At 61.8% G+C, this 51,405-nt stretch carries 46 protein-coding genes and 2 pseudogenes; 28 read left to right on the forward strand and 20 right to left on the reverse strand.

The genetic code is table 11. The features are described from left to right. A pseudogene (locus tag ACTJK7_RS27890) lies at positions 1-1,708 on the forward strand (hypothetical protein); the annotation flags it as partial. A 196-nt stretch (positions 1,709-1,904) separates the two neighbouring features. On the opposite strand, the gene ACTJK7_RS27895 reads toward ACTJK7_RS27890, so the two are convergent. Then, entirely contained in the window at positions 1,905-2,900 is a 996-nt protein-coding gene (locus ACTJK7_RS27895) for an AraC family transcriptional regulator (RefSeq protein ID WP_197869226.1), read from the reverse strand. 353 nt (positions 2,901-3,253) lie between these two features. On the opposite strand from ACTJK7_RS27895, the gene ACTJK7_RS27900 reads away from it, so the two are divergent. Then, positions 3,254-4,588 carry a dicarboxylate/amino acid:cation symporter gene (locus ACTJK7_RS27900; protein ID WP_007957758.1) on the forward strand — a complete coding sequence of 445 codons (1,335 nt, stop codon included), beginning with the start codon at positions 3,254-3,256 and terminating at the stop codon, positions 4,586-4,588. Positions 4,589-4,733: 145 nt separating this feature from the next. After that, positions 4,734-5,915 carry a CaiB/BaiF CoA transferase family protein gene (locus ACTJK7_RS27905; protein ID WP_440781009.1) on the forward strand — a complete coding sequence of 394 codons (1,182 nt, stop codon included), beginning with the start codon at positions 4,734-4,736 and terminating at the stop codon, positions 5,913-5,915. 110 nt (positions 5,916-6,025) lie between these two features. Here ACTJK7_RS27905 and ACTJK7_RS27910 read toward each other — a convergent pair whose 3' ends face one another. Beyond that, positions 6,026-6,520 (reverse strand): SprT family zinc-dependent metalloprotease, encoded by a 495-nt coding sequence (locus ACTJK7_RS27910; protein WP_007957760.1) that lies wholly within the window; start codon positions 6,518-6,520, stop codon positions 6,026-6,028. A 158-nt stretch (positions 6,521-6,678) separates the two neighbouring features. Beyond that, positions 6,679-7,281, reverse strand: coding sequence for a Yip1 family protein (locus tag ACTJK7_RS27915; RefSeq protein ID WP_007957761.1), 603 nt, complete (start codon positions 7,279-7,281; stop codon positions 6,679-6,681). A 289-nt stretch (positions 7,282-7,570) separates the two neighbouring features. Here ACTJK7_RS27915 and ttcA point away from each other — a divergent pair, with 289 nt between their 5' ends. Further along, complete coding sequence (gene ttcA / locus ACTJK7_RS27920) at positions 7,571-8,395, forward strand: tRNA 2-thiocytidine(32) synthetase TtcA (RefSeq protein ID WP_011335493.1); 825 nt, start codon at positions 7,571-7,573, stop codon at positions 8,393-8,395. Positions 8,396-8,526: 131 nt separating this feature from the next. Continuing rightward, complete coding sequence (locus tag ACTJK7_RS27925) at positions 8,527-9,201, forward strand: DNA-3-methyladenine glycosylase I (protein WP_197869224.1); 675 nt, start codon at positions 8,527-8,529, stop codon at positions 9,199-9,201. 158 nt (positions 9,202-9,359) lie between these two features. Here the strand turns inward: ACTJK7_RS27925 and ACTJK7_RS27930 are convergent, their stop codons facing one another. From ACTJK7_RS27930 to arsC, 3 genes are read right to left on the reverse strand one after another with little or no spacing between them, the layout of a single operon-like run. Then, the gene (locus ACTJK7_RS27930) at positions 9,360-9,785 is read right to left on the reverse strand and encodes a DUF2069 domain-containing protein (protein ID WP_011335491.1); all 426 of its coding nucleotides are present in this window, start codon (positions 9,783-9,785) and stop codon (positions 9,360-9,362) included. A 1-nt stretch (position 9,786) separates the two neighbouring features. Further along, positions 9,787-10,383 carry an NAD(P)H:quinone oxidoreductase gene (gene wrbA / locus ACTJK7_RS27935; RefSeq protein WP_011335490.1) on the reverse strand — a complete coding sequence of 199 codons (597 nt, stop codon included), beginning with the start codon at positions 10,381-10,383 and terminating at the stop codon, positions 9,787-9,789. After that, positions 10,380-10,733 (reverse strand): arsenate reductase (glutaredoxin), encoded by a 354-nt coding sequence (arsC, locus tag ACTJK7_RS27940; protein WP_323151573.1) that lies wholly within the window; start codon positions 10,731-10,733, stop codon positions 10,380-10,382. The genes wrbA and arsC overlap by 4 nt, the downstream gene beginning before the upstream one ends. Before the next feature lie 114 nt (positions 10,734-10,847). On the opposite strand from arsC, the gene ACTJK7_RS27945 reads away from it, so the two are divergent. Further along, positions 10,848-11,315 carry a TlpA disulfide reductase family protein gene (locus ACTJK7_RS27945; RefSeq protein WP_102688139.1) on the forward strand — a complete coding sequence of 156 codons (468 nt, stop codon included), beginning with the start codon at positions 10,848-10,850 and terminating at the stop codon, positions 11,313-11,315. Between the two features lie 132 nt (positions 11,316-11,447). On the opposite strand, the gene ACTJK7_RS27950 is transcribed toward ACTJK7_RS27945, so the two are convergent. Together ACTJK7_RS27950 and ACTJK7_RS27955 are read right to left on the reverse strand one after the other, a co-directional pair. Then, positions 11,448-11,852 carry an META domain-containing protein gene (locus ACTJK7_RS27950; protein WP_323151572.1) on the reverse strand — a complete coding sequence of 135 codons (405 nt, stop codon included), beginning with the start codon at positions 11,850-11,852 and terminating at the stop codon, positions 11,448-11,450. After that, positions 11,852-12,286 carry a hypothetical protein gene (locus tag ACTJK7_RS27955; protein ID WP_197869221.1) on the reverse strand — a complete coding sequence of 145 codons (435 nt, stop codon included), beginning with the start codon at positions 12,284-12,286 and terminating at the stop codon, positions 11,852-11,854. The genes ACTJK7_RS27950 and ACTJK7_RS27955 overlap by 1 nt, the downstream gene beginning before the upstream one ends. A 133-nt stretch (positions 12,287-12,419) precedes the next feature. Here ACTJK7_RS27955 and ACTJK7_RS27960 point away from each other — a divergent pair, with 133 nt between their 5' ends. After that, on the forward strand, positions 12,420-12,860 hold the full coding sequence (locus ACTJK7_RS27960) for a hypothetical protein (protein WP_197869220.1): 441 nt from the start codon (positions 12,420-12,422) through the stop codon (positions 12,858-12,860). A 10-nt stretch (positions 12,861-12,870) separates the two neighbouring features. On the opposite strand, the gene ACTJK7_RS27965 is transcribed toward ACTJK7_RS27960, so the two are convergent. Both ACTJK7_RS27965 and ACTJK7_RS27970 read right to left on the reverse strand, forming a co-directional pair. After that, positions 12,871-13,860 (reverse strand): 2-hydroxyacid dehydrogenase, encoded by a 990-nt coding sequence (locus ACTJK7_RS27965; protein WP_085655755.1) that lies wholly within the window; start codon positions 13,858-13,860, stop codon positions 12,871-12,873. Positions 13,861-13,943: 83 nt separating this feature from the next. Beyond that, a complete protein-coding gene (locus tag ACTJK7_RS27970) occupies positions 13,944-16,697 on the reverse strand; it encodes a response regulator (RefSeq protein ID WP_064383560.1) in 2,754 nt (917 codons plus the stop codon). Between the two features lie 216 nt (positions 16,698-16,913). On the opposite strand from ACTJK7_RS27970, the gene ACTJK7_RS27975 reads away from it, so the two are divergent. The 7 genes from ACTJK7_RS27975 (at position 16,914) to ACTJK7_RS28005 (ending at position 25,357) form a co-directional block, all read left to right on the forward strand. Further along, complete coding sequence (locus ACTJK7_RS27975; RefSeq protein WP_108562996.1) at positions 16,914-17,636, forward strand: response regulator transcription factor; 723 nt, start codon at positions 16,914-16,916, stop codon at positions 17,634-17,636. Next, the gene (locus tag ACTJK7_RS27980; RefSeq protein ID WP_108562995.1) at positions 17,623-19,047 is read left to right on the forward strand and encodes a sensor histidine kinase; all 1,425 of its coding nucleotides are present in this window, start codon (positions 17,623-17,625) and stop codon (positions 19,045-19,047) included. The genes ACTJK7_RS27975 and ACTJK7_RS27980 overlap by 14 nt, the downstream gene beginning before the upstream one ends. A 139-nt stretch (positions 19,048-19,186) precedes the next feature. Next, entirely contained in the window at positions 19,187-20,089 is a 903-nt protein-coding gene (gene cysM, locus ACTJK7_RS27985) for a cysteine synthase CysM (protein WP_197869232.1), read from the forward strand. Beyond that, a complete protein-coding gene (rlmD, locus tag ACTJK7_RS27990) occupies positions 20,089-21,474 on the forward strand; it encodes a 23S rRNA (uracil(1939)-C(5))-methyltransferase RlmD (protein WP_108562994.1) in 1,386 nt (461 codons plus the stop codon). Before cysM ends, rlmD begins: the two co-directional genes overlap by 1 nt. 88 nt (positions 21,475-21,562) lie before the next feature. Continuing rightward, positions 21,563-23,806, forward strand: a complete 2,244-nt coding sequence (relA, locus tag ACTJK7_RS27995) for a GTP diphosphokinase (protein WP_085745095.1) — start codon at positions 21,563-21,565, stop codon at positions 23,804-23,806. Positions 23,807-23,954: 148 nt separating this feature from the next. Then, entirely contained in the window at positions 23,955-24,788 is an 834-nt protein-coding gene (gene mazG, locus ACTJK7_RS28000) for a nucleoside triphosphate pyrophosphohydrolase (RefSeq protein WP_039772901.1), read from the forward strand. A 26-nt stretch (positions 24,789-24,814) separates the two neighbouring features. After that, a complete protein-coding gene (locus ACTJK7_RS28005) occupies positions 24,815-25,357 on the forward strand; it encodes a DUF2058 domain-containing protein (RefSeq protein WP_108562993.1) in 543 nt (180 codons plus the stop codon). A gap of 96 nt (positions 25,358-25,453) precedes the next feature. Here the strand turns inward: ACTJK7_RS28005 and ACTJK7_RS28010 are convergent, their stop codons facing one another. The 6 genes from ACTJK7_RS28010 to ACTJK7_RS28035 all read right to left on the reverse strand — a co-directional run bounded on the left by ACTJK7_RS28010 (position 25,454) and on the right by ACTJK7_RS28035 (position 32,924). Then, positions 25,454-25,642, reverse strand: a complete 189-nt coding sequence (locus ACTJK7_RS28010; protein WP_039772867.1) for a hypothetical protein — start codon at positions 25,640-25,642, stop codon at positions 25,454-25,456. A gap of 380 nt (positions 25,643-26,022) precedes the next feature. Then, on the reverse strand, positions 26,023-27,243 hold the full coding sequence (gene fabB, locus ACTJK7_RS28015) for a beta-ketoacyl-ACP synthase I (RefSeq protein WP_007957797.1): 1,221 nt from the start codon (positions 27,241-27,243) through the stop codon (positions 26,023-26,025). 11 nt (positions 27,244-27,254) lie between these two features. Further along, on the reverse strand, positions 27,255-27,770 hold the full coding sequence (gene fabA, locus ACTJK7_RS28020) for a 3-hydroxyacyl-[acyl-carrier-protein] dehydratase FabA (protein ID WP_003227150.1): 516 nt from the start codon (positions 27,768-27,770) through the stop codon (positions 27,255-27,257). A 247-nt stretch (positions 27,771-28,017) separates the two neighbouring features. Continuing rightward, positions 28,018-29,919 (reverse strand): ATP-binding protein, encoded by a 1,902-nt coding sequence (locus tag ACTJK7_RS28025; protein ID WP_282474093.1) that lies wholly within the window; start codon positions 29,917-29,919, stop codon positions 28,018-28,020. Further along, entirely contained in the window at positions 29,916-30,848 is a 933-nt protein-coding gene (locus ACTJK7_RS28030) for an ABC transporter substrate-binding protein (protein ID WP_236189979.1), read from the reverse strand. Before ACTJK7_RS28030 ends, ACTJK7_RS28025 begins: the two co-directional genes overlap by 4 nt. Beyond that, positions 30,849-32,924, reverse strand: coding sequence for a TonB-dependent receptor plug domain-containing protein (locus ACTJK7_RS28035; protein ID WP_440781012.1), 2,076 nt, complete (start codon positions 32,922-32,924; stop codon positions 30,849-30,851). Positions 32,925-33,168: 244 nt separating this feature from the next. On the opposite strand from ACTJK7_RS28035, the gene ACTJK7_RS28040 reads away from it, so the two are divergent. The 9 genes from ACTJK7_RS28040 to ACTJK7_RS28080 all read left to right on the forward strand — a co-directional run bounded on the left by ACTJK7_RS28040 (position 33,169) and on the right by ACTJK7_RS28080 (position 41,042). After that, positions 33,169-34,194 (forward strand): NAD(P)H-dependent glycerol-3-phosphate dehydrogenase, encoded by a 1,026-nt coding sequence (locus ACTJK7_RS28040; protein ID WP_064383544.1) that lies wholly within the window; start codon positions 33,169-33,171, stop codon positions 34,192-34,194. A gap of 18 nt (positions 34,195-34,212) precedes the next feature. Continuing rightward, on the forward strand, positions 34,213-34,560 hold the full coding sequence (locus ACTJK7_RS28045) for a DUF4389 domain-containing protein (RefSeq protein ID WP_085655762.1): 348 nt from the start codon (positions 34,213-34,215) through the stop codon (positions 34,558-34,560). Beyond that, the gene (gene sixA / locus ACTJK7_RS28050; RefSeq protein WP_085655763.1) at positions 34,557-35,009 is read left to right on the forward strand and encodes a phosphohistidine phosphatase SixA; all 453 of its coding nucleotides are present in this window, start codon (positions 34,557-34,559) and stop codon (positions 35,007-35,009) included. The genes ACTJK7_RS28045 and sixA overlap by 4 nt, the downstream gene beginning before the upstream one ends. A gap of 81 nt (positions 35,010-35,090) precedes the next feature. Then, positions 35,091-36,746, forward strand: coding sequence for an AMP-binding protein (locus tag ACTJK7_RS28055; RefSeq protein WP_108562989.1), 1,656 nt, complete (start codon positions 35,091-35,093; stop codon positions 36,744-36,746). Between the two features lie 31 nt (positions 36,747-36,777). Continuing rightward, complete coding sequence (locus ACTJK7_RS28060) at positions 36,778-37,221, forward strand: hotdog fold thioesterase (RefSeq protein WP_007957810.1); 444 nt, start codon at positions 36,778-36,780, stop codon at positions 37,219-37,221. 118 nt (positions 37,222-37,339) lie between these two features. Continuing rightward, positions 37,340-38,146: an alpha/beta fold hydrolase gene (locus tag ACTJK7_RS28065; RefSeq protein WP_039772855.1), complete on the forward strand. Its 807-nt coding sequence runs from the start codon at positions 37,340-37,342 to the stop codon at positions 38,144-38,146. Next, positions 38,143-38,997, forward strand: coding sequence for an alpha/beta hydrolase (locus tag ACTJK7_RS28070; RefSeq protein WP_064383535.1), 855 nt, complete (start codon positions 38,143-38,145; stop codon positions 38,995-38,997). Before ACTJK7_RS28065 ends, ACTJK7_RS28070 begins: the two co-directional genes overlap by 4 nt. A gap of 127 nt (positions 38,998-39,124) precedes the next feature. Next, positions 39,125-39,931, forward strand: a complete 807-nt coding sequence (locus ACTJK7_RS28075; RefSeq protein ID WP_064383534.1) for a DUF4892 domain-containing protein — start codon at positions 39,125-39,127, stop codon at positions 39,929-39,931. Between the two features lie 70 nt (positions 39,932-40,001). Then, positions 40,002-41,042 (forward strand): AI-2E family transporter, encoded by a 1,041-nt coding sequence (locus ACTJK7_RS28080; RefSeq protein ID WP_064383533.1) that lies wholly within the window; start codon positions 40,002-40,004, stop codon positions 41,040-41,042. A gap of 598 nt (positions 41,043-41,640) precedes the next feature. On the opposite strand, the gene xopAW is transcribed toward ACTJK7_RS28080, so the two are convergent. The 3 genes from xopAW to ACTJK7_RS28095 all read right to left on the reverse strand — a co-directional run bounded on the left by xopAW (position 41,641) and on the right by ACTJK7_RS28095 (position 44,406). Continuing rightward, positions 41,641-42,498: a XopAW family type III secretion system calcium-binding effector gene (gene xopAW / locus ACTJK7_RS28085; RefSeq protein WP_440781013.1), complete on the reverse strand. Its 858-nt coding sequence runs from the start codon at positions 42,496-42,498 to the stop codon at positions 41,641-41,643. A 109-nt stretch (positions 42,499-42,607) separates the two neighbouring features. After that, positions 42,608-43,657, reverse strand: coding sequence for a sensor histidine kinase (locus ACTJK7_RS28090; RefSeq protein ID WP_440781014.1), 1,050 nt, complete (start codon positions 43,655-43,657; stop codon positions 42,608-42,610). Then, positions 43,657-44,406 carry a response regulator gene (locus ACTJK7_RS28095; RefSeq protein WP_064384157.1) on the reverse strand — a complete coding sequence of 250 codons (750 nt, stop codon included), beginning with the start codon at positions 44,404-44,406 and terminating at the stop codon, positions 43,657-43,659. The genes ACTJK7_RS28090 and ACTJK7_RS28095 overlap by 1 nt, the downstream gene beginning before the upstream one ends. Positions 44,407-44,701: 295 nt before the next feature. Here ACTJK7_RS28095 and pyrF point away from each other — a divergent pair, with 295 nt between their 5' ends. Continuing rightward, entirely contained in the window at positions 44,702-45,400 is a 699-nt protein-coding gene (gene pyrF / locus ACTJK7_RS28100) for an orotidine-5'-phosphate decarboxylase (RefSeq protein ID WP_007960372.1), read from the forward strand. A 52-nt stretch (positions 45,401-45,452) separates the two neighbouring features. On the opposite strand, the gene ACTJK7_RS28105 is transcribed toward pyrF, so the two are convergent. Further along, entirely contained in the window at positions 45,453-46,457 is a 1,005-nt protein-coding gene (locus ACTJK7_RS28105) for an NADP-dependent oxidoreductase (RefSeq protein WP_440781015.1), read from the reverse strand. 229 nt (positions 46,458-46,686) lie between these two features. Here ACTJK7_RS28105 and ACTJK7_RS28110 point away from each other — a divergent pair, with 229 nt between their 5' ends. The 4 genes and pseudogenes from ACTJK7_RS28110 to ACTJK7_RS28125 all read left to right on the forward strand — a co-directional run bounded on the left by ACTJK7_RS28110 (position 46,687) and on the right by ACTJK7_RS28125 (position 51,117). Further along, positions 46,687-47,448, forward strand: coding sequence for an SDR family oxidoreductase (locus ACTJK7_RS28110; RefSeq protein WP_007917441.1), 762 nt, complete (start codon positions 46,687-46,689; stop codon positions 47,446-47,448). A 195-nt stretch (positions 47,449-47,643) separates the two neighbouring features. Further along, entirely contained in the window at positions 47,644-49,044 is a 1,401-nt protein-coding gene (locus ACTJK7_RS28115; protein WP_440781016.1) for a PLP-dependent aminotransferase family protein, read from the forward strand. A gap of 987 nt (positions 49,045-50,031) precedes the next feature. Continuing rightward, positions 50,032-50,208: pseudogene (locus ACTJK7_RS28120) on the forward strand (HAMP domain-containing protein); the annotation flags it as partial. Between the two features lie 204 nt (positions 50,209-50,412). Next, positions 50,413-51,117 carry a methyl-accepting chemotaxis protein gene (locus tag ACTJK7_RS28125; RefSeq protein ID WP_440781017.1) on the forward strand — a complete coding sequence of 235 codons (705 nt, stop codon included), beginning with the start codon at positions 50,413-50,415 and terminating at the stop codon, positions 51,115-51,117. Positions 51,118-51,405: the final 288 nt, after the last annotated feature.

A 51,405-nucleotide genomic window follows, 5' to 3' on the forward strand; every position in this document is an offset into this window, starting at 1 on the left:
TCGGGATGCGACGGGCAAGACCAGCTATTCGAATCCGTTGGAGTTTGTCGTAGGGACGGCGGCGGATGACAAGCCGCAAATCACCTCGGCCAAGGGCTTTCAAAGCAATGAGGAAATCCGCGAAGGTGAAACCACCGTCGAAACCAGCGCGACGTTCGAAGGCAGCGCCGCCAAGGGGCAGAGGGTCGAGGTGTTTGATGGCACGACACCCAAAGGCCAGTCCACTGCCGATCTAGTGACCGGCATCTGGACGCTGACGATTACCGACATGTCCCTGACAGGACACAGTTTCTCGGCCAAAGCCTTGTACGGCTCCGGACAATCGTCGACACCGCGGACCTTCAATGTGACGGCGGTTATTGATCCGACCATTACCCGTGTGAACGAAAACACCGCCACCGGTGCGGCCGTTGCGATCGGAGGATCGACCATCGCGCCCACGTTGGTGATCAGCGGCAAGCTGAGCCTTGGCCAGCAGGGTGAGTTGTGGGATGGCAGCGGTGCGAGTGCGAAGTCGTTGGGCAAGGTGGCGGCTGATGCGAAGGGCGACTATTCGAAAACCGTCACGGCCGCGCCGGGTGCTCATCGGTTCTACATTCAGTCGCTGTATCACCCGGGCAAACCTGTGTACTCCATTCCTCATACCTTGACCGTCGTGGCCGTCGTTGTGCCGACCATCGACAAGGTGAACGAAAACACCGCCACCGGTGCGGCCGTTGCGATCGGAGGATCGACCATCGCGTCCACGTTGGTGATCAGCGGCAAGCTGAGTCCTGGCCAGCAGGGTGAGTTGTGGGATGGCAGCGGTGCGAGTGCAAAGTCGTTGGGCACGGTGACGGCTGATGCGAAGGGCGACTGTTCGAAAACCGTCACGGCCGCGCTGGGTGCTCATCGATTCTACATACAGTCGCTGTATCATCCGGGCAAACCTGTGTACTCCATTCCTCATACCTTGACCGTCGTGGCCGTCGTTGTGCCGACCATCGACAAGGTGAACGAAAACACCGCCACCGGTGCGCTCGTTGCGAACGCAGGATTCGCCACGGCGACCACGCTGGTGATCAGCGGCAAGCTGAGTCCTGGCCAGCAGGGTGAGTTGTGGGATGGCAGCGGTGCGAGTGCAAAGTCGTTGGGCAAGGTGACGGCTGATGCGAAAGGCGACTATTCGAAAACCGTCACGGCCGCGCAGGGCGCGCATCGATTTGTCGTCGAGTCGCTGTATCACTCGAGTCAGACGTATTCAAAAGAGTACACACTAACTGTTGTTACCCTGGTCTCTGGTCAAGAAAACTTTGAATCTGAATCTCTTCAACTATTTAAATTGAATAGGAAGGTTTCTTTCAGAAGCGGAATGCAGTTTGTTTGGCTGTCTGGGTATGGGACGATTCCATATCTTTTTTTACCAATTCAAGATCTTTACAGCCATTGGGGTCGTGTGGCTTTGGCAATGTTTGGCAGAAATGAACATCGATTTGAGCTTCCTGGGACAACCAAAACAATCAAATTTGACTACTATGCGCCGCTCGGAGGCTCGATTACTTTTTACGACGCCATTGGTGTCGTTGAAACAAAACAAGCTCCCAAGACAAATGTTAGCGCTCCTTTTATCTATACGGCGATCGCGGGACGTTTTATCACGCACTTTGAAATTGTTAATCCTATGAACTCAGGGGGGGATTTCCTTATAGATAATATTTATTGGTCTTAGGTGTAAAGAAATGGGGACGCATGTATTTTTCACGGAAACAGATCTCAGGACATCAGGGCATTATGTCGATGTTTTAGGGATTCGATGACTACTTGATGATCAGCGAACAATCGGAAACGGTCCTCGCGGCCGTTTTCGTTTCCGACAGACGAATAATCAACGCTTGGAGCTTTGGCCCATCGGCTTGTATTGATACTCACGCCTGCGCCCGATAAGCCCCCGGCGTCAGCCCCGTCCACTTCTTGAACGCCCGATGAAAAGCCGACGGCTCGGAGAAACCGAGTTGTTCGGCGATCTGTTGCAACGACAGATCCGCGCGCCCAAGGTGATAAATCGCGATGTCCCGTCGCAACTGATCCTTCAATTCCTGAAAACTGGTGCCTTCTTCGCGCAAATGCCGGCGCAGGGTTTGCGGGCTGATGTGCAGGTGCGCGGCCACGGCTTCGAGGTCCGGCCAGCGTGCGCTGTCGTGGCTGAGCAAGCGCCGTAGCCGACTGCTCAGGCTGTTGCCGTCGTCCGGGCGTGACAGCAAATCGGCGGGGGAGCGTTCGAGGAAATGCTTGAGGGTGCGTTCGTCCTGCAACAGCGGCATGTGCAGATAGCGACTGTGAAACACCAGGCTGCTTTGCGTTGCGGAAAATTCCAGCGGGCATGAAAACAGCAAATCGTATTCCGCCCCGTGCGCCGGTTTCGGATAGCTGAAACTCGCCTGTTCCAGACGAATCCGCTGGCCGATCAGCCAGCTGCCGAGGCGATGCCAGATCACCAGCAGGCTCTCGCTGAGAAAGTGATCCGGGTCCCACAATTGCGCATCGTCGAGGCTCAGGCGCACCCATTCGTCTTCATGGGTCAGGGTCAGGCGCGGGGCTTCGGGGAATAGGCTATAAAACAATAAGCCGCGTTGCAGAGCCTTCTCCAGGCTGCGGCAATGAATGATGGCGTGGCACATCATGGCGAAGCTGCCGGGCTTGCTCGGTGCGTTGCCAAAACCCAGGTATTCGTCGTCCAGGGCCAGCCACAGGTTCTGGATCAGTTGGGTGAATTGCTCCGGGGCGATCCGTGCGCGCGGCTCGTCGAGCAGTTCGGGACTGATGCCCAGTTGCTGCAGCAGGTCCGAATAGTCGTAACCCGAGCGCCGCGCGCCACCGAGGGCGGCGCGGGCAAAGTGACTGGCGATTGTGCGTTCGCGCATGGGCGGCAGATCCTTCCTCTGGCGACCGATGGTAGCGGTTGCCTTTGATCGGTAACAAGGCGGATTTCCGCCAAATTGTAGGACGAGGTCGGGCGAGTTGGCGGAAATCCGCCACACTTGAGTAACCGAACGGTGACACGGAAAAGCCCGCATCCCCTGATATCAAAAGGCTTGCAGCGATTTGCACCAAAGTGGCACGCCGTTTGCGATAAGAGCGACAGAAGCGTGCGCCGAGCCGGTCCGGAACAGCGCCGTTCGACACAACAAATCCCTCCAGTGCAGGAGGGTTCGCAATTCAGGTGTCGCGTTCAACAGATGGATGTTGCCGCGCGGGACTCTTGAGGAACTTTGCAATGACGACTCGTCAGCCACTGTACAAATCCCTGTATTTCCAGGTGATCGTCGCAATCTGTATCGGTATTGCGCTCGGCCACTACTACCCGCAGTTCGGCGTGGCCGTAAAGCCGCTGGGTGACGGGTTCATCAAACTGATCAAAATGATCATCGCCCCGATCATCTTCTGCACCGTGGTCAGCGGTATCGCCGGCATGCAGAACATGAAATCGGTCGGCAAGACCGGCGGTTACGCACTTCTGTACTTTGAAATCGTTTCGACCATCGCCCTGCTGGTCGGCCTGATCGTGGTCAACATCGTGCAACCGGGCAACGGCATGCACATCGACGTCAGCACCCTCGACGCCTCGAAAGTCGCGACCTATGTTGCTCAAGGCGCAGACCAGAGCGTTGTCGGCTTCCTGCTCAACGTGATCCCGACCACCATCGTCGGCGCGTTCGCCACCGGTGACATCCTGCAAGTGCTGATGTTCTCGGTGATCTTCGGTTTCGCCCTGCACCGCCTGGGTGCCTACGGCAAGCCGATCCTGGACTTCATCGATCGCTTCGCCCACGTGATGTTCAACATCATCAACATGATCATGAAGCTCGCGCCAATCGGTGCCTTCGGTGCGATGGCGTTCACCATCGGTGCCTACGGTGTCGGCTCGCTGGTGCAGCTGGGTCAACTGATGATCTGCTTCTACATCACTTGCCTGGCGTTCATCCTGATCGTGCTCGGCGGTATCGCTCGCATGCACGGTTTCAGTGTGCTGAAGATGATCCGTTACATCCGTGAAGAGCTGCTGATCGTACTGGGTACTTCCTCTTCGGAATCGGTACTGCCACGCATGCTGATCAAGATGGAGCGTCTGGGCGCGAAGAAATCGGTGGTGGGTCTGGTGATCCCGACCGGCTACTCGTTCAACCTCGACGGCACCGCAATCTACCTGACCATGGCGGCCGTGTTCATCGCTCAGGCGACCGACACCCACATGGACATCACTCACCAGATCACCCTGCTGGTGGTGTTGCTGCTGTCCTCCAAAGGCGCAGCCGGTGTGACCGGTTCGGGCTTCATCGTGCTGGCGGCCACCCTGTCGGCGGTAGGTCACCTGCCGGTGGCCGGTCTGGCGCTGATCCTGGGTATCGACCGCTTCATGTCCGAAGCCCGCGCCCTGACCAACCTGGTCGGCAACGCCGTTGCCACCATCGTTGTGGCCAAGTGGGTCAAGGAGCTGGACACCGACGTGCTGGACGCCGAGCTGGCCTCGGGCGGTCGCGGTATCGCCGATACCCGTCCTGAAGATGACCTGGGCGTGGCCGAAGGCCCGACCCCGAGCAATGTGAAGTAAGCATCGCTTGAATGGAAAAACCCGCCTCGGCGGGTTTTTTCTTGCCTGCTGTTTGAGCGCAACGGTCAGCGCAACTGATGCATCCGGTAATTGCCCCATCGCCGAGGGCTGCCTAGGCTGCATGCATCGTTGATGGAGATTGCCCATGTCTGCACCGTTGGCCTCACTGAAGATTCTGGATTTCTCGACCCTGCTGCCGGGGCCGTTCGCCTCGCTGCTGCTGGCGGACATGGGCGCCGAAGTGCTGCGCATCGAGTCGCCGACCCGCCTCGATCTGGTGCGGGTGTTGCCGCCTCACGATCAAGGCGTCTCGGCCAGTCATGCCTATCTCAATCGCAACAAGCGCAGCCTGGCGCTGGACCTCAAGCAGCCCGAGGCGCTGGAGCTGGTCAAGCAGTTGCTGGCGGACTACGACATCGTGCTGGAGCAATTCCGACCCGGAGTGATGGAGCGGCTGGGGCTGGGTTACGAGGCGCTGAAGGCGATCAATCCGAAGCTGATTTATGTGTCGATCACCGGATACGGCCAGACCGGGCCGTACAAGGACCGCGCCGGCCACGACATCAACTACCTGGCGCTGGCCGGGCTCTCCAGCTACACCGGTCGCGCCGACAACGGGCCGTTGCCGTTGGGCATGCAGGTAGCGGATGTGGCGGGCGGCTCGCTGCACGGGGTGATCGGCCTGTTGGCAGCGGTGATTTCCCGTCAGCAGACCGGGCAGGGCACCCATCTGGATGTGAGCATGACCGACTGTGTATTCAGCCTGAATGCCATGGCCGGTGCCGGGTATCTGGCCTGCGGCGAGGAGCCGCGCTGGGAAGATCAGATGCTCAATGGCGGCAGCTTCTACGATTACTACCGCTCCCGCGACGGGCGCTGGATGTCGGTGGGCAGTCTGGAGCCGGCCTTCATGCAGCAATTGTGTGCGGCGCTGGGCCGGCCGGAACTGGCGGCGCAGGGTTTGTCGCCCAAACCCGAGCAGCAGCGGGCGCTCAAGGACGACTTGAAGGTCGAGTTCGAGAAGCATGACTTTGCCGAACTGTGCGAGCTGTTCGCCGGGATCGATGCCTGTGTCGAACCGGTGTTGAACCTGGGCGAGGCGGTGCAGCATCCGCAATTGCAGGCGCGGGAACTGGTGACGCAGGTACCGCGTGGGGATGGCTCGGTGCAGGCGCAGATCGCGTGTCCGCTGAAGTTTTCCGAAGCATTGCCGGCGCCGCGACATGTCGGCGCGGCGCTGGGGCAGCATACGGATCAGGTGTTGGGGGAATTGGGCTTGAGCCCTGAGCGGATTGCCGAACTGCGTGCCGCGAAAGTGGTTTTGTAGCTCGTTCCCACGCTCTGCGTGGGAATGCCGCCATGGACGCTCCGCGTCCACTGTGACGCAGAGCGTCACGGAATACATTCCCACGCAGAGCGTGGGAGCGAGATGGGGTCTTATTCCACCCGCATTTCACCACTGAACACCAATGTGTTGCGGCAACGCCGGCACAGATAGCGCCGCCCCTGCCTGACCAGGCTATGGCGCTGGGCCGAAAACGGGAAATCGCTGTCGGCACACGGGCATTTATAGATGTAGCGGGTCACGCTGCGGCGTTTGACTTCATAGGTATGGCAGCGGTCCGGCGGCAATTCGTAAACGCCGCGCATGATCAGTTGCCACTCCTCGCCGTGGGGCTGGATGCGATCGCCGAACAGCTGATGGGCGATCAGGTGCGCGACTTCGTGGGCCACGGTCTGCTTGAGGAAATGTTCGGTGTTTTCCCGGTACAGCTGCGGATTGAAGCGCAGCAGGTTCTCGTGCAGATGCGCGACCCCGGCTTTTTGCCCGCGCAGCTTGAGGCTCACCACGGGGCGTTTGAAGGGACGTTTGAAAAAGGATTCAGCGAGTTGGAAACAGTCTTCGACGCGGGTATTGAGTTGCTCGGGCATGCTTGATGGATCTCCAGAGATTTGGAGTATGCCGCAACCTTTCGGCGTTGCGTATCGCCAAACTGCCGAATGGTCGCGACGTTTATTCCAGGCATGAGAAGGCCGCCTTGCGGCGGCCTGTGTTGGCGGATCTTGTTCTTCTCGGGTTGGATCGGTCGTCAGTTGGTGTAGACGGGCCCCACGCCCAGTCCCCAGACAATCACGGTAAACGCCATGATGGCGACCAGCACCACCAGACCCACCGCCAGCACCGAGCTGGAAAACAGGAACCCCTCGTCGGACGGAATGTTCATGAAGGTCGGCAGCCCCACATACAACAGGTACACCGTGTAGCAGATGGCCGCCGTGCCGACGATCATCCCCAGCCACATGTGCGGATAAAGCGCCGCCAGCCCACCGACGAACAACGGTGTCGCGGTGTAGGTGGCAAATGCCACGCAACGCGCCAGGCTCGGGTTGGCGTCATAGGTGCGGGCCATCCAGTGCACGAAGGCACCCATGACCGCGACCCCGCCGAGCATCGCCAGGTAAGACATGATCGTCATCCACAACGCGCTTTCGACGGTGAGCATCACCGGTGCGCGGTTGCCGATCACCCAGCCGACCTGAGTCGTGCCGATAAATGCCGAAACAGCGGGGATCGCCGCCAGAATCAGCGTGTGCGTCAGGTACATGTGGCTGATGCTTTCTTCCTGGTCGCCACGGATTTCCTTCCATTCCTGATCGGGGTGGGTAAAAAGTCCCACTACGTGATGGATCATGCCAGTCACTCCTCTCGTTATTGCCATCGCCCCCCAGCGGAGCGCCTACGGGCCAATGCGGCCGAGCAAATACAGGTCTTCAGATTGTGTGCGACCTTATGTCGCAGTATAGAAAGGTCTTAACCGCACAGGTGGTAGGGGCTTAGAGCAAATCGCGCTGTAAACCTTCGGGGTAATCGCGTCGGGGTCTGTGCAAACGGGCATTTGAGGGGGCGACAACCTGTGGCCACAAGCCAAGTGTTTTTGCGTAAAATGCCCGCCTTTCGTCACACCTCACGGATTTCGCGTCATGGGCACTCTTACGGTCAACCAGAACAAACTGCAAAAGCGCCTGCGCCGCCTGGCCGGCGAAGCCGTCACCGACTTCAACATGATCGAAGACGGCGACAAGGTCATGGTCTGCCTGTCCGGGGGCAAGGACAGCTACACCATGCTCGACGTGCTGATGCACCTGCAGAAGGTTGCACCGATCAAGTTCGAGATCGTCGCCGTGAACATGGACCAGAAGCAGCCGGGTTTCCCCGAGCACGTGCTGCCGGCCTACCTGAAAGAGCTGGGCATCGAGTACCACATCGTCGAGAAGGACACCTACTCGGTGGTCAAGGAGCTGATCCCGGAAGGCAAGACCACCTGCTCGCTGTGCTCGCGCCTGCGTCGCGGCACGCTGTACACCTTCGCCGACGAAATCGGCGCGACCAAAATGGCCCTCGGTCATCATCGCGACGACATCGTCGAGACGTTCTTCCTCAACATGTTCTTCAACGGCAGCCTCAAGGCCATGCCGCCGAAGCTGCGCGCCGATGACGGGCGCAACGTGGTGATCCGTCCGCTGGCCTACTGCAACGAGAAAGACATCCAGGCCTACTCGGACTTCAAGCAATTCCCGATCATTCCGTGCAACCTCTGCGGTTCCCAGGAAAACCTGCAACGCCAGGTGGTCAAGGAAATGCTCCAGGACTGGGAACGCAAGACCCCGGGCCGCACCGAAAGCATTTTCCGCAGCCTGCAGAACGTGATCCCGTCGCAACTGGCTGACCGCAACCTGTTTGACTTCACCAGCCTGAAGATCGACGAGACGGCGGCTTCGCGTTTCGTCAATGTGGTGAACCTGTAACACCGTCACTGTGGGAGCGAGCTTGCTCGCGATTGCGGTGTGTCATCCAGTGTTGATGCCGGCTGACACGACGCTTTCGCGAGCAAGCCCGCTCCCACATTGGTTTTTCGTTTCATTCAAAAGGAGAGGGCATGCGCGACTACAAGTGGCTGCACGAATACTGTCTGAACCGCTTCGGTTCGGCGGCTGAACTGGAAGCCCATCTGCCCGTTCCCAAGACCCCGGCGCAACTGCGCAAGATCAGCGACGACCGTTATCTCTCGACCATGGCCCTGCGGGTATTTCGTGCCGGGCTCAAGCACAGTCTGGTGGACGCCAAGTGGCCGGCCTTCGAAGAAGTGTTCTTCAAATTCGACCCGGAAAAGGTCGTGCTCATGAGCGCCGAACACCTTGAGCGATTGATGCAGGATGCGCGGATCATCCGTCACCTGGGCAAACTCAAAAGCGTGCCGCGCAATGCGCAGTTCATTCTGGACGTCGAGAAAGAGAAGGGCAGCTTCGGCGCGTTGCTGGCCGACTGGCCGGTGACCGACATCGTCGGTTTGTGGACCTATCTGAAAAAGCACGGTCATCAATTGGGCGGCTTGTCGGCGCCACGGTTCTTGCGGATGGTTGGCAAGGATACGTTTGTGCCGAGCTACGACGTGGTCGCGGCGTTGAATGCGCAAAAGATCGTCGACAAGGTGCCGACCAGCCTGCGGGATCTGGCGACGGTGCAGAATGCGTTCAACCAGTGGCATGAAGAAAGCGGTGGACGGCCGATGAGCCAGATCTCGATGATGCTGGCGTACACCGTCAACCATTGAGAAGTACTGCACTTGATCGTTCCCACGCTCTGCGTGGGAACGCCGCCCGGGACGCTCTGCGTCCCTGAGACGCGGAGCGTCTCTTTATGCATTCCCACGCAGAGCGTGGGAACGATCCCGAAACCTGTGGGAGCTGGCTTGCCAGCGATAGCGGTCTGTCAGGCGACGGAGACTTCGCCTTCGCCCGCCAGTTTGCGATTGAGCTGATACCGCCACCGCACATACAACAGCGCCGAGCAGAACACCGCCAGACTGGCGATCATCTCCAGCACGCCAAACAGCTGCCGGCTCGGGTCATATGCGGCCAGCGCGCCCTTGATGAAATACAGATTCACCACAAAGCACATCCACGAATGCCCGCGTGCGCTGCCCATGATCATGCCCGGTGCGAGCACGATCCACGGGATCAGCTCGATCAGCAGAATCACCCACGGCCGCGCGCCGTGCAGGTCGGCGAACACCAGGTAATACGCGGCGAGCAGTCCGGCCAGGCCGAAAAAGCACAGCAGACTGATCACCCGCATCGCCCGCACTCGTGGTTCCAGCCATTCGACGGCGGGCAGGACTTTCGGCTTTCTGGCCATCTCAGTTCCCCAGTTTCCGGGCCGTATTGGCCAGGCGTGCACCAAGAGCGCGGCACAGCGCCACTTCGTGCTGATCGAGGCCGCTTTTGCCGTCTGCCCCGGCGTGATGGCTGGCACCGTACGGCGTGCCGCCGCCCTGGGTTTCCAGCAGCGCCGACTCGCTGTAAGGCAGGCCGGTGATCAGCATGCCGTGGTGCAGCAGCGGCAGCATCATCGACAGCAGGGTGGTTTCCTGACCGCCGTGCAGGCTGGCGGTGGAGGTGAACACCCCGGCCGGTTTGCCGACCAGCGCGCCGGTCAGCCACAGGTTGCTGGTGCCATCGAGGAAGTACTTGAGCGGCGCGGCCATGTTGCCGAAACGGGTCGGGCTGCCGAGGGCCAGGCCGGCGCAATTCTTCAGGTCATCCAAAGTGGCGTACAGCGCGCCTTCATCCGGAATGTCCGGTGCCACGGCTTCGCACTCGGTGGAGATCGCCGGCACGGTGCGCAGGCGCGCTTCGAGGCCGGCCTGCTCGACGCCACGGGCAATCTGCCGGGCCATCTCGTTGGTCGAGCCGCTGCGGCTGTAATACAGAACCAGAATGTACGGCGCACTCACGGCAGCAGCTCCAGGACCTGCTCCGGTGGACGGCCGATGACGGCTTTGTCGCCGGCTTCGAGAATCGGTCGCTCCATCAGCTTGGGATGCGCCGCGATGGCTTCGATCAATTGTTTCTCGGTGAGACTGGCATCGGCCAGATTCAAGGTCTTGTACTCGTCTTCGCCGGTGCGCAGCAGTTGCCGGGCGCTGATGCCCAGCTTGCCGAGCAAGGCCTTGATCTGCGCGGCGTCCAGCGGGGTTTCGAGGTAGCGCACCACGGTCGGCGTCAGGCCACGGGCTTCGAGCAGTTCGAGCGCACCGCGGGATTTCGAGCAGCGCGGGTTGTGATAAAGCGTCAGATCGGTCATGGGCGGGTCGCTTCTTGCGTAGAGTGGCGGCTATTCTAACTGTGCAGCGCGCAATCCAGAACCTTGGGAGGCGATGGGTCGCAGGCGCATTCAATTTTTCACAAGGAACACGACATGACACGGGCACTGGCAGCGGCATTGACGATCATCGGGGCGTTGATGCTGGGGGGCTGCGGTAACGACTACGGCATCGATCAGAACGGACAGAAAGTGGCGTCCGAGCGCCTCGACAAACAATGGGTCGTGCTCAACTACTGGGCCGAATGGTGCGGCCCGTGCCGCACGGAAATCCCGGAACTCAATCACCTGGCGGACGAACTCAAGGGCAAGAAGATCGGCGTGTTCGGGGTCAACTTCGACAACGTGCAGGGGGAAGAGCTGAAGAGCGCCAGCGAGAAGCTGGGCATCAAGTTCACCGTGCTGGCGCAGGATCCGGCGGAACTGTTCGAACTGCCGCGCAGTGAAGCCTTGCCGGTGACCTACATCATCGACAACAAGGGCAAAGTGAGGGAACAGCTGATGGGCGAGCAGACGGCGGCGGGGGTGATGGCGAAGCTCGAGGCATTGCAGGCGACCAACTGATTCGCCTTGGCTGATCGTTCCCACGCTCTGCGTGGGAACGCCGCCCCGGACGCTCCGCGTCCGCTGTGACGCAGAGCGTCACGGGATGCATTCCCACGCAGAGCGTGGGAACGATCATTCAGTGCAGCAGGATCAGCCTTCTTCCAGCCACCAGCGCAACGGCTTGCCTTCAGCCGGCCAGAAGCGTATCTGCTCGATCGGCGAGATGTCCCAGCGCTCCACATGCTCCAGGGCTTGGAGGAAGCGTTGCTCCTGCTCCATCAGCGCCGGTGCGCAGAGTTTGCGGGTCTTGCCGATCTTGCCGAAGCTCAGCTTGTCGCCTTCCAGGGTGTACGGCGCGAACCAGTGGTTGCAGCCGCCATTGCCATAGGCCCGGCCATCATCGCCGAGGGTCACGGTCAGGTGGCTGTAGTCCATCAGCGGACGCTCGCCGATCCATTCCAGAATGTAGCTGCGGTTTTGTTGCAGTTGCACAGGCTCCGCGGCGCAACCCATCAGGCCGGCGCCGACAGCGGCGGTCAGGGCCAGGTGTTTCATCACGCCGGCTCCTGGCATTTCGGGCACAGATGTTTGTCGCCGATGGCTTTCCAGCCCAGCTCCGCAATACGTGCGGTGGCGGCCGGTTTTTCCGCAGGCTTGCCCAGTTTGGCGTCCACGGCGAATTCGAAGCTCAGCTCCTTGGCGCAGCTGTCGCAGTTGACCTGCCAGGTGTGGATCGCCAGTTCACCGAACACCGGACCGGTGGTCATTGCGGTCCATTGACCCGGCGGATTGATCAGGTGGCGGACGGTGTCGACGGTCAGGCGCATGGACAAGTCCTTGCTGCCTTTGAGGGTCACGACGAGCACGTCGCCGATGCGGATCGAGCCACCGTTGCCGGTAACCTGATAGCGGCCCGGAACCAGGGCGCGGCATTCGGTGAGGGTGTGTTGCGGGTTCATCAGGGTGTAGCGGAAATCGTGTTCGACCATGGGTCCTCCAAATATGCGCGACATGCTAGCACGGGCTTGATTGCAGAATGATGCGCGCGTGCGACCTTCGATCCGGTTCAAATCGACACCGCAGTCGTGGCAAACTGCCGCCTTCATTTTCAAGGAACGGAACATGGCGCTGATCGAATGTTATGAATGCAAGCGGAGCATCAGCTCCGAAGCCACGGCGTGCATTCATTGCGGAGCCCCGCTGGCAGAGGCGCAGGCGCCTCAAGCCGAAAAGGGCACGTCGACAATTTCCTTCGGTAGCCTGCCGCGCAACAAGGCAGTGCCCGAGGCCTACGTTCCGCCGCCGGCCCCCGAGCGGCCGAAGATCATGCCCGCCGCTGCGGGGCGACGCCGTCGTTCGCAGCCTGTCGAGCCGGTGCTGAACCCGGACGGCTCGCGCCCGGTGGAAGGCTGGCTGAAGATCATGGCGTTTCTGATGCCGCTGGTGTTTGTCTGGTTCCTGCTGCGCAGCGGGCACTCCCTCAAACAACGTTTGCTGGGGTTCGGCTGGCTGGCGCTGTTGATCCTGTGCGTGGCGATTACGCCGACGCCGCCTCCGGTCTGAGTCCGTTCGTTCAGCCTTCGACCTGGTTCTGCGGCGTGCCCGCCGCCCAGGTCGCAATGTTGTGCAGGGTGGTCGCGGCAATCGCGCCCAGCGCCTCATGGGTCAGGAACGCCTGATGCGCGGTAACGATCACATTGGGGAACGTCAGCAGCCGCGCCAGCACGTCGTCCTGTAGCGGCAGGTCGGAACGGTCCTCGAAGAACAGCTGCGCTTCCTCTTCATACACATCCAGTCCCAGATAACCGAGCTGGCCGTCCTTCAGGGCGTCGATCAGCGCAGGCGTGTCCACCAGACCGCCACGCCCGGTGTTGATCAGCATCGCCCCCGGTTGCATGTGCGCCAGCGAATCGCGGTTGATCAGGTGTCTGCTCTGTTCGTTGAGCGGGCAGTGCAGGCTGATGATCCGCGACTGCGCCAGCAGATCCGGCAGGCTCAGGTAGCGCGCGCCCAACGCTTCGACGGCAGGGTTAGGATAAGGGTCGTAGGCCAGCAGTTCGCAGCCGAAACCGTGCATGATCTTCGCGAAGGTCGCGCCGATCTGCCCGGTGCCTACGACGCCGACGGTTTTGCCCACCAGATCGAAACCGGTGAGGCCGTGCAGGCTGAAATCGCCTTCGCGGGTGCGGTTGTAGGCACGGTGCAGGCGTCGGTTGAGGGCGAGGATCAACGCCACCGCGTGCTCGGCCACCGCATGGGGCGAGTAGGCCGGTACCCGCACGACGGCCAGCCCGAGGCGTTTGGCGACGGCCAGGTCTACATGGTTGTAACCCGCCGAACGCAAGGCGATCAGGCGTGTCCCGCCGGCCACCAGACGTTCGAGCACCGGGGCGCTGAGGTCATCGTTGATGAATGCGCAAACCACTTCGTGATGCTCGGCCAGCGCTGCGGTATCCAGACTGAGCCGGGCCGGCTGGAAGTGCAGTTCGATCCCGGCCGGGCAGTCGGCGGCGAGGAAACTGTCGCGGTCGTAGGTCTGGCTGCTGAAAACGATCGTGCGCATGAAATCCTCCTGGAGCATCGACGCGGGCGCAATTCACCCGCGACAACTGTAGCCGCGTCGGCGTTGATCGGTATTGCCGTGGATCAGGCGCTGATCTTCGCCTGGGCTGCCAGACGATTGATCGCCCGGTCCAGCTCGTCCAGCGCGGTCGAGGCCTTGGGATCGTCCTGCTTGAGCAGGGTTTCGCTGCGCTGGCAGGCGGCGCGCAATTGCGGCACGCCGCAGTAGCGAGTGGCGCCATGCAGGCGGTGCACCCGTTCAAGCAGAGCGTTCTGATCCTGATGGTCGCGGGCGGTGCGGATGGCTTCCCGGTCGGCTTCGAGCGAGGCCAGCAGCATCGCCAGCATGTCCGCCGCCAGATCCGCCTTGCCGGCAGCCAGGCGCAAACCTTCTTCGTGATCGAGAATCGGCAGTTCCTGATTGCCCAGCAGGCTTTCACCGCCTCGGTCCGGCGCCTGATTGCGCAGTGCAAGACCCGTCCACTTCAGCACGACCTGCGCCAGTTGCCGCTCGCTGATCGGCTTGGTCAGGTAGTCGTCCATGCCGCTTTGCAGCAGCGCGCGTTTTTCATTGGCCATGGCGTGGGCGGTGAGGGCGACGATCGGCAGCGGCGTGCAATGGCGCTCGCTTTCCCACTGGCGAATGGTTTCGGTGCTCTGGCGTCCGTCCATGCCGGGCATCTGCACATCCATCAGCACCAGATCGAAGCTTTCGCTCTGTACCGCCTTGACCGCGGCGTAACCGCTTTCCACGGCCAGCACCTTGGCGCCCATGTCTTCGAGCAGGGTCTGCACCAGCAACAGGTTGGCCGGGTTGTCATCGACACACAGCACTTTCGGCGCGCGGCTCGACAGCGGTTCGCCCGGTTCGCTGCGCGACTGGCGCGGGTTGACCATGTCCGACAGCGCCCGACGGAGTTTGCGAGTGCAGGCCGGTTTCGATTGCAGCTGGCTGTGAGGGTTGGGCACCGAAAGGTGATACAGCGTCAGCTCGGTGGTCGGGCACAACACCAGCACCCGGCAACCGAGGTGCTCAAGGTCCCAGATATGCTGGTTCAGGCGTTCCGGCGGCATGTCGTTACTGGTGATGCCGAGCACGGCCAGATCGATGGCCTGATCGGTCTGATGGGCGCCGGTGACGCCGTTGGTCAGGCTTTCCAGGGTATTGAACGGCGTGACGTCGAGGCCGCAGTCTTCCAGTTGATGCTGCAGTGCCTGACGCGCCAGCTCGTGATTTTCCAGCACCGCCACCCGGCGCCCGAGCAATGGCGCGGCGGGCAGGTCTTCGGCATCGTCGCGGGTCTTGGGCAGGTTCAGGCTGATCCAGAATTCCGAGCCTTCACCCGGCGTGCTGTCGACGCCGATTTCGCCGCCCATCTGTTCGATCAGACGCTTGGAAATCACCAGCCCCAGACCGGTGCCGCCGGGTTGGCGCGACAGCGAGTTGTCGGCCTGGCTGAAGGCCTGGAACAACGCGCGCACGTCCTGGTTCGACAGGCCGATACCGGTGTCCTGAATGCTGATGCGCAACTGCACGCTGTCATCGTTTTCTTCTTCGAGCATGGCGCGAGCAACGATGGTGCCTTCGCGGGTGAACTTGATCGCGTTGCTCACCAGATTCGTCAGGATCTGCTTGAGTCGCAGCGGATCGCCGACCAGCGACAGCGGCGTGTCGCGGTACACCAGACTCACCAGTTCCAGCTGCTTGGCGTGGGCAGCGGGTGCGAGGATGGTCAGGGTGTCCTGCAACAGGTCGCGCAGGTTGAACGGAATATGGTCGAGCACCAGTTTGCCGGCCTCGATCTTCGAGAAATCGAGGATCTCGTTGATGATCCCCAGCAGGCTGTCGGCGGACTTTTCGATGGTGCCCAGGTAGTCGAGCTGGCGCGGGGTCAGCTCGCTTTTCTGCAACAGGTGGGTGAACCCGAGAATGCCGTTCAGCGGTGTGCGGATCTCGTGGCTCATGTTGGCGAGGAATTCGGATTTGATCCGGCTCGCTTCCAGCGCTTCCTTGCGGGCCAGGTCCAGTTCGATGTTCTGGATCTCGATGGTTTCCAGGTTCTGGCGCACGTCTTCGGTAGCCTGATCGACGCTGTGCTGCAATTCTTCCCGGGCGTTTTGCAGGGTGCCGGCCATGCGGTTGATGCCGGACGCCAGTTCATCCAGCTCCTGACTGCCCAGTGGCGGCAGGCGGGTTTCCAGGTGACCGTCCTTGAGCTGCGCGACGGCCTGTTTGATCTGGCTCAGCGGGCGGTTGATCGTGCGGCCCATGCGCAAGGCCAGCAAGGCAGCGCCGGCCAGCCCCGCGCCAATCAGCAACAGACTGGCGAACAGGCTCCGATAGCCGCGCAACAACATACCGTTGTGCGACAGCTCCAGTTCCACCCAACCGAGTAAACGGTCGGACTCTTGCGGGATCAGCTCGCCGGCGAGGTTGCGGTGTTTGCCGAAGACCGGCAGCAGATAGCGGGTGGCGTCGTTGCCGCTGCGTCGCAGCAAATGCGCGCTGTCGCCGCTCGGCGCCTGATTGAGCATGGTCGGACCGGCGTGGGCGAGGGGCGAGCGATCGGGCGCGAGGAAGGTCACGGCGCGCACGTCCGGTTGTTCGAGGGACTGGGTGGCGATGCGCTCGAGCAATTCGGCATCGCCGTGGCCCATGGCCGGGGCTACCAGCGGGGCCAGTTGCTCGGCGATCATTTCGCCGCGCTGCATCAATTGGGCTTGCAGGTCGGACTGCTGCGTCCAGGTGAAATACCCGCCCAGCACCAGTGCCATCAGGCTGGTCGGCAACAGGGTCAGCAGCAACACGCGACCTTTGATTCCCAGTTTCTTGAGCACGCCTTTCTCCTGCATCCCGCTGATTGTTGACTCACACGTGCGTCCGGCACGCGGTATCGGCGCAGTGTAGCGATTTGCTCAGGGACGTTGTCGGGAAAAATGATGTCGTTGTTCTTCGCTTGGGCACCTGTCATCTGTCCGACAGGTCAAGCTTGGGTTGCCGGGCGCGGGGCAATCTTGAATAATCGCCCAACTGAGAATTATTTGCAGATAGTCATGACTCCTGTCTCCATTGGCCAACCCCGCATTCTTTCCATCGAAGACGACCCCGTCCTCGGTGCCTATGTCCATGAACATCTGGGCCGCAGCGGCTTTCAGGTCACCTGGTGCCAGAACGGCAGCGAAGGCCTGAGTATCGCCCGACGCCAGCCGTTCGATGTGGTGTTGATGGACATTCTGTTGCCGGGGCTCGATGGACTGAATGTCCTGACCCAACTGCGTCAGAGCCATTCCACCCCGGTGTTGCTGATGTCGGCCCTCGGTGCCGAGGCCGACCGTATCAGCGGGTTCCGCCTTGGCGCCGACGACTATTTGCCCAAACCCTTCAGCATGGCTGAGCTGCATGTGCGCATTGAAGCGATCCTGCGCCGGGTCGCCCTTGATCGTCGCCCGACGGCCGTCGCTGCGGTGGTGCCGGTCGGCGGGCTGCGTTTCGACGACGAGCAGTGCGAGGTGTTCTACCTCGACCAGCCCGTCGGCCTGACCCGCAGCGAATACCGTCTGCTGGAAACCCTCAATCGCAACGACGAGGAAGTGCTGAGCAAGGCCTTCCTTTATCAGCACGTCCTGCAACGCGGTTATGCGGCCCACGACCGCAGCCTTGATATGCACATCAGCCAGATCCGCCGCAAACTCAAGTCGGTCGGCTACACCGAGCGGGAAGTGCGCACGGTGTGGGGCAAGGGTTACGTTCTGAGTGCCGTCGATGAAAGTGTCTGACCTGCCGGGCCGGCACTCGCTGTTCTGGAAACTCGCCTGCCTGCTGGTGGCGTTCTGTCTGCTGATGATCTGGCTGAGCTGGTCCTGGGGCCGGTACATGGAGCAGCGCAATCAGTTTCTCTCCGATGACGCCCGTCGCACGTTGAGCCGGTATGCCGCCGAGGCCGAGCGCGCCTGGCAGCAGGGCGAGCGCGATGGCATCGACAGCTGGTTGCAGAGCATGGAATTGCGCGAGGCCGGCTGGGTCGGCGTGATCGGCGGCAATCTACAGTCGCTGGGCAGCCAGCCGCTGAACGCTCAGGCGCTGCAGCGCCTGACCTTCCTGCGCGGCCTTGACTGGCCGATTCACAAAAAGGGTCGGCCGTGGCTGCGCGTACCGTTCCCCAGTGACCCGACTGCCGGCAGCCTGGTCATCGAGTTGCCCGAGCGATTTCTGCCGGGAAAATACCGGGTGTTCTGGCGAGTCATTACCAACGGGGTGATTCCTGGTCTGTTCACCTTGCTGCTGTGCGTCGGCCTGTATCGCCTGCTGGTGGTGCCGCTGAACAATCTGCGCGAGCAGGCCAATGCGTGGCGCGCCGATCAATTGAATGTGCGGTTGTCGAGCGGCATCACCCAGCGCCCCGATGAACTCGGCGAACTGGCCCGTGCCTTCGATTCGATGTCCGAACGCCTGCAATCCACCGTGGCCCTGCAACAGCAACTGCTGCGCGACCTGTCCCACGAACTGCGCACACCCCTGAGCCGGCTGCGGGTCGCCAGCGAAAGCGAGCAGCAGTTGCAACCGTTGCGCGAGCGCATCGGTCGCGAAGTCGACGTGATGCAGCGACTGGTGGAAGACACCCTGCAACTGGCCTGGCTCGACACCGAGCGCGCACCGTTGCCGGACGAAGCGATCCAGATTCAGGCGCTGTGGGAAATGCTCACGGAAAACGCCTGCTACGAAAGCTGCTGGCCGGCCGGGCAGTTGCAGTGCGGCGTTGAAGCGTCCTGCTGGGTACGCGGCAATCTCAACACCCTGGCCCAGGCCCTGGAAAACATTCTGCGCAACGCCATTCGTCATTCGCCACCGGGCGGCATTGTGCGGCTCGAAGGTCGGCGGGATGGCGATTACTGGCACTTGTGGCTGGAGGACGAGGGCGGCGGCGTGGCCGACGCGGACCTTGAGCGGATCTTCTCGCCCTTCATTCGCCTCGACGGCTCGCGGCCGGGGGACGGTGGATTTGGTCTGGGGCTGAGCATCGCGAGAAATGCGGTGCAACGCCAGGGTGGAACCCTGTGGGCCGAGAATGGCCCGTCGGGATTGCGCTTGAATCTGCGGTTGGTGGCGGATGACAGTGCTGTCAGTCCCGACGTCTTCGCTGGCAAGCCAGCTCCCACAGTGGACATGAGTCGCCAGCAGATTGTGTGAACACCACAAAAGTCTCGCCACTGGCGCGACTTTTACTGCTTATTCCAAGAAACCATAAGCACCACACTTTGCGTGATATGGCCTGCGCAGGTTTGCCGGTATGATAGGCGCCCCCGCTGTCCGGATTGCGAAAAACGCCATGACCTTGCAGTACCCAACCATCGCCGATTGCGTCGGCAACACGCCGCTGGTGCGTTTGCAGCGCCTGCCCGGTGTCACCAGCAACACCCTTTTGCTCAAGCTCGAAGGGAACAACCCGGCGGGTTCGGTCAAGGATCGTCCGGCGCTGTCGATGATCACCCGTGCCGAGTTGCGCGGGCAGATCCACGAAGGCGATACGCTGATCGAAGCGACCTCGGGCAACACCGGGATCGCCCTGGCGATGGCCGCCGCGATCAAGGGTTACAAGATGATCCTGATCATGCCGGACAACTCCAGCGCCGAGCGTAAAGCGGCGATGACCGCGTACGGCGCAGAGCTGATTCTGGTCAGCCAGGAAGAGGGCATGGAAGGCGCTCGCGATCTCGCCCAGCGGATGGAAGCCGAAGGCCGTGGCAAGGTGCTGGATCAGTTCGCCAACGGCGACAATCCTGAAGCGCACTACACCACCACCGGCCCGGAAATCTGGCGTCAGACCCAGGGTTCCATCACCCATTTCGTCAGCTCCATGGGTACCACCGGCACCATCATGGGCGTGTCGCGTTATCTCAAGGAGCAGAACGACAAGGTGCAGATCGTCGGTCTGCAACCGATGGAAGGCTCGGCCATTCCCGGCATCCGCCGCTGGCCGCAGGAATACCTGCCGAAGATCTATCAGGCCGATCGCGTCGACCGCATCGTCGACATGGCGCAAAGCGAGGCCGAAAACGTTACCCGGCGTCTGGCCCGCGAAGAAGGCATCTTCTGCGGCGTGTCCTCGGGCGGTGCGGTGGCAGCGATGCTGCGCCTGTCCAGAGAAGTTGAAAACGCGGTGATCGTTGCGATCATCTGCGACCGTGGCGACCGTTACCTGTCGACCGGCATTTTCGACGCGCCCAACTGATGGCCAAGCACGAGAGAGGCCTGCGCTTCCAGCCCACCGGCGGCAGCAAGGCCCCGCAAATCCCGACCGGCAAAAAGCAGCGCCTGAGCATCGAGCGCCTGGCCAATGACGGTCGCGGCATCGCGTTTTTTGAAGGCAAGACCTGGTTCGTCCTCGGCGCTCTGGCGGGTGAGGAGGTCGAAGCGCGGGTGCTCGGCGCCCACGGCAAAGTGGTCGAGGCGCGTACCGAGCGCGTATTCAGCGCCAGTGAATTGCGTCGTCCCACACCTTGCCAGCATGCCGGCCGTTGCGGCGGTTGCAGCGTCCAGCATTTGCCCCACAACGAACAGCTTGCCCTGAAACAGCGCATGCTCGCCGAGCAGTTGTCGCGAGTCGCCGGTGCCGAGCCCGAGGAGTGGGCGGCGCCGTTGACCGGTCCCGAATTCGGCTACCGTCGCCGCGCCCGGATCGCCGTGCGCTGGGACAGCAAGGCCAAAAAGCTTGAAGTCGGCTTCCGTGCCGCCGGCAGCCAGGACATCGTCGCGATCAGTGAATGCCCGGTGCTGGTACAGCCCTTGCAACCGATCATGACCCGCTTGCCGGAGATGCTGCGTCGCTTGAGCAAACCTCAGGCGCTGGGGCATGTCGAATTGTTCAGTGGCTCGTCACTCGCTGTTCTGCTGCGTCACATGGCGCCGCTGTCCGAGGCCGACCTGACGATCCTCAAGGATTTCTGCGCGTTCCATGAAGCGCAGCTCTGGCTGCATGGCGAAGGCGAACCGCAGCCGGTGGATGATGCACAGTCGCTCGGTTATCGCCTGGAACAATGGGATCTGCAACTGGCCTACCGGCCGGGGGATTTCATCCAGGTCAACGCCGGGGTCAACGAGGCCATGGTCGCCCAGGCGCTGGAGTGGTTGAAACCGACAGCGGATGAGCGCGTGCTCGACCTGTTCTGCGGTCTCGGCAACTTCGCCCTGCCGCTGGCGAAAGCTGCGCGTGAAGTGGTGGCGGTCGAAGGCGTGCAGACCATGGTCGATCGCGCGGCAGCGAATGCCGCCAGCAACAATTTGCATAACACAAAGTTTTTTCAGGCCGATTTATCTCAGCCTTTGACCGATGCCCAGTGGATCGGAAACGGCTTTTCTGCGGTACTCTTGGACCCACCGCGCGACGGTGCTTTCGAGGTGGTGCGCAAGCTGGCGGCCTTGGGCGCCAAACGGTTGGTGTACGTGTCGTGCAACCCTGCAACTCTGGCGCGCGATACGGTCGAATTGATCAAGCAGGGCTACCGGTTAAAACGTGCCGGGATTCTCGATATGTTTCCTCAGACGGCACATGTCGAGGCCATGGCGTTATTTGAAGCGAGCCAGGATGGCTCGTCTGATCCGACTGGTCGTCCGTAGCGCTCGCCTTGGCCCCGCGAGCGCGAACGGGCATTGACGGTCAGTGATTTGACGCATTGAATCTGCGTCGTAGGGAAGGTAAAGCAAGATGGTACAGGTGAGAGCACACCAGCCGATCAACACTGACGGCAGTATCAATCTCGAGGCTTGGCTCGATCATGCGGTCAGTGTCGATCTGGCACTGGATCGCGAAGCCTTGAAAGAGGCCTGCGAGTACGCTCGCCAGGCCGAGCAACAGTCCAATGCGGCGAAGAATCTCTGGTCCGAAGGCAGCGGCAGTTTCAGCACGGGCCTTGAGATCGCCGAGATCCTTGCCGACCTCAAGCTCGATCAGGACTCGCTGGTTGCCGCGGTTCTGTATCGCGGCGTACGCGAAGGCCAGATCGAACTCGCGGCGGTCAGCCAGCGCTTCGGCCCGGTGGTCGCCAAACTGATCGACGGCGTGCTGCGCATGGCGGCAATCAGCGCCAGCCTCAGCCCTCGCCAGTCGATGGTGCTCGGCACCCAGGGCCAGGTGGAAAACCTGCGCAAGATGCTGGTGGCGATGGTCGACGACGTGCGTGTCGCGCTGATCAAGCTCGCCGAACGCACCTGCGCGATCCGTGCGGTGAAAACCGCCGACGACGAAAAACGTAACCGGGTCGCCCGGGAAGTGTTCGACATCTATGCGCCGCTCGCGCATCGACTCGGCATCGGCCATATCAAATGGGAACTGGAGGACTTGTCCTTCCGTTACCTGGAACCCGATCAATACAAACAGATCGCCAAGCTGCTGCACGAGCGGCGGCTCGACCGCGAGCGTTTCATTGCCGACGTGATGACCCAGCTCAAGGACGAACTGCAGGCCACCGGCGTCGAAGCCGACATCAGCGGCCGGGCCAAACACATCTATTCGATCTGGCGCAAAATGCAGCGCAAGGGTCTGGAATTCAGCCAGATCTACGACGTGCGTGCGGTGCGCGTGCTGGTGCCGGAAATGCGCGACTGCTACACCGCGCTCGGCATCGTCCACACCCTGTGGCGGCATATCCCGAAAGAATTCGACGACTACATCGCCAACCCGAAAGAGAACGGCTACCGCTCGCTGCACACGGCGGTGATCGGCCCGGAAGGCAAGGTGCTGGAAGTCCAGATCCGGACCCATTCGATGCACGAAGAGGCCGAACTCGGCGTCTGCGCGCACTGGCGCTACAAGGGTACCGACGTCAAGTCCGGCTCGAACCACTACGAAGAGAAAATCTCCTGGTTGCGTCAGGTCCTCGAGTGGCACGAAGAGCTGGGCGACATCGGTGGTCTGGCCGAACAGCTGCGGGTCGATATCGAGCCGGACCGGGTCTACATCTTCACCCCGGACGGTCACGCCATCGACTTGCCGAAGGGCGCGACGCCGCTGGACTTCGCCTACCGCGTGCACACCGAAATCGGTCACAACTGCCGTGGCGCGAAAATCAACGGGCGCATCGTTCCGCTCAACTACAGCCTGCAGACCGGCGAGCAGGTCGAGATCATCACCAGCAAGCACGGCACGCCGAGCCGTGACTGGCTGAACCCGAACCTGGGCTACGTCACCACGTCCCGGGCGCGGGCGAAGATCGTGCACTGGTTCAAGTTGCAGGCGCGCGATCAGAACGTCGCGGCGGGCAAGACCCTGCTCGAACGCGAACTCAGTCGCCTCGGCCTGCCGGCGGTGGATTTCGACAAGCTGGCCGACAAGGCCAACATGAAAACCGCCGAAGACATGTTCGCCGCTCTCGGGGCCGGCGACCTGCGTCTGGCGCAACTGGTCAACCTGGCGCAACAGCTGGTCGAGCCGGAACGCGGCAACGAACAGCTGGAGCTGATTCCACGCAAGGCCACCGGCTACAAGCCGGGCAAGCGCGGCGACATTCAGATCCAGGGCGTCGGCAACCTGATGACCCAGATGGCCGGCTGCTGCCAGCCATTGCCGGGCGATGCGATCGTCGGTTACATCACCCAGGGCCGTGGCGTGAGCATTCACCGTCAGGACTGCGCCTCGGTGCTGCAACTGGCCGGGCGCGAGCCGGAGCGGATCATCCAGGTCAGCTGGGGCCCGGTGCCGGTGCTCACCTATCCGGTGGACATCGTCATCCGCGCCTACGACCGATCCGGTCTGCTGCGTGACGTCTCGCAGGTGCTGCTCAACGAGCGGATCAACGTGCTGGCGGTCAACACCCGCTCGAACAAGGAGGACAACACCGCGCTGATGTCCCTGACCATCGAGATTCCGGGTCTGGACGCGCTGGGGCGGTTGCTGGGGCGGATTTCCCAGTTGCCGAACATCATCGAAACGCGGCGTAACCGGACCCCGTGAAGATGACTTTGATTGATCGTTCCCCCGCTCTGCGTGGGAATGCCTCTAGGGACGCTCCGCGTCCAGTGACGCGGAGCGTCACGGGCTGCATTCCCACGCGGAGCGGGGGAACGAGCAAGATCGCAGAAAGGGTTGAGTGAGATTTTGTATGTACAGCCTTGAAGACCTGCTGCACCTGATGAACCGTCTGCGCGACCCGCAGTACGGTTGCCCGTGGGACATCAAGCAGACTTACGCGACCATCGTCCCGCACACCCTTGAAGAGGCCTACGAAGTTGCCGACGCCATCGAGCGCGGCGACTTCGACCACTTGCAGGGAGAGTTGGGCGATCTGCTGTTTCAGGTGGTGTATTACAGCCAGCTGGCGCGGGAGGAGGGGCGGTTCGAATTTGCCGGGGTAGTCGACAGCATCACCCGCAAGCTGATCCGTCGCCATCCGCACGTGTTCCCCACTGGCGATCTGTATGCGCCGCTGGACGTGCCGCGTCTGAACGAGGAGCAGGTCAAGCAGCGCTGGGAGGAGATCAAGGCCGAAGAGCGAGCCGAGAAATCCGCCGAGCCGCAGCAACTGTCACTGCTCGACGATGTGCCGGCTGCGTTGCCGGCGTTGTCCCGCTCGGCCAAGTTACAGAAGCGCGCAGGGCAGGTCGGTTTCGACTGGCCGGATGCCTTGCCGGTGCTGGACAAGGTCCGGGAAGAGCTCGATGAAGTGCTCGAAGCCATGTCCGAAAATGACCCGCAAGCGGTGGCCGACGAGATCGGCGATCTGCTGTTTTCGGTGGTCAATCTGGCCCGGCACCTGAAGGTCGATCCGGAAACCGCATTGCGTGGCGCCAACGCCAAGTTCGAACGACGTTTCCGTTTTATCGAACAGGCATTGCGCGATACCCACCGACCCATGGAAGATTGCACCCTCGAAGAGTTGGACGCCCTGTGGGGCGAAGCCAAACGTCAGGAAAAGAATTCGCCCAGCTGTGGCTGAGCCGTTGCCCAAGTGAGTAAGCATCAATGAGCCTTTCCCTTCGCGACCAGTTGCTCAAGGCAGGACTGGTCAACCAAAAGCAGGCCAAGCAGGTCAGCAAAGACAAACAGAAACAACAGCGCCTGGCCCACAAAGGCCAGATCGAACTGGACGACTCCCAGCAGCGTGCTGCCCAGGAAGCCATGGCCGAGAAGGTCAAGCGCGACCAGGAGCTGAACCGTCAGCAGCAGGAGAAGGCCGAGGCCAAGGCCCGCGCTGCGCAGGTCAAGCAGTTGATCGAAGTCTCGCGTCTGCCAAAGCTGACCACCGAGGACTACTACAACTTCGTCGACGACAAGAAGGTCAAGCGCATCTCCGTCAACACGCTGATGCGCAACAAGCTCAGCAGCGGCTCGCTGGCGATCGTGCACCATGCCGGCGGCTACGAAGTGATTCCTCGTGAGGCGGCCCTGAAGATTCAGGAGCGCGATCCACATCGCATCGTGCAGCTCAACGAGAAGGTCGAAGAGGTCAATGCCGAGGACGATCCGTACGCGGCCTATGTGATCCCTGATGATCTGATGTGGTAATCGTGTCCAGTCGGGCTGCGAAGCGGCCCTGAAGCACCCAACAACGACAAACCCCGCTCATGGCGGGGTTTGTCGTTTTCAAAGCTGTGGTTTGATTCAGGCGGATTTCCGATCCCGCTGCTGTTCCTGCAGTTCCAGTTCGGCCTTGTAATTGTGGGCGTCGATCTCGTTGTGGAACATGCCGACCAGCAAGTCTTGTTGATGCACATCCCAGATCCGTACGCCGGCGGCTACGCCTTCATGGGACATGTGTGAATCGTCGCGTTCAGTTACTTTTACAGTCATCTGCTAGCTCCAAATCTCAAGTTATCTGCAGCAAGGCGTGTGCAGGACTCTGTTATAGATTTTGTTAGCCTGCTAAGTAAACGTCCGATTCGTGCAATGTATTCTTGCGAAATCTGCAACAGCGCTGGAGCCCGCAGAAACCGCGACATTCAGTCGCAGGGCGGTAAGTTGCATGACAAACGTTTCATCTTCAGAAGCTCCAAAGTCCCTGTGGGAGCTGGCTTGCCAGCGATTGCGGAGTGTCAGCCGGCATGGATGTTCGCTGTGCCGACGTTATCGCTGGCAAGCCATCTCCCACAGGGATAAGCGCTTTTCTCCAGGCGAAAAAAAACGCCCCGAACCAGTCGGGGCGTTTTCATGTGCGGCTCAGCGGGAGGGAATTACTTGCCTTCCCAGCGCTTCAGCACGAGGGTGGCGTTAGTGCCACCGAAGCCGAAGCTGTTGCTCATCACGGTGTTGATGGTGGCGTTCTCGCGGGTCTTGGTCAGCACCGGCAGATCGGCCACTTCAGGGTCCAGTTCGTCGATGTTGGCCGAACCGGCGATGAAGTTGCCTTCCATCATCAGCATGCAGTAGATCGCTTCGTGAACGCCGGCGGCGCCCAGGGAGTGACCGGACAGGCTCTTGGTGGAGCTGATGGCCGGGGCCTTGTCGCCGAACACTTCACGCACACCTTTCATTTCCGCGACGTCACCGACCGGAGTCGAAGTGCCGTGGGTGTTCAGGTAGTCGATCGGGGTATCGACGGTGGACAGCGCCTGCTGCATGCAGCGGATTGCGCCTTCGCCGCTTGGAGCCACCATGTCGTAGCCGTCGGAAGTCGCGCCGTAGCCAACGATTTCCGCGTAGATCTTCGCGCCACGGGCCAGGGCGTGTTCCAGCTCCTCGACCACTACCATGCCGCCACCGCCAGCGATGACGAAACCGTCACGGTCAGCGTCGTAGGCGCGGGAGGCTTGTTCCGGGGTGTCGTTACGCTTGCTGGACAGAGCGCCCATGGCGTCGAACAGGAACGACTGGCTCCAGTGCTCCTCTTCACCGCCGCCGGCGAACACGATGTCCTGCTTGCCCATCTGGATCTGTTCCATGGCGGTACCGATGCAGTGAGCACTGGTGGCGCAGGCAGAAGCGATGGAGTAGTTCAGGCCCTTGATCTTGAACGGCGTGGCCAGGCAGGCCGAAACGGTGCTGCTCATGGTCCGCGTTACACGGTATGGGCCGACGCGCTTGACGCCTTTCTCGCGCAGGATGTCCAGCGCTTCCATCTGGTTCAGGGTCGACGCGCCGCCGGAACCTGCGATCAGGCCGGTACGCGGGTTGGACACTTGCTCTTCGGTCAGACCGGAGTCGGCGATGGCGTCTTTCATGGCCAGGTAGGCGTAAGCCGCTGCGTGGCCGACGAAGCGATAGATCTTGCGATCGATCAGCTCTTCAAGGTTGAGGTCGATGGAGCCGGAAACCTGGCTACGCAGACCCATTTCGGCGTATTCCGGGTTGAACCGGATGCCAGGGCGGCTTGCACGCAGGTTAGCGGAGACGGTCTCTTTGTCATTGCCCAGGCACGAAACGATGCCCAGACCAGTGATAACGACGCGGCGCATGCGAATAACCCTTAGAAGTTGTCAGTGGAGGTGAACACGCCGACGCGAAGGCCTTCGGCGGTATAGATTTCGCGACCGTCGACAGTCACCGAACCGTCGGCGATGGCCAGGTTCAGCTTGCCCTTGAGGACGCGCTTGATATGAATGTTGTAGGTGACTTTCTTGGCGGTCGGCAGGACCTGGCCGAAGAATTTCACTTCGCCCGAACCCAGCGCACGGCCACGGCCCGGCAGGCCTTGCCAGCCCAGGAAGAAGCCGACCAATTGCCACATGGCGTCCAGACCCAGGCAGCCCGGCATCACCGGATCGCCTTCGAAGTGGCACGCGAAGAACCACAGGTCAGGGTTGATATCCAGCTCGGCGACCAATTCACCTTTGCCGTACTTGCCGCCTTCTTCGCTGATCAGGGTGATGCGATCCACCATCAGCATGTTCGGGGCGGGCAGTTGCGCGTTACCTGGGCCGAACAGCTCACCGCGACTGCAGCGCAGCAGGTCTTCCCGAGTAAAGGCGTTTTGTTTGGTCATGCGAGCTCCTCAATAATCCCATGCGGCAGGTGGGGCAAATCTTCCCGGCCGATCGACGCGTTCATGCCTCGAACCGGCAGCCTACTCATAGACTATTGCGTTGTGGTGAAAGTCACAGCACCAAGGACATGAATGTACACTTGTGCACTGAAATTTTTAATCAAGCCCCTTTTGAGGCTCGTTCGGGTGCCTAAGACTGCCGCACTTTCGCTTTTCACGCCAGTCGCAGATGCTCGAAAGGGCCCCGTTACTGCACCCATCGCTGCAGAATCTGCTGCAGATCATTGCGTTTGAATGGCTTGGCCAGGTAATCGTTCATGCCCGCCGCGAGGCAGTTTTCCCGGTCGCCCTGCAAAGCATTGGCGGTCAGGGCGATGATCGGCACCTGGCCGCAGCCGGGCAGCTGCCGGATCTGCCGGGTCGCTTCGTAACCGTCGATCAGCGGCAAGCGGCAATCCATCAGGATCGCTTCGAAACGGCTGTCCCCGGCACTGCGCACCGCCTGCACGCCATCGGCGGCGACGCTGACGGTAAAGCCCAGGCTGCGCAACATCGCTTCGATCACCGTCTGGTTGACCGGGTTGTCCTCGACCAGCAGCACATTTCGGCCTTCGCCGTGACTTGCACCGTTCAATGTGCGCGGTGCGGCAAGCGCGGGCAGCGCCTGCTTATATAAGGCCAGTGGTATTTCCAGGGTGAACACCGAGCCGCGACCTTCTTCACTCTGGGCGCGCAAGGTGCCGCCCATCCGTTCGGCGAGCGTGCGGGCAATTGGCAGGCCCAGACCGGTGCCGCCATATCGACGGGAAATCGAGCTGTCGGCCTGCTGGAACGCGTTGAACATCAGTTCCAGGCTCTCTGACGAAATGCCGATGCCGCTGTCACGCACCGCGCAGGTGAACCACAGCAATTCGTGATCCAGCGATTGCCATTGCGCCTCGATGCTGACGCGCCCCTGCTCGGTGAACTTCAAGGCATTGCCCACCAGGTTGACCAGAATCTGCCGGATCCGCGTCGGATCGCCCTGTACCTGCAAGTCGTGCATGTCATCGGGGATCCGCAGTTGCAGGGCCAGCCCGCGTTGCGCCGCGCTGTGCTGGAAGGAATGGGCGCAGGCGCCGATCAGGTCGGCGAGGTTGAACGGAATGTGCTCCAGCTCCAGTTCCGAACGCTCGATGCGCGAGAAATCCAGAATGTCGTTGATCACCTTGAGCAAATGCTCGGTGGACTCGGAAGCCAGCGCCGCATACTCGACCTGCTCTTCGGTCATGTCGGTGGTTTCCAGCAATTGCAGCATGCCCAAGACGCCGTTCATCGGTGTGCGCAGTTCATGGCTCATCATCGCCAGGAAATCCGATTTGGCATTGTTGGCTTTCTCCGCCTCTTCGCGGGTCTGGATCAGTTGCGCCATCGCCTGATGCTGCTCGCGGCTGGCCTGTTCCAGCGCCTGGGCCAGGTTGTTGATGTGCTGGGACAGGGCGCCCAGCTCGGTGTCATCGACAATCGGCAGTGGGGTCTTGTAATCGCCGTCCTGAATCGCCTTGACCGCATTGCCGATGTCGCGAATCGGCTGCGACAGACTGCCGGCCAGCCGCCGCGCCAGGACGAACGTGAAGAGCAGGGCGAACAACGCGAGAATCCCGGCCTTGAGCAAAATTTCCTGTTGGCGCTGACTGAACGCGTCATTCGACAGACCGACGATCACCCGTCCCAGATAGTCCTCGCTGGCCACGCCGGGGCTGCTCTTGCCGTCCTGAAAAAAATCGTTGTGCAGGGCGATGCGTTGCAGCCGCACCGGCGCCTGGAACACTTCGACCTGATGCGGGCGATTGTGCGCATCCGCCGGCTGTTCGACGTAGGCCAGAATCCGGTTGGCGCTGTCCTGCACTTCCAGAAACCGCACGTTCGGCGTGGCCAGCGTGGCCTTGAGCAGGCTTTCCAGGACTTCGTTGTTGCCGGAAATCACCCCGTACTCGGTGGCCGGTGCGAGTTGGTTGGCGATCAACTGGCCGGTGTGGTTCAGCTCCTGACGCAAATCCTGAATGCGCACGAAGGTGAAAAAGCTGATCAGCAGCAAGGTCAGCAACAGCGCAGGGCCCAGACTGATCAACTGAGTGCGGGTGTTGATGTCCCAACGGCGGAATATCATGGGCGGCGCTCTCCTTCGGCCAGCTCTGCGGCGACAGACGCTTCATTGATCGGTTCTATCCCTAAGGAACGAGCCACCTGCGCATTACTTGAGACTTTAAAACGCCCGGGATAGAGCGTGCGCGGCCAGGTGGCCGGTGGCCGGTCCAGCAGTTCGTCGAGGACGGCCAGCCAGTCGTTCTGATCGCTGTAGGTACTGGCCAGGCTGCCGGCGCGAACGAACGAGACATTCGGCCCGACCAGTGCCAGTTGCCGAGAGTAACTGCTGAGCAACAGGTTTTTTGCGGTTTTCGGGTTGTACAGATCAGGGTCGTCGAGGCCCAGCAGCACGTCGCTGTTTTTCAGCACGGTCTGCAAGGGGCGGCTGTCATGGGTGTTGTCCCAGCGCTGCGGGACGATTTGCAGATTCAGCGGCTGGGCGGCCGATTGCAGCTCCTTGAGCAGGAACTCGCTGTGCTGATCGAACAGCACGCCGACGCGCCCGGCCTGGGGCAGAATCCGGCGGATCAGTTGCAACTGACGACTCAGCGGCGGATCGGCCCACAGCAGGCTCAAGTGGGGTGGCTGCGCGTCGCCGAAGCGTTGCCGGGCTTGCAAGCGGCTGATGCGCAGGACCAACGTCGCCGGCCCCTGGCTTTCCTGCATGCGCCAGTCGAGGCTCGGCAGATCCAGCAGGATCAGGCGCAGGCTCGACGGCAACTTGCCCGGCGCCGGCAGGCTGGCCAGTGGCTGGAAATGCACGCGATCGGTGGGGCGCAATTCGCTCAGGGCCTGAACGAAGGACTGCACGCCGGGGCTTTCCTCGGCGCCGGTCAGCAGAATATCGGCCGCCTGCACGGCCACGCCATGCAGCCATGCTGTCAGGAACAGACAAAGCCCGGCCAACCATTGGCCGAGCGTTGGCATCTTCCGTGACAGGGCGTAGCGCATCTAGAACTCCAGCTCGGCGCTGAAATACACCACGCGGCGTTCGTCGTAATTGTTGTCGACGAAGGTGGTTGGCTCATGGTCGAGGCGTTGTTGCAGCACGCCGGCCAGTTGCAGTTGGGCCTTGCCCAGGGCGAAGCGTTTGGCGATGCGCGTGTCGACCCGCTCGAAGCGGTAACCGTTGAGCGCGTTGTCACCGTAATAGAAGAGGGCGCTGTTCCAGCCGTGGCCCCAATCGCGCAGCCAGCCGGCCGAGCCGCTGTTGCGCGCGGTGAATTGCTGATCCAGCGGATTGCTCGCCTCGGCGTCGACGAAGGCGTAGGTCAGGCGCAAGCGGTCAGCCGCACTCAGGCGCCAGTCCAGTTGCGTCTCGGTGCCGCGAAACCGCGAATCGTTGGCGTTGCTGGCGATGTACTGATTGTTGCGCAGCGGTTCGCTGATCATCCCGGTGATTTCGTCGTAGAACAGCTTCACGTCCAGCGCCAGGCCCCACTCCGAGAAGTAGCCGTTGTAGCCCAGCTCCCGCGAGCGCATGTGCTCCTGGTCCAGATCGCCGGGGCCCCGGGTCTTGACGAAGTAGCGGGCCGAAGACTGGCCATAGGCGGCGGGCCGCAGGTTGGTCACCTGATAACTCCAGTTGACGTTGTTCTCGAACATGTCCGGCGAACGGATGGCCTCTGAATACACCGCGCGCAGGCTGTGGCGTGGATTGATCAGGTAATTGACCGCAAACCGGGGCGTCAGTGAGCTGCCGATCAATTGCGTGTCTTCGAACATGGCGCCGCCCTGTAGCAGCCAGTGTTCGCTGGCGCGCCATTCGAGTTGGCCGAAGGCGCGCCAGGTGGTGTCGTCCAGCGTGCCGTTGAAATAGGTCTCGGAATCGGCCCGGTCGTAACGATAGTTCAGGCCGCTGACCAGACGCAGGCTATCGGACAGGCTGAGGGTGTCCTGCAACTCCAGGTCGTAACGCGATTCCCGGGCACTCTGGTCGATGTCGCCGCACAGGGTCTGGCGCGCACCGTTGCGCCACTGGTCCAGCACCTGATTGGCCAGGGTCATTTCCTGCGGCGTGCCGGCGGGTGCGCCGGGGCCGGTGAACAGCGTCATGTTGCGGGCCAGGCGCTCGGTGTAGTTCGGGTTGAGTTGCCACAGCTCCGTCAATTGCGGGCTGAACGACACTTCGGCGTCACAGGCGCGCCAGGTTTGCTGGCGATCCCAGTGTTGCGCAGAACCTTGCACATAAAGGCTGTGATCGGGATTGAGGTCCAGATTCCAGCGCACCGAACCGGCATAGTCCTTGGCAACCACGTCGGAATTGTTCCCGGCGGCGGTAATCCCGGAGAACACCGGACGGTAGGTGTAAGGCCGTTGATTGGTCCCGTCCTTGGCGTTGATCTGCCAGTCCAGGCTCTGGTTGTCGCTCAGGGTCTGGCTGACGGCGAGACTGAAGCGGTTCAAGCGGCGGTTGTCGCGGTAATCGGCGCCGGTACGGTCGCTGTCGAAGCCGTCGTCTTCCTGGCCGGACAGCGACAGACGCAGATCGCCGCCATTCCAGCCGGTGCTCTGGCTGGCATAGAAGTCGTTGATGCCGCGTTGGCCGCGCGTCAGCTTCAGTCGCGTGCCATGGCTGTCAGCGGGATTGCGGGTAATGATATTGACCACCGCCATCAGCGCGTTGGCGCCGTAGCTGACGGTGTTCGGGCCGCGAAAGACTTCGATGCGCTCGATATCTTCCATGGCCACCGGAATGTCGCTCCAGTCCACCGTCGCGAGACCGGCGCGGTACACCGAGCGGCCGTCGATCAACACCTGCATGCGCCGGGCTTCGCTGGCGTTGGTCCCGTGATAGTTCACCGCCGCCTGATTGCCGCTGATGTTGCCGACCATCATCCCCGGCACCAGGCGCAGCAGCTCGCTGATGTCCCGGGCACCGCTGGCGCTGATCAGTTCGCTGTCCAGTACGGTCATGCTGCCCGGAACTTCCGCCGGCGACTGTTTCAGCCGCGTGGCGGTCAGGATCTGCGGCAAGGCCTCACTGTCGACAAACAGGTCGTCCGCCAGCAGCATCGGGCTGAACATTAGCGCCAGCAGCAGGGACGAACGCGGAGAAGGGGGGCCAGAAAACACGACGCAGCCTTGATAGCAAAGAATTGGCGCGCATGTTAACCGAGGTCGACGACTTTTCCAGTCACGTTGCAGGCATTTTCCTCGGTTTTATTGGTCTTCTTCCTACATGTGCGGGTAATTGACGCCGGGGCTGTCCGAGAAGGGGACGCTCCGTATAATGCCGGCATCGCCACTGGTATGGATTAACGGATTACATATGACTGAACAGCGCCCGATTGCGGTCCTGGGAGGCGGAAGTTTCGGTACCGCCGTGGCCAATCTGTTGGCCGAGAACGGCCATCAAGTCCGGCAGTGGATGCGTGACCCCGAACAGGCCGAGGCCATCCGGGTCAATCGCGAGAACCCGCGTTACCTCAAAGGCATCAAGATTCTGCCGGGCGTGACTGCGGTCACCGACCTGCAGGAAACCCTCGACGCCTGCGATTTGTGTTTTGTGGCGTTGCCGTCCAGCGCGCTGCGCACGGTTCTGGCGGCACATGCCGAGCGCCTGAGCGGCAAGATGCTGGTCAGCCTGACCAAGGGCATCGAAGCCCACACCTTCAAACTGATGAGCCAGATCCTCGAAGAGATCGCCCCCGAGGCGCGCATCGGCGTGCTGTCCGGGCCGAACCTTGCGCGAGAGATCGCCGAACACGCGCTGACCGCCACCGTGGTCGCCAGCGAAGATGAAGAACTCTGCAAAGCCGTGCAGGCCGCATTGCATGGCCGCACGTTCCGCGTCTACGCCAGCGCCGACCGTTTCGGTGTGGAACTGGGCGGCGCACTGAAAAACGTCTACGCGATCATCGCCGGCATGGCGGTGGCGCTGGAGATGGGCGAGAACACCAAGAGCATGCTGATCACTCGCGCCCTGGCCGAGATGACCCGGTTTGCGGTGAATCAGGGCGCCAACCCGATGACCTTCCTCGGTCTGGCGGGGGTCGGCGATCTGATCGTCACCTGCTCGTCGCCGAAAAGCCGCAACTACCAGGTCGGTTTTGCCCTCGGCCAGGGCTTGAGCCTCGACGAAGCGGTGTCGCGCCTGGGTGAGGTGGCCGAAGGCGTCAACACCCTGAAAGTGCTCAAGGCCAAGGCCCAGGAGGTCGGCGTTTACATGCCGCTGGTCGCCGGACTGCATGCAATCCTGTTCGAAGGGCGCACGCTTGAGCAGGTGATCGGTCTGCTGATGCGTGCCGAACCGAAAACCGATGTCGACTTTATTTCCACCAGTGGTTTCAACTGATTCAGCAGGGAGCAGGCCATGAACGATCCGAAAACCGAAGCCAAATATGAATCCATCCTCCTGCGGGTGTTGTGGATGATTGTTTACATCCTGGTCTGGCAGGTAGCGCAGTTCATCCTCGGCGCGGTGGTGCTGGTGCAGTTGATCTATCGTTTGATCTATGGCGCCCCGAGCGTCAGCCTGATGAATTTCGGCGACAGCCTGAGTCAGTTTCTGGCGCAGATCGGCCGTTTCGGCAGCTTCCACAGCGACCAGAAACCCTGGCCGTTCGCCGACTGGCCGGCGCCGCGTACGCCGGAAGGTGAGGCGCCACACGTCGTCGCGCCGGCACCGCATCCGGTTCGGGATGAGGAACCCAAGCTATGAAACTCTGGGTATTGCGTCACGGTGAGGCCGAGCCCTATGGCTCGCGCCCGGATTCCGAGCGGGAGCTGACCGCCCACGGTCGCCAGGAAGTGTTGAGCAGCGCGGCCCGCTTGATCGGCCAGCCGCTGACCGCCATCTACGCCAGCCCTTACCTGCGGGCGCAGCAGACGGCGCAACTGGTGCGCGAAGCCCTTGGCTTCGAGCCTGAGATCCGCACAGTCGAGTGGCTGACGCCGGAAGTTGACCCGGACCGCGTGGCCGAGCAACTGGTGTCGGTGAGCAACGTGCTGCTGGTCAGCCACAATCCGCTGGTGGGCAATCTGCTCAGCTACCTGCAACACGGTGCCGGCTACCCACCGGAAAAGGTCAGCACCGCCGGGCTGGCCGAGCTTGAACACAGCGAGTTGCTGATCGGCTCGATGACGCTCAACAGCCTTAAACATCCCTGAAATTTTTTGTATGAAATAGTCAACCAAGCACTTGCTTGGTTGACTACGCTTGCTCCAGACCAAAAAACAGGAGCGAGTCGAATGTCTTCCGCCTTCCGTTTGCCGCTGGACGTGTTTTATGAGCGCGAGGCCCGGCACCCGCGTCAGCGTTTTCTGGTGCAGCCGATCGGCGGCGGGCAGGTCGAGACACTGACCTGGGCCGACGTCGGCCATCAGGCTCGCTGCGCGGCGCACTGGCTGCGATCCCGGGAATTGCCGCAAGGCAGCCACATCGCCCTGATCTCGAAAAACTGCGCGCACTGGATCATCGCCGATCTGGCGATCTGGATGGCCGGGCATGTCTCGGTGCCGCTCTATCCGAACCTCACCGCCGAATCGGTGAATCAGGTGCTGACCCACTCGGAAAGCGTGCTGGCGTTCATCGGCAAACTCGATGACTGGCCGGGCATGTCGCCGGGTGTACCGGCCGGCCTGACCATCGTCAGCCTGCCGCTGCATCCGCCGGGCACGTTCGATTTCAACTGGGATGACCTGCAACGCAGCTCACCGATCCAGGACGATCCGCGTCCCGCTGCCGATCAACTGGCGACCATCATTTACACCTCCGGCACCACCGGCCTGCCCAAGGGCGTGATGCACAGCTTCGCCAATCTCGGATTCGCGACGACGCGCGGTACGCAGCTGTTCGGCCTCAATGAGAACGACCGGCTGCTGTCGTATTTGCCGCTGTGCCACGTGGCCGAGCGGATGTTCGTTGAGCTGGCGTCGATCTACACCGGGCAAACGGTGTTTTTCGCCGAGAGCCTCGACACCTTTCTTGCCGATCTCAAGCGGGCGCGACCAACGGCGATGTTCGGGGTGCCGCGGATCTGGACCAAGTTCCAGATGGGCGTCTACAGCAAGATCCCGGCGAAACGTCTGGATTTCCTGCTCGGTCTGCCCTTCATCGGCAAGCGGATCGGCCACAAGGTATTGGCGGGGTTGGGGCTGGATGCCTTGCGCGTGGCCTTGTCCGGTGCGGCGCCGGTGCCGCTGACCCTGTTGCGCTGGTATCAGAAACTCGGGCTCGACGTGCTGGAGGTCTACGGCATGACCGAAAGCTGCGGTTATTCGCACATCTGCCTGCCGGGGCAATACAAGGAAGGCTGGATCGGTCGGCCGTGCCCCGAAGTTGAAGTGCGGATCGACGAGTCCGGCGAAGTGCAGGTGCGCAGCCAGGCGAACATGCTCGGCTATTTCAAGGAGCCGCAGAAAACCGCCGAGACCCTCACCGAAGACGGTTTCCTGCGCACCGGCGACAAGGGCGAGCAGGACGCTGAAGGACGTTTGCGCCTGACCGGGCGGCTCAAGGAAATCTTCAAGACCAGCAAGGGCAAGTACGTCGCCCCGGCGCCGATCGAAAATCGGCTGGCGGTGCATTCGCGGATCGAACAAGTCTGTGTGGTCGGTGATGGCCTGAGTGCACCGCTGGGGTTGTGCGTTCTTTCCGCCGTAGGCCGGGAAGAGCCCCGCGCGCCGCTGCATTCGAGCCTGGAAAAATTGCTGGAGGAGGTCAACGCCGTCCTCGACAAGCACGAGCGCTTGCGCCGACTGGTGGTGGTCAAGGACAGTTGGGCGGTGGAGAACGGCTTCCTCACGCCGACTTTGAAGATTAAACGCAACATCATCGAAGACACCTACGGAGCACGTTTCGAAGAATGGAGCGAGCGCAGCGAGGCGGTGCTGTGGCAGGATTGAGCGTCGATCAAAACAACAAAGGAAGCCTGCGATGACCTTGTGGCGCACCACTCCGAACATCGAGCAGTTGAACGCAATCCAGAAAAACACCATCGGCGAAGTGCTGGACATCCGCTTCGAGTCCTTCGACGAGGAATCCCTGACGGCCAGCATGGTCATCGACCATCGCACCCATCAGCCTTACGGCCTGCTGCACGGCGGCGCCTCGGTGGTGCTGGCGGAAACGGTCGGGTCGATGGCCAGTTACCTGTGCATCGACGCCAGCAAGTTCTATTGCGTGGGCCTGGAAATCAACGCCAACCACTTGCGTGGTCTGCGCAGCGGGCGGGTGACGGCGGTGGCCAAACCGATCCACATCGGCCGTACCACCCACGTCTGGGACATTCGCCTGACCAGCGATGAAGGCAAGGCCAGTTGTGTATCGCGCCTGACCATGGCGGTGGTGCCGCTGGGAGAACAACCGCCGGCACGTTGATGGCGCGAGCGTCATAGCCCTGACCGGACTGTCATCATTCCTGGCAGTTACGGTCATTGCTGTGGGACGCGGTCTTACGGACAATCAACGCCTGTTTTCCGCTCATGGATTTGCCGGTATGTCGCAACCGATCTTCTTCGCCCACGCCAACGGTTTCCCTTCGGGTACCTACGGCAAACTGTTCGCGGCGCTGGCGCCCGAGTACCGGGTCGCGCATCTGGAACAACACGCCCATGACCCGCGTTTCCCGGCGGGTGACAACTGGTACCACCTGGTCGACGAACTCATCCATCACCTGCAACAACAAGATGAACCAGTGTGGGGTGTTGGCCATTCCTTCGGCGGCATGCTGCATTTGCACGCCGCACTGCGTTGCCCGGAACTGTATCGGGGCGTGGTGATGCTCGACTCGCCGGTGCTGACCCGCACCGATCAATGGGTGATCCGCGCCGCCAAGCGCTTTGGTTTCATCGACAAACTGACGCCGGCCGGCCGCACGCTCGGGCGGCGCGAAGAATTTGCCGACCTGGACAGCGCCCGTGGTTATTTTGCCGGCAAGACGTTGTTTCGCAGCTTTGATCCGGAATGTTTCGATGCCTACTTGCAGCATGGTCTGCACAAGGTCGGCGACAAATTGCGCCTGCGCTTCGATCCTGCGACCGAGATCAGCATCTATCGCGGCGTGCCGCACACCAGTCCTGCGCATACCCGGCAATTGAAAGTACCGCTGGCGGTGGTGCGCGGGCACAAGAGCCGCGTGGTGATGAACCACCACACCCGGTTCGTCGGGCGCCTGCCTCAAGGCGAGTCGCTGACCGTGCCCGGCGGCCATATGTTTCCGCTTGAACGTCCGCAGGACACCGCACAATTGCTGAAAAACCTGTTCAATCGCTGGGAGCGCCGGCAAGACAAGGATTGCGCATGAACCCCGCCGTCGAAGAAGTGCGCCTGAGCCTGCCGCATATCGAACTGGCAGCGCACCTGTTCGGCCCGGAAGACGGGTTGCCGGTGATCGCCCTGCACGGCTGGCTGGACAACGCCAACAGCTTCGCCCGCCTGGCGCCCAAGCTCAAAGGCTTGCGCATCGTGGCGCTGGACATGGCCGGTCACGGGCATTCCGGGCACCGGCCGAACGGCGCCGGTTACGCACTGTGGGATTACGCCCATGACGTGCTGCAGGTCGCCGAACAACTGGGCTGGAAGCGTTTCGGCCTGCTCGGGCACTCCATGGGCGCCATTGTTTCGCTGGTGCTGGCTGGCTCGTTGCCCGAACGCATCACCCATCTGGCGTTGATCGACGGGGTAATTCCTCCTACCGACAAAGGCGAGAACGCCGCCGAGCGTATGGGAATGGCCCTGCAGGCGCAGCTCGATCTTCGAGAAAAGCGCAAACCGGTCTACAACACTCTCGACCGGGCGATCGAGGCGCGGATGAAAGGGCTGGTGGCGGTCAGTCGCGAGGCCGCCGAACTGCTGGCCCGGCGCGGTCTGATGCCGGTGCCCGGCGGTTACACCTGGCGCACCGACAACCGCCTGACCCTGCCATCGCCGCTGCGCCTGACCCAGGAGCAGGCGATGGCGTTCGTCCAGCGCATTGCCTGCCCCGCGCAATTGGTGGTCGCCGCTGACGGCATGCTGGCCAAACATTCGGAGCTGCTGGAGCGTCTACCCTTTGACCGGGAACAGCTGCCGGGCGGGCACCATCTGCACCTGAACGATGAGGCCGGGGCCGACCTTGTCGCAGACTGTTTCAATCGGTTCTTCGCCATTCCTTGACTTGCTCCCGGCAACTGTCGAGGCTGGGCAGGTTGAAATGGGAGACAACCAAGATGGATTTCTACACCGCTGCGACTTCAAACTGCCCTCAAGGCACCCAGGCCATGCCCCTGCGATGAGCCTGTCCATGCGATCTATCAGTCTGCTGGCGCTGTGCTGTTTCAGTCCCTTTCTATTCGCTGCCGACCTGCCGGGCAGTCAGGACCTGCCGATCGTGCCGCGTGTGGCCGATGCACAGATCGTCGACTATCGCCCCGCCGTGGAGCTGGAGCGGATCTACCCGCTCGGCTCGATCCGCAAGATCAGCGGCCAGTTGCGTTTCGACGGCCAGGTCAGCGCCCGGGGGCAAACCACCTCGGTGACCTATGAATTGCCGCCGGAACATTCCGCCACCGAAGCTTTCACCCTCGCTCGCGAAGCCCTGCAAAAGCAGGACGCCCAGCTGTTGTTCTGGTGCCAGGCCCGGGATTGCGGCGAGAGCAGCCTGTGGGCCAACGAGGTGTTCGGCAACGCCAAGCTGTACGGTGCCGACGAGCAGCAGGCCTATCTGCTGTTGAGGCTCGCGGCCCCGCGCGACAACACGCTGGTGGCGCTGTACAGCATCACCCGCGGCAATCGCAAAGCTTATCTGCACGTTGAACAGTTTGAAGCACTGGCACCGCTCGGTGAGCTGCTGCCGACCTCGGCCACGCTGTTGCGGGAACTGAAAAGCACCGGCGAACTGGATTTTCCAAAACTGGCCGGCGATCCGGATGACACCTGGCTGCGCTTGCTGTCCCGTGGCTTGAACCTCGACACCACGTTGCGGGTGACGGTGTCCGGACCCAAGGCCGAGGCCTGGCGGCAGGCGCTGATCGGGCAGGGCGTGCGCGCCGCGCGAATGGAAACCGGCAGTGTCGACGGCGAAGGTCTGCGCATCGATCTGTTGCGATAAGGTGTCTTTGGCGGACACGCTCGACGTGTTCGCCTACTCTTTGCCTGACTGATTTTTTTCGAGATTTCACATGCCCAATAATGATCGTCTGCTGGTGCAGATCCTGTTGCTGGTGTTGTTTGGTGCCAGTTTCTGGGTGATGGCGCCGTTCTGGTCGGCGCTGTTCTGGGGCGCGGTGCTGGCGTTTGCCAGTTGGCCGCTGATGCGCTTGCTGACCCGCTGGCTCAATGGCCGGGAATCCCTCGCGGCGCTGGTCCTGACCATGGGCTGGATGTTGCTGGTGGCGGGGCCGCTGGTGTGGCTGGGGTTCAATCTGGCCGATCACGTGCGTGATGCCACGGCGTTCATCAAGGATGTGCAGGTCGACGGATTGCCTGAGGCGCCGAGTTGGCTGGGCGGCGTGCCGTTGGTGGGTGAGCGTCTTGTCGGGATCTGGAACAGCATCGATCAGCAGGGCGCGGCGCTGATGGTGACGGTCAAACCCTATCTGGGGCAGGTCGGCAACTGGTTGCTGGCGCGCAGTGCGCAGATCGGCAGCGGGATTCTCGAGCTGACCCTGAGCATTGTCTTCGTGTTCTTTTTCTACCGCGACGGGCCGCGACTGGCGGCGTTCGTGCACAGTCTGCTGCAACGCCTGATCGGTGACCGGGCCGGGTACTACATCGATCTGGTGGCCGGTACCGTGCAACGGGTGGTCAACGGGGTGATCGGTACGGCGGCGGCGCAAGCGGTGCTGGCGCTGATCGGTTTCCTGATTGCCGGGGTACCGGGGGCGCTGGTGCTGGGGATCGTGACGTTCCTGCTCAGTCTGATTCCGATGGGACCGCCGCTGGTGTGGATTCCGGCCACGGCGTGGCTGGCCTGGAAGGGCGAGTACGGGATGGCGGTGTTTCTCGGGATCTGGGGGACGTTCATCATCAGTGGCGTGGATAACGTGCTCAAGCCGTATCTGATCAGCCGGGGCGGGAATCTGCCGTTGGTGATTGTGTTGCTTGGGGTGTTTGGCGGGTTGATTGCGTTTGGGTTTATCGGGTTGTTTATCGGGCCTACGCTTTTGGCTGTTGCTTATAGTTTGTTGACGGATTGGAGTAAGAGTCAGGCTCGGGTTTGAGGCTTTTGCCTTGGCGGCCTTTGGGCCGACCAGGTTTTGGGTTGACTGTGTACATATCCGTTTCTTCGGGTGCTGCGGCTGACGGTTTCGCCCTTACGGCGAGTCCCTTTTGGCAAACGCCCCAAAAGGAACCAAAAGGGCTTGCCCCAACGTCCGGCGCCTCGCTGTGGCTCGGCGTTCCTTCGCTCCGGGATTCATCCGGGGGCATCGCCTACGGTTTGCTTCGCTGCACCTCCTCTCGATGCATGCGGCTGCGCCGCACGGTCGCTGCGCTCCCACCCCCGGATAAATCCCTCCACTCAGCCTTCCGAAGGGGCCGGTACGTCAAAAGCGGTACTCGAGCTAACGCTCATTGTGTTGAGTGGTGGGAAGCCAAAGCGAAAGCCAAAGCCAAATCAGGAGTGGGGTTGTATATGTTTTTGAAAACCTGAGTTCACTTCGGCATTTCATGTCGGTGTAGTTCGCTTAAACACCTCGGTCGGTCCCCTCTCCCTCTGGGAGAGGGCTAGGGTGAGGGGCGCTTTGATGACACACCGCTAAGTCGAAGCAAACCACTCACCCAGCCAACCTCAGTCGTCCCTCAAATCCTCACCCAAACTCAAGTCGCCACATTCAAATACTTGCCCACCGACGCGGTGCTTTCGAGCGAGTACTGCTTGCTCAGATTGGCAATCATGCGGTTCAGCGCTTCGGTGGTGGTTTGAGTATTGCTGGCGGTCTGTTCGTCATCCGGGCGCTCACGGCCTGTATGCAGTGCAGCTTTCAGTTCGTCGCTGCTGACGTTTCCACTGCTGTCGCTGTCCAGCACTTTGAGCAGGGCGGCGGCGGTGTCGGTGTTGTTCGATGAGGTGCCGTCGCTGGCCTGCAGCGCGCTGTTCAGTTCGGTGGCGGTGACGCTGCCGTCGCCGTCGGCATCGAGCTGGCTGAAGAGTTCGTCGCTGGAGGCTTGCGGCGGCGGGGGTGGCGGTGGGGTGAGGCTGGCGGCGAGTTCGTCCTGGCTGACGACGCCGTCTTCGTTTTTGTCCAGGGCCGAGAAGATTTTGCTGCTGTCGGCGGTGCTGCCGGCGCTGGTCAGGCCATTGCTCAGCTCGTCGCTGCTGATGGCGCCGTCGCCGTCGGCGTCAAGGGCGCTGATCAGGGCGTCGGCGAGTTCGGTGTTGGGGGCCTGGTCGCCTGGGGGCGGTGGGGGTGGGGCCATGGCGGTCATTTCTTCGGCGCTGAGGCTGCCGCTGGAATCGCTGTCCAGATCGCCGAATTGTTTGCTCAGGCTTACCAGCAGGCCGTCGTTGGACTTCTGCGACAGGGCACTGCCCAGTTCGTCCTGATCCACCGCGCCGTCGCCGTTGCTGTCGAGCTTGGCGAACAGTTCCTTTTGCAGTTGCTGGCTGCGGGCGTTTTGGGTGGAGGTGCTGCTGGTGCTGGTATAGCTCGTGTAGTTGCTGACGCTACCGATCATCGGGCTCACTCCTTGGACTGGAAACCGGTGGGTGTACCGGCTTATGCAGCCTCAAGGCACAAGGTGTCTCGGGTATGTGAGGTTTGTACCGGTCGGTACACAGTCGAGATCAGTGGCGAGGCAGTTGGATCACGGCGGTCAGGCCGCCGCCGGGTGTTTCTGTCAGGGTCAGTTGTCCGCCCTGGCGTTGCGCCGCTTCCCGGGCGATGGTCATGCCCAGGCCGACGCCGCCGGAGTTGCGGTTGCGTGAGCCTTCGAGGCGGAAGAACGGTTCGAATACGGCTTCACGCTTGTCCGCCGCGATGCCCGGGCCGTGGTCGATGACGCGGATCAGCAGTTGTTCGCGCTGGTCTTGCAGTTCGATGTGCGCTTGGCCGGCGTAGCGCAGGGCGTTGTCCATCAGGTTGTTGATGCACGAGCGCAAGGCCATCGGCTGTACCTGCAACGGGGCGCAGTGGCCGCTGACCTGAACGTCGGCGCCTTGATCCTGGGCGTTTTCGCACAGCGATTCGACCAGCGCTTGCACGTCCATCAACTGCAAGGCTTCGCTGGTGCGTTGTTCGTGCAGGTAGGTGAGTGTGGCGTCGAGCATACCGATCATGTCGTCCAGATCCTGGCGCATCTGGCCCTGCAGCTTGTCGTCGTTGATGTTTTCCAGGCGCAGTTTCAGCCGCGACAGCGGGGTGCGCAGGTCGTGGGAGACGGCGCCGAGCATTCGTGCGCGTTGCTGCACCTGTTCGCGGATGCGCTGCTGCATCAGGTTGAAGGTGTACGCAGCCTGCCGTGCTTCCCGTGGGCCGGTTTCGTCCAGTGGCGGGCTGTCGAGGTCTTCGCTCAGGCGCTCGGCGGCGTCGCTCAGGCGCTGGATCGGCCGGGTCAACAGCTTGGCGCCGTACCAGGCGGCGATGATCAGCGAGATGAACTGGAAGGTCAGCGGCACGATCGGCCCGCCGAACCACGGTCGCGGCGGACGGGGCGGGTAGCGCGGATCCTGCGGCGGCTGTTTGCCGTCGAGGTTTTGCGAAAACTCCGGCGGCGGAGGTGGGGGCGGCGGGCCGTAATGGTGGAACCAGGCGAAAGCCAGCAAGTGCGCCAGGACGATCGCCACCAACAGCACACCAAACAGGCGGCCGAACAGCGTGTCGAAGCGCGCCCGCATCAGCCGATGTCCCGCGCGTCGAACAGGTAGCCTTCACCGCGAACGGTTTTGATCAACTGCGGGGCTTTCGGGTCGTCGCCGAGTTTTTGCCGCAGGCGCGAGACCAGCAGGTCGATGCTGCGGTCGAAGGCTTCGATCGAGCGGCCACGGGCGGCGTCCAGCAACTGTTCGCGGCTGAGCACCCGGCGCGGACGTTCGATGAACACCCAGAGCAGGCGGAATTCGGCGTTCGATAGCGGCACCACCAGGCCATCGTCAGCGATGAGCTGGCGCAGGACGCTGTTCAGGCGCCAGTTGTCGAAGCGAATATTCGCACGCTGTTCGGTGCGGTCGTCGCGCACCCGACGCAGAATCGTCTGGATCCGCGCCACCAGCTCCCGAGGTTCGAACGGTTTGGCCATGTAGTCATCGGCGCCCAGTTCCAGGCCGATGATCCGGTCGGTGGGTTCGCAGCGGGCGGTGAGCATCAGGATCGGGATGTCCGATTCGGCGCGCAGCCAGCGGCACAGCGACAGGCCATCTTCGCCGGGCAGCATCAGGTCGAGCACCACCACGTCGAAATGCTCGGCCTGCATCGCCTGGCGCATCGCCGCGCCGTCGGTGACGCCGCTGGCGTGAATGTTGAAGCGGGCCAGGTAGTCGATCATCAGTTCGCGGATCGGCACGTCATCGTCGACGATCAGCGCGCGGATGCTCCAGCGCTTGTCGTCTTTCTGCTCGTCGTTCACGGAGACTTGGGAGTTGTGCATGAGGCTGTTCATCTGCCAGTAGGCCGCCAACCACAAAGATAGGCTGCGAGGTTGTGGTTTCAGCATAGGCGTCCGGCCGTGAGGCGGGAAGGGCTGCTGTAAGGACTTGTTGCGGCTGGCGAGGCTAGCGCGGGCGCATGTTGCCGGCGTGTCGGTTGTGTATCGGGTTCGACACAATACCCTGCAAGGCTATGCTGATCACGGTTGGCGCGACGATTTACCGATCATCGGGTGCCGCGCCGTCGCCGGTTCCGCTACAATGCGCGCCGATTTCGACTTGCCTGAGAGCCCATCCATGTCCGCCTGCCAGACTCCTATCATCGTCGCCCTGGATTTCCCTACCCGTGACGCCGCACTGAAGCTGGCCGACCAGTTGGACCCGAAACTGTGCCGGGTCAAAGTGGGCAAGGAACTGTTCACCAGCTGCGCCGCGGAAATCGTCGGCACCCTGCGTGACAAGGGTTTTGAAGTATTCCTCGACCTGAAATTCCATGACATTCCCAACACCACGGCGATGGCGGTCAAGGCCGCGGCCGAGATGGGCGTGTGGATGGTCAACGTTCACTGCTCCGGCGGCCTGCGCATGATGGCGGCCTGCCGTGAAGAGCTGGACAAGCGCAGCGGCCCGCAACCGTTGCTGATCGGCGTGACCGTGCTGACCAGCATGGAGCGTGAGGATCTGGCGGGTATCGGTTTGGACATCGAGCCGCAGGAGCAGGTGCTGCGTCTGGCGGCACTGGCCGAGAAGGCCGGGATGGACGGTCTGGTGTGCTCGGCGCTGGAAGCCACTGCGCTGAAAACCGCGCACCCGTCGCTTCAACTGGTGACCCCGGGGATTCGTCCGGCCGGCAGTGCCCAGGACGACCAGCGTCGCATCCTGACCCCGCGTCAGGCGCTGGATGCCGGTTCCGACTATCTGGTGATCGGCCGTCCGATCAGCCAGGCGGCGGATCCGGCCAAGGCCCTGGCCTCGGTGGTTGCCGAACTGGCCTGAGCGAACAGCTGAAGCATCAAAGAAGGGAGCCCGATGGCTCCCTTCCTCGTTTTCAGACCTTCAGCACCAGTTTGCCGAAGTTCTCGCCGCTGAACAGTTTGCCCAGGGTTTCCGGGAAGGTTTCCAGGCCTTCGACGATGTCTTCCTTGCTCTTGAGCTGACCCTTGGCCATCCAGCCGGCCATTTCCTGGGCGGCGCTGGCGTACTGCGCGGCGTAATCCATCACCACGAAGCCTTCCATCCGCGCGCGGTTGACCAGCAGCGACAAGTAGTTGGCCGGGCCTTTGACCGCTTCCTTGTTGTTGTACTGGCTGATCGCGCCGCAGATCACCACGCGTGCTTTCAGGTTGATACGGCTGAGCACGGCGTCGAGGATATCGCCGCCGACGTTGTCGAAATACACGTCCACACCTTTCGGGCATTCGCGTTTAAGGCCGGCCAACACGTCTTCGCTCTTGTAGTCGATGGCGCCATCGAAGCCCAGTTCCTCGACCAGGAACTTGCACTTGTCCGCGCCGCCGGCGATCCCGACTACCCGGCAACCCTTGATCTTGGCAATCTGCCCGGCAATGCTGCCCACCGCGCCCGCTGCGCCGGACAGCACCACGGTATCGCCAGCCTTCGGTGCGCCGACGTCGAGCAGGGCAAAATAAGCGGTCATGCCGGTCATGCCCAGTGCGGACAGGTAAACCGGCAGCGGTGCCAGTTTCGGATCGACCTTGTAGAAACCTCTGGGCTCACCGAGGAAATAATCCTGCACGCCCAGCGCACCATTGACGTAGTCCCCGACCGCGAACTCCGGGTTGTTCGAGGCGACGACTTTACCCACGCCCAACGCGCGCATGACTTCGCCCAGACCCACCGGCGGAATGTAGGACTTGCCTTCGTTCATCCAGCCGCGCATGGCCGGGTCGAGGGACAGGTATTCGTTCTTGACCAGAATCTGCCCTGCCGCCGGCTCGCCGACCGGGACTTCCTGATAGGTGAAGGTCTCGCGGGTGGCGGCGCCCACCGGGCGTTTGGCGAGCAGGAACTGGCGATTGATCTGGTTGGTCATGACTGGCACTCGAGTTGAATGAAGCCTTGTTGATAGACCTTCATGAGCGATGCCGCAAGGTTGGCTCACGGGGCGAATGCAGGCCGATCCAGTACGGTGATAGTCGATCCATGGGTTTCATCACTGCGATTCATGCAAGCCTAACCGGCCTTTTGATAGTGCTGACGTCACTCAGGCCCCTCTGGCTATGCTGCCTTCATCAATCCCCCCCGCATTCGAGGACATAACAATGAGCATGACGTTTTCCGGTCAGGTAGCCGTCGTCACCGGCGCGGCCAACGGCATCGGCCGCGCGACGGCCCAGGCGTTCGCCGCCGAAGGTCTGAAAGTGGTGGTGGCCGATCTGGATGCGGCCGGGGGCGAGGGCACTGTGGCGCTGATTCGTACAGCCGGCGGCGAAGCGACCTTCGTGCGCTGCAACGTGACCGTCGAAAGCGAAGTGAAGAATCTGATGGATGAGGTAATCAATACCTACGGCCGTCTCGACTATGCCTTCAACAATGCCGGGATCGAAATCGAGAAGGGCAAACTGGCCGAAGGCTCGATGGACGAGTTCGACGCGATCATGGGCGTCAACGTCAAGGGCGTCTGGCTGTGCATGAAGTACCAGCTGCCGTTGCTGCTGGCGCAGGGCGGCGGGGCGATCGTCAACACCGCGTCGGTGGCTGGATTGGGCGCTGCGCCGAAGATGAGCATCTACGCGGCTTCCAAGCACGCGGTGATCGGCCTGACCAAGTCCGCCGCCATCGAATACGCCAAGAAGAAAATCCGCGTCAACGCCGTATGCCCGGCAGTGATCGACACCGACATGTTCCGTCGCGCCTATGAAGCGGATCCGAAGAAAGGCGAATTCGCCAACGCGATGCACCCGGTCGGCCGTATCGGCAAGGTCGAGGAAATTGCCAGCGCCGTGCTGTACCTGTGCAGTGATGGCGCGGCGTTTACCACCGGCCATTCGCTGGCCGTGGATGGTGGCGTGACCGCCTTCTGAGAGGCCATTGGCTGATGCATGAACGAGCCCGCCCACCGGCGGGCTTTTTTCGTCTCGGGGGCGGCTCCGTGAATTCGCTAAACAATGTGTTTCAAATATTGAGAAAGGAGGTTTTTGGCGGTTTTGTCGCACAGTCTCAAGGACGTGGCTGTGATTTACTGCCGCCAGCAAAAACGGACAGGAGTTTGCGTGCTCATGGAATTGAGAATTGACCGACAGGCAATGGTGCCGGTCGTACAGCAGATTGTTGACGGGTTGATCGACTGGATCATGCAAGGGCAGGTGCCGCCGACGACGCGCCTGCCCTCCGTGCGACACATAGCCCGGTGCAATCTGCTCAGCCAGTCGTGCGTCATGGAGGCCTGCGAGCGGCTGGTGACGCAGGGCGTTCTGGCCTCGCGCCAGGGCTCGGGTTTCATTGTGGCGGCTTCGCTGCCGGAGTGTTGCAAGGCGATCGATGGCTCCGCCAGTGAGGGGCAGTGCAGTGGGGGCGATCCAGCCACCCGATGGCGCGGCGGTTTGACGCTGGGTAGTGGCGTCCTGCCGGAGAGTTGGCGCGAGCCTGATGATCTTGGCTACGCGATCCGCGAGGTGACGCGCGCCGACATGGCCAGTCTGTTCAACTACAGCACGCCCCTGGGCCTGCCGGCGTTGCGCGAACAGATCGTCAAACGCCTGGGGTTGCTTAATATCAAGGCCGCCGAAGAACAGGTGATGACCACCGCTGGCGCCAGCCACGGACTGGACCTGATCGTGCGTACGTTGTTCAAGGCCGGTGATTGCGTCGTGGTCGAGACCCCCGGTTATGCGCCCCTGTTCGATCTCCTGCGCCTGCACGGCGTGCGCATGCTGGAGGTTCGTCGCACGGCGGGCGGGCCGGATGTCGAAGCACTCGAGACGTTGCTGCAGCAGTTTCGGCCGTCGGCGCTGTTCATCAACAGTCACCACCACAATCCCACGGGCAGTTGCCTGTTGCCGGCGGTCGCCCGACGAATCCTGGAGTTGAGCAGGATCTACGCTCTGAGGCTGATCGAAGATGATGTCTACGCCGACTTGCACAACGGTAGCGGTACTCGACTGGCAGCGCTGGATGACGAGAGGCAGGTGATTTACGTCGGCAGCTTTTCCAAGACCTTGAGCAGCTCGCTGCGGGTGGGTTTCGTGGTGGCCGATGGCGAGCTGATCGAGCGTATGGCGCGGGTCAAGATGATCAGTTGCATGGGCACCTCGAGGTTCTGCGAGGCGGTTCTGGCCGGATTGCTGGCCAGTGGTGCCTATCGAAAACTGGTACAGCGTCAGCGTCAGCGGCTTTCCACCGATCGTGCGGCTGCCCTTCAGGCGCTGGAAGATGCTGACTGGGAGGTGTTCGGCAAGCCCACCGGCGGTCTGTTCATCTGGGCACGTTCGCCAGTGGCCGATGAGGCGCGCTTGCGCAGGCATGCTCTGCGATGCGGTGTGCGGTTGTCCTGCGCAACGTCGTTCAGCCCCAGTGGCGAAGCCTGCGACTGGCAGCGGATCAACGTGGCTTACGCCTGTGATCCACGGGCACGGCAGTTTTTCCGCGATACAGCCATGGATCGACCTCGAACGTTCTGAAAACGACGCGAGCGTAGCTTTTTGCCATTATTCCGACGCCAGAGACTTGTGCTGGTTCGAGGCCATTGCGAATCTTCGACAACAGACTATGGCAGGGGACTACGCGCAATGATTTCGGCCGTGCAAGGACGTTTTGCCAACCTCGGTATGGCAAAAAAACTGGGTATCGGGTTTGTGCTGGTGTTGCTGCTGACGGCGCTGGTGGCCGCCATTGGCGTCTGGTCCCTGCAAACCATCAGTCAGCGCTTCGATGGCCTCAAGCAGATGTCATCGCTCAACAGTGGCTTGCTCAAGGTGCGCCTGCTGGAGCAGGACTACGCCCTGCACGGCAACCCGAAAACCGTCGATGCCTTGCACGAAGGCGTCGACGGTCTGATCGCCATGGCCGACCAACTCAAGATTTTGTCGCCGGGCAATGAGTCGGTCATGAATGACGTCCAACAGTCATTGGGTGCTTATCGCAAGGCGTTCGATGAATTCGTCTCGTTGTCCCAGGCCAAGGACCTGGCGCTGGAAATGGCCAGTTGGTCGGTGTCCAGCGTTGCCAACAATCTCGATGTGTTGCAGGCAGGACTTGCCGATGACGGCGCGTACACCCTGAAAGACAGCGAGGGCAAGGACGGGGCGCAATTCATCGAGCAGGCCGGTCAGGTCAGTCAGGTCTCACGCTTGATGTTGCAGGCGATGAACGAAGCGCGAGTACGCCTGGATCAGAGCCGCAAGGGTGACGACAGTGCCGGTCAGGGCAATATCGAGCAGGCTGCCCAGGCTCAGACCCAGGCCGAGCAGCTCAAATCCACGGTCAAGGATGAGGGTTACCTGACGGTGCTCAATGAAGTGTCGGGGCACATTGCCGGTTTCAGCGACAAGCTGGCCGAGTACACCGGATTGCTGGCCCAGGAAAAGACCGTTTATCAACAGCTGCACCAACGGGCCGACGAAGTCGTGGCGCGGGTCCAACAGGCCTATGTCGCGCAAGACGCCGCGATGCAGGGCGAACTGAAAAAGAATTCGGTGCTGATCATTGGATCATCGGCGCTGGCGTTGCTGGTCGGGCTGATTGCGGCGTGGGTGATCACCCGGTTGATCGTCGCACCGTTGCGCAGCGTGATTCATGTGGCGCAACAAATTGCAGCCGGTGATCTGAGCGCAACGATCGAGGTCTCCCGTCGCGACGAAATCGGCCAACTGATGCTGGCCATGCAGCAGATGGGCGCGGGCCTGAGCACGATTGTCAGCGGGTTGCAGGCGGGGATCGAACAGCTGGCGAGTTCGGCGCAATCGCTGTCGGCGGTGACCGAGCAGACCAACCTTGAGGTCAGCAGCCAGAAAGAGGAAACCGAACAGGTCGCCACGGCAATGAACCAGATGACCGCCACCGTGCACGATGTGGCGCGTAATGCCGAGGAGGCGGCGCTCGCGGCGCAGACCGCCGATGGCAAGGTCGAAAGTGGCCAGCAGGTGGTGCGCCAGAGCATGGCGCGGATCGAGCAACTGGCGGATTCGGCGACGTCGGCCAGTTCGAGCATCGAGAGCCTCAGTGCGGAGATCCAGAACATCGGCACGGTGCTGGGGGTGATCAAGAGTGTCGCCGAGCAGACCAACCTGCTGGCGCTCAACGCGGCGATCGAAGCGGCGCGGGCGGGCGAGCAGGGCAGGGGCTTTGCGGTGGTCGCCGATGAGGTACGGGCGTTGGCCCGGCGCACTCAGCAGTCGACCGAGGAGATCGAGCGGCTGGTCAGTGCCTTGCGTTCGGCGGCGCATTCGTCGGTGCAGCAGATTCAGAGCAGTGGCGAGCTGGTGAAGCTGGCGGTGAGTGATGCGTTGCAGACCGAAAGCGCACTGGGGAGTATTGCGGCGGCGGTTTCGTTGATTCAGCAGATGAACCAGCAGATTGCGGCGGCGGCCGAGGAGCAGAGTTCGGTGGCTGAGGAGATCAATCGCAGTGTGACGAGTATTCGGGCGAGTGCGGATCAGTCTTCGATTGCGATGCGGGGGAATGCGGCTTCGAGTGTTGAGCTGGCGCAGTTGGGGAGTGAGCTCAAGGGGATGGTGGGGCACTTTCGGCTTTGATTTGGATTTGACCTTGGCGGCCTTTGGGCCGACCAGGTTGCTGGTTGTTTGGTGTGAATATCCGTTTCTTTGGGTGCTGCCGCTGGCGGTTTCGCCCTTACGGCGAGTCCCTTTGGCAAACGCCCCAAAGGAACCAAAAGGCTGGGCCCCGGCGTTCGGCCCCTCGCTTGGGCTCGGGGTTCCTTCGCTCCGGGATTCATCCGGGGGCATCGCCTACGGTTTGCTTCGCTGCACCTCCTCTCGATGCATGCGGCTGCGCCGCACGGTCGCTGCGCTCCCACCCCCGGA

The sequence above is a fragment of the Pseudomonas sp. 22085 genome (genome assembly GCF_052045815.1).
Taxonomy (GTDB): domain Bacteria; phylum Pseudomonadota; class Gammaproteobacteria; order Pseudomonadales; family Pseudomonadaceae; genus Aquipseudomonas; species Aquipseudomonas glycinae.

Excerpts from the sequence above, each read along its gene's own strand:
- ACTJK7_RS27945 (WP_102688139.1), top strand. The coding sequence starts at position 10,848 with ATGACACGGGCACTGGCAGCGGCATTGACGATCATCGGGGCGTTGATG.
- ACTJK7_RS27925 (WP_197869224.1), top strand. The coding sequence starts at position 8,527 with ATGCGCGACTACAAGTGGCTGCACGAATACTGTCTGAACCGCTTCGGT.
- ACTJK7_RS27895 (WP_197869226.1), bottom strand. The coding sequence starts at position 2,900 with ATGCGCGAACGCACAATCGCCAGTCACTTTGCCCGCGCCGCCCTCGGT.
- rlmD (WP_108562994.1), top strand. The coding sequence starts at position 20,089 with ATGGCCAAGCACGAGAGAGGCCTGCGCTTCCAGCCCACCGGCGGCAGC.
- ACTJK7_RS28055 (WP_108562989.1), top strand. The coding sequence starts at position 35,091 with ATGTCTTCCGCCTTCCGTTTGCCGCTGGACGTGTTTTATGAGCGCGAG.
- ACTJK7_RS27950 (WP_323151572.1), bottom strand. The coding sequence starts at position 11,852 with ATGAAACACCTGGCCCTGACCGCCGCTGTCGGCGCCGGCCTGATGGGT.
- ACTJK7_RS28105 (WP_440781015.1), bottom strand. The coding sequence starts at position 46,457 with ATGACCAACCAGATCAATCGCCAGTTCCTGCTCGCCAAACGCCCGGTG.
- ACTJK7_RS27910 (WP_007957760.1), bottom strand. The coding sequence starts at position 6,520 with ATGCCCGAGCAACTCAATACCCGCGTCGAAGACTGTTTCCAACTCGCT.
- sixA (WP_085655763.1), top strand. The coding sequence starts at position 34,557 with ATGAAACTCTGGGTATTGCGTCACGGTGAGGCCGAGCCCTATGGCTCG.
- ACTJK7_RS27955 (WP_197869221.1), bottom strand. The coding sequence starts at position 12,286 with ATGGTCGAACACGATTTCCGCTACACCCTGATGAACCCGCAACACACC.
- pyrF (WP_007960372.1), top strand. The coding sequence starts at position 44,702 with ATGTCCGCCTGCCAGACTCCTATCATCGTCGCCCTGGATTTCCCTACC.
- cysM (WP_197869232.1), top strand. The coding sequence starts at position 19,187 with ATGACCTTGCAGTACCCAACCATCGCCGATTGCGTCGGCAACACGCCG.
- ACTJK7_RS28115 (WP_440781016.1), top strand. The coding sequence starts at position 47,644 with ATGGAATTGAGAATTGACCGACAGGCAATGGTGCCGGTCGTACAGCAG.
- ACTJK7_RS28075 (WP_064383534.1), top strand. The coding sequence starts at position 39,125 with ATGCGATCTATCAGTCTGCTGGCGCTGTGCTGTTTCAGTCCCTTTCTA.
- relA (WP_085745095.1), top strand. The coding sequence starts at position 21,563 with ATGGTACAGGTGAGAGCACACCAGCCGATCAACACTGACGGCAGTATC.
- ACTJK7_RS28025 (WP_282474093.1), bottom strand. The coding sequence starts at position 29,919 with ATGATATTCCGCCGTTGGGACATCAACACCCGCACTCAGTTGATCAGT.
- ACTJK7_RS27905 (WP_440781009.1), top strand. The coding sequence starts at position 4,734 with ATGTCTGCACCGTTGGCCTCACTGAAGATTCTGGATTTCTCGACCCTG.
- ACTJK7_RS27975 (WP_108562996.1), top strand. The coding sequence starts at position 16,914 with ATGACTCCTGTCTCCATTGGCCAACCCCGCATTCTTTCCATCGAAGAC.
- ACTJK7_RS28090 (WP_440781014.1), bottom strand. The coding sequence starts at position 43,657 with ATGCGGGCGCGCTTCGACACGCTGTTCGGCCGCCTGTTTGGTGTGCTG.
- fabB (WP_007957797.1), bottom strand. The coding sequence starts at position 27,243 with ATGCGCCGCGTCGTTATCACTGGTCTGGGCATCGTTTCGTGCCTGGGC.
- ACTJK7_RS28005 (WP_108562993.1), top strand. The coding sequence starts at position 24,815 with ATGAGCCTTTCCCTTCGCGACCAGTTGCTCAAGGCAGGACTGGTCAAC.
- ACTJK7_RS28045 (WP_085655762.1), top strand. The coding sequence starts at position 34,213 with ATGAACGATCCGAAAACCGAAGCCAAATATGAATCCATCCTCCTGCGG.
- ACTJK7_RS27960 (WP_197869220.1), top strand. The coding sequence starts at position 12,420 with ATGGCGCTGATCGAATGTTATGAATGCAAGCGGAGCATCAGCTCCGAA.
- ACTJK7_RS28110 (WP_007917441.1), top strand. The coding sequence starts at position 46,687 with ATGAGCATGACGTTTTCCGGTCAGGTAGCCGTCGTCACCGGCGCGGCC.
- fabA (WP_003227150.1), bottom strand. The coding sequence starts at position 27,770 with ATGACCAAACAAAACGCCTTTACTCGGGAAGACCTGCTGCGCTGCAGT.
- ACTJK7_RS27915 (WP_007957761.1), bottom strand. The coding sequence starts at position 7,281 with ATGATCCATCACGTAGTGGGACTTTTTACCCACCCCGATCAGGAATGG.
- ACTJK7_RS28080 (WP_064383533.1), top strand. The coding sequence starts at position 40,002 with ATGCCCAATAATGATCGTCTGCTGGTGCAGATCCTGTTGCTGGTGTTG.
- ttcA (WP_011335493.1), top strand. The coding sequence starts at position 7,571 with ATGGGCACTCTTACGGTCAACCAGAACAAACTGCAAAAGCGCCTGCGC.
- ACTJK7_RS28065 (WP_039772855.1), top strand. The coding sequence starts at position 37,340 with ATGTCGCAACCGATCTTCTTCGCCCACGCCAACGGTTTCCCTTCGGGT.
- arsC (WP_323151573.1), bottom strand. The coding sequence starts at position 10,733 with ATGACCGATCTGACGCTTTATCACAACCCGCGCTGCTCGAAATCCCGC.
- ACTJK7_RS28030 (WP_236189979.1), bottom strand. The coding sequence starts at position 30,848 with ATGCGCTACGCCCTGTCACGGAAGATGCCAACGCTCGGCCAATGGTTG.
- xopAW (WP_440781013.1), bottom strand. The coding sequence starts at position 42,498 with ATGATCGGTAGCGTCAGCAACTACACGAGCTATACCAGCACCAGCAGC.
- ACTJK7_RS28060 (WP_007957810.1), top strand. The coding sequence starts at position 36,778 with ATGACCTTGTGGCGCACCACTCCGAACATCGAGCAGTTGAACGCAATC.
- ACTJK7_RS28035 (WP_440781012.1), bottom strand. The coding sequence starts at position 32,924 with ATGTTCAGCCCGATGCTGCTGGCGGACGACCTGTTTGTCGACAGTGAG.
- ACTJK7_RS27980 (WP_108562995.1), top strand. The coding sequence starts at position 17,623 with ATGAAAGTGTCTGACCTGCCGGGCCGGCACTCGCTGTTCTGGAAACTC.
- ACTJK7_RS28070 (WP_064383535.1), top strand. The coding sequence starts at position 38,143 with ATGAACCCCGCCGTCGAAGAAGTGCGCCTGAGCCTGCCGCATATCGAA.
- ACTJK7_RS27965 (WP_085655755.1), bottom strand. The coding sequence starts at position 13,860 with ATGCGCACGATCGTTTTCAGCAGCCAGACCTACGACCGCGACAGTTTC.
- ACTJK7_RS28040 (WP_064383544.1), top strand. The coding sequence starts at position 33,169 with ATGACTGAACAGCGCCCGATTGCGGTCCTGGGAGGCGGAAGTTTCGGT.
- ACTJK7_RS28010 (WP_039772867.1), bottom strand. The coding sequence starts at position 25,642 with ATGACTGTAAAAGTAACTGAACGCGACGATTCACACATGTCCCATGAA.
- ACTJK7_RS28125 (WP_440781017.1), top strand. The coding sequence starts at position 50,413 with ATGACCGCCACCGTGCACGATGTGGCGCGTAATGCCGAGGAGGCGGCG.
- ACTJK7_RS27930 (WP_011335491.1), bottom strand. The coding sequence starts at position 9,785 with ATGGCCAGAAAGCCGAAAGTCCTGCCCGCCGTCGAATGGCTGGAACCA.
- ACTJK7_RS27900 (WP_007957758.1), top strand. The coding sequence starts at position 3,254 with ATGACGACTCGTCAGCCACTGTACAAATCCCTGTATTTCCAGGTGATC.
- ACTJK7_RS28095 (WP_064384157.1), bottom strand. The coding sequence starts at position 44,406 with ATGCACAACTCCCAAGTCTCCGTGAACGACGAGCAGAAAGACGACAAG.
- mazG (WP_039772901.1), top strand. The coding sequence starts at position 23,955 with ATGTACAGCCTTGAAGACCTGCTGCACCTGATGAACCGTCTGCGCGAC.